The 55,381-nt window shown below is 48.0% G+C and carries 74 protein-coding genes and 2 pseudogenes (2 of these 76 cut by a window edge); 70 read left to right on the top strand and 6 right to left on the bottom strand.

All coding sequences use genetic code 11. The features are described 5' to 3' along the window. The 3 genes in view from clpB to FXV78_RS01965 are tightly spaced (each overlapping or abutting the next) and all read left to right on the top strand, a layout consistent with a single transcriptional unit that may run on beyond the window. On the top strand, positions 1-1,158 hold the 3' end of the coding sequence (gene clpB / locus FXV78_RS01975; RefSeq protein WP_004840165.1) for an ATP-dependent chaperone ClpB. It extends 1,440 nt beyond the left edge of the window; the window shows 1,158 of its 2,598 coding nt (coding positions 1,441-2,598); its start codon lies off the left edge, out of view; the stop codon is at positions 1,156-1,158. After that, a complete protein-coding gene (locus tag FXV78_RS01970) occupies positions 1,155-2,390 on the top strand; it encodes a DNA polymerase Y family protein (RefSeq protein WP_004840166.1) in 1,236 nt (411 codons plus the stop codon). The genes clpB and FXV78_RS01970 overlap by 4 nt, the downstream gene beginning before the upstream one ends. Next, positions 2,391-3,401, top strand: coding sequence for an acyltransferase (locus FXV78_RS01965; protein ID WP_004840167.1), 1,011 nt, complete (start codon positions 2,391-2,393; stop codon positions 3,399-3,401). On the opposite strand, the gene FXV78_RS01960 is transcribed toward FXV78_RS01965, so the two are convergent. Continuing rightward, positions 3,342-3,863, bottom strand: a complete 522-nt coding sequence (locus FXV78_RS01960; RefSeq protein ID WP_081448171.1) for a VanZ family protein — start codon at positions 3,861-3,863, stop codon at positions 3,342-3,344. The two genes, FXV78_RS01965 and FXV78_RS01960, sit on opposite strands and share 60 nt — an antisense overlap. Positions 3,864-4,072: 209 nt before the next feature. Here FXV78_RS01960 and FXV78_RS01955 point away from each other — a divergent pair. Continuing rightward, positions 4,073-4,594, top strand: a pseudogene (locus FXV78_RS01955) (ABC transporter ATP-binding protein); the annotation flags it as partial. Between the two features lie 24 nt (positions 4,595-4,618). Here FXV78_RS01955 and FXV78_RS01950 read toward each other — a convergent pair. Further along, positions 4,619-6,013, bottom strand: a complete 1,395-nt coding sequence (locus tag FXV78_RS01950; protein ID WP_004840171.1) for a recombinase family protein — start codon at positions 6,011-6,013, stop codon at positions 4,619-4,621. 160 nt (positions 6,014-6,173) lie between these two features. After that, on the bottom strand, positions 6,174-6,671 hold the full coding sequence (locus tag FXV78_RS01945) for a hypothetical protein (protein WP_004840172.1): 498 nt from the start codon (positions 6,669-6,671) through the stop codon (positions 6,174-6,176). A gap of 62 nt (positions 6,672-6,733) precedes the next feature. Between FXV78_RS01945 and FXV78_RS01940 the strand changes: the two genes are divergently transcribed. Beyond that, positions 6,734-6,931: a helix-turn-helix domain-containing protein gene (locus FXV78_RS01940; protein WP_004840173.1), complete on the top strand. Its 198-nt coding sequence runs from the start codon at positions 6,734-6,736 to the stop codon at positions 6,929-6,931. 268 nt (positions 6,932-7,199) lie between these two features. Here the strand turns inward: FXV78_RS01940 and FXV78_RS01935 are convergent, their stop codons facing one another. Continuing rightward, positions 7,200-7,580, bottom strand: coding sequence for a helix-turn-helix domain-containing protein (locus FXV78_RS01935; protein ID WP_004840175.1), 381 nt, complete (start codon positions 7,578-7,580; stop codon positions 7,200-7,202). Positions 7,581-7,754: 174 nt separating this feature from the next. On the opposite strand from FXV78_RS01935, the gene FXV78_RS01930 reads away from it, so the two are divergent. From FXV78_RS01930 to FXV78_RS18115, 65 genes and pseudogenes are all read left to right on the top strand, one after another. Next, entirely contained in the window at positions 7,755-7,991 is a 237-nt protein-coding gene (locus tag FXV78_RS01930) for a hypothetical protein (RefSeq protein WP_004840176.1), read from the top strand. A 17-nt stretch (positions 7,992-8,008) separates the two neighbouring features. Further along, entirely contained in the window at positions 8,009-8,176 is a 168-nt protein-coding gene (locus tag FXV78_RS17775; RefSeq protein WP_159308431.1) for a hypothetical protein, read from the top strand. A 46-nt stretch (positions 8,177-8,222) separates the two neighbouring features. Continuing rightward, entirely contained in the window at positions 8,223-8,540 is a 318-nt protein-coding gene (locus FXV78_RS01925) for a hypothetical protein (RefSeq protein WP_004840178.1), read from the top strand. Next, complete coding sequence (locus FXV78_RS01920) at positions 8,537-9,088, top strand: hypothetical protein (protein WP_004840179.1); 552 nt, start codon at positions 8,537-8,539, stop codon at positions 9,086-9,088. Before FXV78_RS01925 ends, FXV78_RS01920 begins: the two co-directional genes overlap by 4 nt. Next, a complete protein-coding gene (locus FXV78_RS01915) occupies positions 9,085-9,387 on the top strand; it encodes a hypothetical protein (protein WP_004840180.1) in 303 nt (100 codons plus the stop codon). Before FXV78_RS01920 ends, FXV78_RS01915 begins: the two co-directional genes overlap by 4 nt. A 16-nt stretch (positions 9,388-9,403) precedes the next feature. Then, a complete protein-coding gene (locus FXV78_RS01910; protein WP_004840181.1) occupies positions 9,404-9,754 on the top strand; it encodes a hypothetical protein in 351 nt (116 codons plus the stop codon). Between the two features lie 218 nt (positions 9,755-9,972). After that, on the top strand, positions 9,973-10,620 hold the full coding sequence (locus FXV78_RS19020; RefSeq protein ID WP_004840182.1) for a DNA cytosine methyltransferase: 648 nt from the start codon (positions 9,973-9,975) through the stop codon (positions 10,618-10,620). Beyond that, on the top strand, positions 10,512-11,366 hold the full coding sequence (locus FXV78_RS19015) for a DNA cytosine methyltransferase (RefSeq protein ID WP_322090406.1): 855 nt from the start codon (positions 10,512-10,514) through the stop codon (positions 11,364-11,366). The genes FXV78_RS19020 and FXV78_RS19015 overlap by 109 nt, the downstream gene beginning before the upstream one ends. Continuing rightward, on the top strand, positions 11,363-12,199 hold the full coding sequence (locus FXV78_RS01900) for a hypothetical protein (RefSeq protein ID WP_004840184.1): 837 nt from the start codon (positions 11,363-11,365) through the stop codon (positions 12,197-12,199). Before FXV78_RS19015 ends, FXV78_RS01900 begins: the two co-directional genes overlap by 4 nt. Then, positions 12,181-12,456, top strand: coding sequence for a hypothetical protein (locus FXV78_RS01895; RefSeq protein WP_039959130.1), 276 nt, complete (start codon positions 12,181-12,183; stop codon positions 12,454-12,456). Before FXV78_RS01900 ends, FXV78_RS01895 begins: the two co-directional genes overlap by 19 nt. A gap of 24 nt (positions 12,457-12,480) precedes the next feature. Then, positions 12,481-12,621 carry a hypothetical protein gene (locus tag FXV78_RS17770; protein WP_004840186.1) on the top strand — a complete coding sequence of 47 codons (141 nt, stop codon included), beginning with the start codon at positions 12,481-12,483 and terminating at the stop codon, positions 12,619-12,621. A gap of 196 nt (positions 12,622-12,817) precedes the next feature. Further along, positions 12,818-13,816, top strand: a complete 999-nt coding sequence (locus FXV78_RS01890; RefSeq protein ID WP_004840187.1) for a rolling circle replication-associated protein — start codon at positions 12,818-12,820, stop codon at positions 13,814-13,816. Next, the gene (locus tag FXV78_RS01885; RefSeq protein ID WP_233447397.1) at positions 13,746-14,537 is read left to right on the top strand and encodes a transglycosylase SLT domain-containing protein; all 792 of its coding nucleotides are present in this window, start codon (positions 13,746-13,748) and stop codon (positions 14,535-14,537) included. Before FXV78_RS01890 ends, FXV78_RS01885 begins: the two co-directional genes overlap by 71 nt. Then, entirely contained in the window at positions 14,534-14,977 is a 444-nt protein-coding gene (locus FXV78_RS01880; protein ID WP_004840189.1) for a hypothetical protein, read from the top strand. Before FXV78_RS01885 ends, FXV78_RS01880 begins: the two co-directional genes overlap by 4 nt. Next, complete coding sequence (locus FXV78_RS01875; RefSeq protein ID WP_004840190.1) at positions 14,974-15,201, top strand: hypothetical protein; 228 nt, start codon at positions 14,974-14,976, stop codon at positions 15,199-15,201. Before FXV78_RS01880 ends, FXV78_RS01875 begins: the two co-directional genes overlap by 4 nt. Next, positions 15,198-15,644, top strand: a complete 447-nt coding sequence (locus FXV78_RS01870; RefSeq protein WP_004840191.1) for a VRR-NUC domain-containing protein — start codon at positions 15,198-15,200, stop codon at positions 15,642-15,644. The genes FXV78_RS01875 and FXV78_RS01870 overlap by 4 nt, the downstream gene beginning before the upstream one ends. Positions 15,645-15,654: 10 nt before the next feature. Beyond that, positions 15,655-15,918, top strand: coding sequence for a hypothetical protein (locus FXV78_RS01865; protein WP_004840192.1), 264 nt, complete (start codon positions 15,655-15,657; stop codon positions 15,916-15,918). Positions 15,919-16,168: 250 nt separating this feature from the next. After that, positions 16,169-16,948 carry a ParA family protein gene (locus FXV78_RS01855; RefSeq protein ID WP_039959135.1) on the top strand — a complete coding sequence of 260 codons (780 nt, stop codon included), beginning with the start codon at positions 16,169-16,171 and terminating at the stop codon, positions 16,946-16,948. 3 nt (positions 16,949-16,951) lie between these two features. Next, positions 16,952-17,233, top strand: a complete 282-nt coding sequence (locus tag FXV78_RS01850; protein WP_004840195.1) for a hypothetical protein — start codon at positions 16,952-16,954, stop codon at positions 17,231-17,233. Beyond that, positions 17,211-17,579 carry a hypothetical protein gene (locus FXV78_RS01845; RefSeq protein ID WP_004840196.1) on the top strand — a complete coding sequence of 123 codons (369 nt, stop codon included), beginning with the start codon at positions 17,211-17,213 and terminating at the stop codon, positions 17,577-17,579. The genes FXV78_RS01850 and FXV78_RS01845 overlap by 23 nt, the downstream gene beginning before the upstream one ends. A 67-nt stretch (positions 17,580-17,646) precedes the next feature. Beyond that, the gene (locus FXV78_RS01840) at positions 17,647-19,056 is read left to right on the top strand and encodes a ParB/RepB/Spo0J family partition protein (protein ID WP_004840197.1); all 1,410 of its coding nucleotides are present in this window, start codon (positions 17,647-17,649) and stop codon (positions 19,054-19,056) included. Between the two features lie 10 nt (positions 19,057-19,066). Then, the gene (locus FXV78_RS01835) at positions 19,067-19,681 is read left to right on the top strand and encodes a DUF551 domain-containing protein (protein WP_004840198.1); all 615 of its coding nucleotides are present in this window, start codon (positions 19,067-19,069) and stop codon (positions 19,679-19,681) included. Further along, a complete protein-coding gene (locus FXV78_RS01830) occupies positions 19,662-19,898 on the top strand; it encodes a hypothetical protein (protein WP_105084791.1) in 237 nt (78 codons plus the stop codon). The genes FXV78_RS01835 and FXV78_RS01830 overlap by 20 nt, the downstream gene beginning before the upstream one ends. Positions 19,899-19,912: 14 nt before the next feature. Then, positions 19,913-20,521, top strand: a complete 609-nt coding sequence (locus tag FXV78_RS01825) for a type II toxin-antitoxin system PemK/MazF family toxin (protein WP_004840200.1) — start codon at positions 19,913-19,915, stop codon at positions 20,519-20,521. A gap of 1 nt (position 20,522) precedes the next feature. After that, the gene (locus FXV78_RS01820; RefSeq protein ID WP_004840201.1) at positions 20,523-20,708 is read left to right on the top strand and encodes a hypothetical protein; all 186 of its coding nucleotides are present in this window, start codon (positions 20,523-20,525) and stop codon (positions 20,706-20,708) included. Then, positions 20,708-21,136 carry a single-stranded DNA-binding protein gene (locus FXV78_RS01815; RefSeq protein WP_039959137.1) on the top strand — a complete coding sequence of 143 codons (429 nt, stop codon included), beginning with the start codon at positions 20,708-20,710 and terminating at the stop codon, positions 21,134-21,136. The genes FXV78_RS01820 and FXV78_RS01815 overlap by 1 nt, the downstream gene beginning before the upstream one ends. 23 nt (positions 21,137-21,159) lie before the next feature. After that, complete coding sequence (locus FXV78_RS01810; RefSeq protein ID WP_004840203.1) at positions 21,160-21,825, top strand: DUF2226 domain-containing protein; 666 nt, start codon at positions 21,160-21,162, stop codon at positions 21,823-21,825. A 92-nt stretch (positions 21,826-21,917) separates the two neighbouring features. Continuing rightward, on the top strand, positions 21,918-22,169 hold the full coding sequence (locus tag FXV78_RS01805) for a hypothetical protein (protein WP_131588769.1): 252 nt from the start codon (positions 21,918-21,920) through the stop codon (positions 22,167-22,169). Positions 22,170-22,174: 5 nt separating this feature from the next. Next, positions 22,175-22,840 carry a hypothetical protein gene (locus FXV78_RS01800; RefSeq protein WP_004840205.1) on the top strand — a complete coding sequence of 222 codons (666 nt, stop codon included), beginning with the start codon at positions 22,175-22,177 and terminating at the stop codon, positions 22,838-22,840. Between the two features lie 108 nt (positions 22,841-22,948). Then, complete coding sequence (locus FXV78_RS01795; protein ID WP_131588770.1) at positions 22,949-23,236, top strand: hypothetical protein; 288 nt, start codon at positions 22,949-22,951, stop codon at positions 23,234-23,236. Positions 23,237-23,351: 115 nt separating this feature from the next. After that, on the top strand, positions 23,352-23,591 hold the full coding sequence (locus FXV78_RS01790; RefSeq protein WP_004840207.1) for a hypothetical protein: 240 nt from the start codon (positions 23,352-23,354) through the stop codon (positions 23,589-23,591). Then, positions 23,582-24,124 (top strand): hypothetical protein, encoded by a 543-nt coding sequence (locus FXV78_RS01785; protein ID WP_004840208.1) that lies wholly within the window; start codon positions 23,582-23,584, stop codon positions 24,122-24,124. The genes FXV78_RS01790 and FXV78_RS01785 overlap by 10 nt, the downstream gene beginning before the upstream one ends. A 14-nt stretch (positions 24,125-24,138) precedes the next feature. After that, a complete protein-coding gene (locus tag FXV78_RS01780; protein WP_004840209.1) occupies positions 24,139-25,980 on the top strand; it encodes a terminase gpA endonuclease subunit in 1,842 nt (613 codons plus the stop codon). Positions 25,981-25,991: 11 nt separating this feature from the next. After that, entirely contained in the window at positions 25,992-26,222 is a 231-nt protein-coding gene (locus FXV78_RS01775) for a hypothetical protein (protein WP_004840210.1), read from the top strand. Positions 26,223-26,227: 5 nt separating this feature from the next. After that, a complete protein-coding gene (locus FXV78_RS01770; RefSeq protein WP_105084790.1) occupies positions 26,228-27,775 on the top strand; it encodes a phage portal protein in 1,548 nt (515 codons plus the stop codon). Further along, positions 27,696-28,358, top strand: coding sequence for an HK97 family phage prohead protease (locus FXV78_RS01765; RefSeq protein ID WP_233447403.1), 663 nt, complete (start codon positions 27,696-27,698; stop codon positions 28,356-28,358). Before FXV78_RS01770 ends, FXV78_RS01765 begins: the two co-directional genes overlap by 80 nt. Continuing rightward, entirely contained in the window at positions 28,355-29,926 is a 1,572-nt protein-coding gene (locus tag FXV78_RS01760) for a phage major capsid protein (protein WP_004840213.1), read from the top strand. Before FXV78_RS01765 ends, FXV78_RS01760 begins: the two co-directional genes overlap by 4 nt. Positions 29,927-29,945: 19 nt before the next feature. Next, positions 29,946-30,275, top strand: a complete 330-nt coding sequence (locus tag FXV78_RS01755; protein WP_004840214.1) for a DUF2190 family protein — start codon at positions 29,946-29,948, stop codon at positions 30,273-30,275. Further along, entirely contained in the window at positions 30,272-30,580 is a 309-nt protein-coding gene (locus tag FXV78_RS01750) for a hypothetical protein (RefSeq protein WP_004840215.1), read from the top strand. The genes FXV78_RS01755 and FXV78_RS01750 overlap by 4 nt, the downstream gene beginning before the upstream one ends. After that, positions 30,577-30,900 carry a hypothetical protein gene (locus tag FXV78_RS01745; protein ID WP_004840216.1) on the top strand — a complete coding sequence of 108 codons (324 nt, stop codon included), beginning with the start codon at positions 30,577-30,579 and terminating at the stop codon, positions 30,898-30,900. Before FXV78_RS01750 ends, FXV78_RS01745 begins: the two co-directional genes overlap by 4 nt. Continuing rightward, the gene (locus FXV78_RS01740) at positions 30,897-31,463 is read left to right on the top strand and encodes a phage tail protein (protein ID WP_004840217.1); all 567 of its coding nucleotides are present in this window, start codon (positions 30,897-30,899) and stop codon (positions 31,461-31,463) included. The genes FXV78_RS01745 and FXV78_RS01740 overlap by 4 nt, the downstream gene beginning before the upstream one ends. A 3-nt stretch (positions 31,464-31,466) precedes the next feature. Then, the gene (locus FXV78_RS01735) at positions 31,467-31,964 is read left to right on the top strand and encodes a hypothetical protein (protein ID WP_004840218.1); all 498 of its coding nucleotides are present in this window, start codon (positions 31,467-31,469) and stop codon (positions 31,962-31,964) included. After that, positions 31,939-32,247: a hypothetical protein gene (locus FXV78_RS01730; protein ID WP_004840219.1), complete on the top strand. Its 309-nt coding sequence runs from the start codon at positions 31,939-31,941 to the stop codon at positions 32,245-32,247. Before FXV78_RS01735 ends, FXV78_RS01730 begins: the two co-directional genes overlap by 26 nt. A 3-nt stretch (positions 32,248-32,250) precedes the next feature. Continuing rightward, entirely contained in the window at positions 32,251-33,699 is a 1,449-nt protein-coding gene (locus FXV78_RS01725; RefSeq protein WP_004840220.1) for a phage tail sheath family protein, read from the top strand. A 2-nt stretch (positions 33,700-33,701) separates the two neighbouring features. Continuing rightward, entirely contained in the window at positions 33,702-34,226 is a 525-nt protein-coding gene (locus tag FXV78_RS01720; protein WP_004840221.1) for a phage major tail tube protein, read from the top strand. 17 nt (positions 34,227-34,243) lie between these two features. Beyond that, entirely contained in the window at positions 34,244-34,582 is a 339-nt protein-coding gene (locus FXV78_RS01715) for a hypothetical protein (RefSeq protein WP_004840222.1), read from the top strand. 145 nt (positions 34,583-34,727) lie between these two features. Then, positions 34,728-39,227, top strand: coding sequence for a phage tail tape measure protein (locus tag FXV78_RS01710; RefSeq protein ID WP_004840224.1), 4,500 nt, complete (start codon positions 34,728-34,730; stop codon positions 39,225-39,227). A gap of 16 nt (positions 39,228-39,243) precedes the next feature. Then, positions 39,244-39,504 carry a tail protein X gene (locus tag FXV78_RS01705; RefSeq protein WP_004840225.1) on the top strand — a complete coding sequence of 87 codons (261 nt, stop codon included), beginning with the start codon at positions 39,244-39,246 and terminating at the stop codon, positions 39,502-39,504. After that, entirely contained in the window at positions 39,497-40,789 is a 1,293-nt protein-coding gene (locus tag FXV78_RS01700) for a phage late control D family protein (RefSeq protein WP_004840226.1), read from the top strand. Before FXV78_RS01705 ends, FXV78_RS01700 begins: the two co-directional genes overlap by 8 nt. Before the next feature lie 17 nt (positions 40,790-40,806). Continuing rightward, positions 40,807-41,205 (top strand): hypothetical protein, encoded by a 399-nt coding sequence (locus FXV78_RS01695; RefSeq protein ID WP_004840227.1) that lies wholly within the window; start codon positions 40,807-40,809, stop codon positions 41,203-41,205. A 12-nt stretch (positions 41,206-41,217) separates the two neighbouring features. Continuing rightward, positions 41,218-41,613 carry a phage tail protein gene (locus FXV78_RS01690; protein ID WP_004840228.1) on the top strand — a complete coding sequence of 132 codons (396 nt, stop codon included), beginning with the start codon at positions 41,218-41,220 and terminating at the stop codon, positions 41,611-41,613. Positions 41,614-41,626: 13 nt separating this feature from the next. Then, positions 41,627-41,938 carry a hypothetical protein gene (locus FXV78_RS01685; protein ID WP_004840229.1) on the top strand — a complete coding sequence of 104 codons (312 nt, stop codon included), beginning with the start codon at positions 41,627-41,629 and terminating at the stop codon, positions 41,936-41,938. A gap of 1 nt (position 41,939) precedes the next feature. Beyond that, on the top strand, positions 41,940-43,082 hold the full coding sequence (locus FXV78_RS01680) for a baseplate assembly protein (RefSeq protein ID WP_004840230.1): 1,143 nt from the start codon (positions 41,940-41,942) through the stop codon (positions 43,080-43,082). Beyond that, positions 43,075-43,890 carry a phage tail protein gene (locus FXV78_RS01675; protein WP_039959146.1) on the top strand — a complete coding sequence of 272 codons (816 nt, stop codon included), beginning with the start codon at positions 43,075-43,077 and terminating at the stop codon, positions 43,888-43,890. Before FXV78_RS01680 ends, FXV78_RS01675 begins: the two co-directional genes overlap by 8 nt. A gap of 12 nt (positions 43,891-43,902) precedes the next feature. Next, complete coding sequence (locus FXV78_RS01670) at positions 43,903-45,780, top strand: phage tail-collar fiber domain-containing protein (RefSeq protein ID WP_004840232.1); 1,878 nt, start codon at positions 43,903-43,905, stop codon at positions 45,778-45,780. Between the two features lie 460 nt (positions 45,781-46,240). Continuing rightward, positions 46,241-47,386: an RNA-directed DNA polymerase gene (locus FXV78_RS01665; protein WP_004840233.1), complete on the top strand. Its 1,146-nt coding sequence runs from the start codon at positions 46,241-46,243 to the stop codon at positions 47,384-47,386. Beyond that, a complete protein-coding gene (locus FXV78_RS01660) occupies positions 47,346-47,744 on the top strand; it encodes an FtsB/FtsL family cell division protein (RefSeq protein WP_039959148.1) in 399 nt (132 codons plus the stop codon). Before FXV78_RS01665 ends, FXV78_RS01660 begins: the two co-directional genes overlap by 41 nt. Next, positions 47,737-47,883, top strand: a complete 147-nt coding sequence (locus FXV78_RS01655; RefSeq protein ID WP_004840235.1) for an XkdX family protein — start codon at positions 47,737-47,739, stop codon at positions 47,881-47,883. The genes FXV78_RS01660 and FXV78_RS01655 overlap by 8 nt, the downstream gene beginning before the upstream one ends. 194 nt (positions 47,884-48,077) lie before the next feature. Continuing rightward, positions 48,078-48,425, top strand: a complete 348-nt coding sequence (locus tag FXV78_RS01650) for a serine/threonine protein kinase (protein WP_207742171.1) — start codon at positions 48,078-48,080, stop codon at positions 48,423-48,425. 19 nt (positions 48,426-48,444) lie between these two features. Further along, entirely contained in the window at positions 48,445-48,699 is a 255-nt protein-coding gene (locus tag FXV78_RS01645; protein WP_039959152.1) for a hypothetical protein, read from the top strand. 57 nt (positions 48,700-48,756) lie between these two features. Then, positions 48,757-50,397 carry a hypothetical protein gene (locus tag FXV78_RS17765; protein WP_004840239.1) on the top strand — a complete coding sequence of 547 codons (1,641 nt, stop codon included), beginning with the start codon at positions 48,757-48,759 and terminating at the stop codon, positions 50,395-50,397. Positions 50,398-50,552: 155 nt separating this feature from the next. Next, positions 50,553-50,807: pseudogene (locus tag FXV78_RS01635) on the top strand (ABC transporter ATP-binding protein); the annotation flags it as partial. Next, a complete protein-coding gene (locus FXV78_RS01630; RefSeq protein WP_004840241.1) occupies positions 50,800-52,785 on the top strand; it encodes an ABC transporter permease in 1,986 nt (661 codons plus the stop codon). The pseudogene FXV78_RS01635 and the gene FXV78_RS01630, both read left to right, overlap by 8 nt. Positions 52,786-53,037: 252 nt before the next feature. Continuing rightward, positions 53,038-53,187: a hypothetical protein gene (locus FXV78_RS18565; RefSeq protein WP_159308430.1), complete on the top strand. Its 150-nt coding sequence runs from the start codon at positions 53,038-53,040 to the stop codon at positions 53,185-53,187. After that, the gene (locus FXV78_RS18115) at positions 53,188-53,592 is read left to right on the top strand and encodes a hypothetical protein (protein WP_330404579.1); all 405 of its coding nucleotides are present in this window, start codon (positions 53,188-53,190) and stop codon (positions 53,590-53,592) included. 118 nt (positions 53,593-53,710) lie between these two features. On the opposite strand, the gene FXV78_RS01620 is transcribed toward FXV78_RS18115, so the two are convergent. Further along, on the bottom strand, positions 53,711-54,196 hold the full coding sequence (locus FXV78_RS01620; RefSeq protein ID WP_004841920.1) for a cytidylate kinase-like family protein: 486 nt from the start codon (positions 54,194-54,196) through the stop codon (positions 53,711-53,713). Positions 54,197-54,225: 29 nt separating this feature from the next. After that, positions 54,226-55,381, bottom strand: partial view of an FprA family A-type flavoprotein gene (locus tag FXV78_RS01615; protein ID WP_004841918.1) — the 3' portion only. 50 nt of this gene lie beyond the right edge of the window; only the last 1,156 of its 1,206 coding nucleotides appear in the window; its start codon lies off the right edge, out of view; it ends in the stop codon at positions 54,226-54,228.

The following is a 55,381-nucleotide window of genomic DNA, read 5'->3' as shown; positions in this document are numbered from 1 at the left end:
GTCAATAAAGAGATCCAGAAAGCGCAGCGGGAATACGATCTGAACAAAGCGGCGGAATTGCAGTACGGAAGACTTCCGCAGCTGCAGAAACAGCTGGAGGAAGAGGAAGAAAAGGTAAAGGCAAAAGATCTTTCTCTGGTGCATGAGGCTGTGACAGATGAGGAGATTGCAAGAATCATTTCCCGGTGGACAGGAATTCCGGTGGCAAAACTCAACGAGAGTGAGAGAAGCAAGACGCTGCATCTGGGAGACGAGCTGCACCGAAGAGTCATCGGACAGGACGAAGGAGTGGAGCTGGTAACAGAAGCGATTATCCGTTCCAAAGCAGGAATCAAAGATCCGACCAAACCGATTGGTTCTTTCTTATTCCTGGGACCTACCGGAGTTGGAAAGACAGAACTTGCCAAGGCACTTGCTCAGAGTCTGTTTGACGATGAGAATAACATGGTCCGCATTGATATGAGTGAATACATGGAGAAGTATTCCGTGTCCAGACTGATCGGAGCGCCTCCGGGATATGTCGGATATGACGAAGGCGGACAGCTCACAGAGGCAGTCAGAAGAAAACCGTATTCTGTTGTATTATTTGATGAGATCGAGAAAGCCCATCCGGATGTATTCAATGTCCTGCTTCAGGTGCTGGATGACGGAAGGATTACGGATTCACAGGGCAGAACCGTAGACTTTAAGAATACGATCCTGATCATGACTTCCAATATCGGGGCGAATTATCTTCTGGAAGGAATCCGGGAAGACGGCACGATCGAAGAATCATATCAGAATCTGGTCATGAATGACTTAAGAGCACATTTCAGACCGGAATTTTTGAACCGGCTGGATGAAATAATTATGTTTAAACCATTGACGAAATCCAATATTCATGCCATCATTGATTTGTTAGTAAAAGATGTCAACAAGCGTCTGGCAGACAAAGAACTCTCCATTGAGCTGACGGATGCTGCGAAGAATTTCGTAGTGGAAGGCGGATATGATCCGATGTACGGAGCAAGACCGCTGAAGAGATATCTCCAGAAGAATGTGGAGACGCTGGCAGCAAAACTGATCCTTGCAGGAAATGTGGGCAGAGGAGATCGGATTGAGATTGATGTTGTTGACGGAAAATTAGAGGCAAAAGTGAAAGGACAGATCGTCGCATGACACCCGTTATTTTCCATATAGATGTCAACTCGGCTTATTTAAGCTGGACTGCAGTCGAACAATTAAAAAATGGTGCCGGAACAGATTTGCGTATGATCCCGTCGATCATCGGCGGAGATCAGAAATCCCGTCATGGGGTTGTTCTCGCAAAGTCAATTCCGGCAAAAAGATATGGCATCCGCACAGGGGAACCTGTTGCGAATGCCTTTCGTAAGTGTCCGAATCTGGTGATGGAACCGCCGGATCATAAGATGTACCGGGAAAAAAGCCGGATGCTGATGGACTATCTTCGGATATTTACGAAAGAAATCGAACAGGTCAGTGTGGATGAGTGCTATGTGGATATGACACAGGCGATGGAAGGTTTCTGTTCCCCGGTTGATGCGGCTATGTTGATCAAGAACGGAGTTCGGGAGAAGTTCGGTTTTACGGTCAATGTGGGAATTTCTTCGAATAAGCTGCTGGCAAAGATGGCTTCGGATTTTGAAAAGCCCGACAAGGTACATACCTTGTTTCCGGAAGAAATCCGTGTAAAAATGTGGCCTCTTCCGATTGGAGAACTGTATATGGCAGGGCATTCCAGTGTGGAGATCCTGAAAAAGCTGGAAATTCTGACGATTGGAGATCTGGCACAGGCAGATCCCAGACTGATCACGCTGCATTTGAAGAGCCATGGACAGATGCTCTGGGAGTTTGCAAACGGAATCGATCATTCCAGTGTACAGTCACAGCAGGCAGAAGCAAAAGGGGTTGGAAATTCTACGACATTGTCAAAGGATGCAGAAACACTGGAAGAAATCCGTCCGGTCTTTGCACATCTGGCAGCGAGTGTTGGTGAAAGGCTGAAAAAAGCCGGTCAGAAAGCATCCATGGTCAGTATGGAAATCAAATATTATGATTTCCGAAAGATTTCGCATCAGAAACAGCTGATGCGGCCGACATCGGATCAGAATGTTCTTTACGAGAGTGCCTGTGAACTGTTTGAAGAAGTATGGACAGGTGAACCGGTCCGCCTGCTTGGAATCCGGACGGCAAAACTGGTGGATGAAAAAGAGCCTATGCAGCTATCTATTTTTGATATTGAGATCCCCAAGCCTTTGGATGAGAAGCATCAGAAATTAAAAGATGCGATGGAGAAGCTGGATGCCCGTTTTGGAAAAGGGACTGTCATTAAGGCAAGTCTGATGAAAAAAGAACCGGATACAAAAGAGAAAGACGAAAAGAGAAGATAAATGAGACGAAATTATAATCTGGAGATCATACGGATGATTTCCTGCATTTTTGTGATTGTGATCCATGTGACCAATTATTTTTGTAGGGCATATGGAGAAATTACACAGAGTGAGTATTTGTTTGCACTTTTACTGGATACACTGGCGAGAGTAAGTGTTCCCTGTTTTTTTATGATCTCCGGAGCATTGCTTCTGGGAAGAGAAGAACCGTTGAAAAAACACGGGGAGAGACTGCTTCGTTTTTTGATCGCACTGGTAGTATGGAGTGTAGTGTACTATATCTGGAATCGTGCTTTTATGAAGACAGAATATGATCTGAAAGAGATTCTGTATGTACCGACAGAACCTCATTTGTGGTATCTTTATGCGATGATCCCAATTTATATGGTATTGCCGTTTTTTCAGGTCATGTGCAAAGGAATGAGCGGAAAACTGGAGAGAGCTCTGCTTGTTGTCTGCAGCGCTTCCGTAGTCTTTAACTATGTGGTTTCCCTGCAAAATGGGGAAGCGTATTATGATTTGCCGCTGATCGGAGACAAGGTGTATATGCTTTATATTTTTATCGGGTATTTTATTTATAAGTACCGGAGATATATCCGAATCAGTCAGAAATGGGCAGCTGCAATTTTTATCGGCTGTATGACCGGCGTGTTTGCTCTGACAGTCTTTATCACACAGCGGTCAGGGGAGCATTATGAACGGGTTCTGGAATACGGATGTCCACTCATCGTACTTGCAGGCGCTGCATTTTTTATGATTCTTATTCGCTGGCAGGACTGTGAGATCCGTCTGAAAGAAAGGACAAGAAGACTTCTTGATATCGGTTGCGGATGTTCGTTTGGGATCTATCTGATCCACATTCTTTTTCTGGATGGATATAAAAAATATGCAGAACCGGCTACTGTATCTGCGTGGATTGCAGTGCCGGTCCTGATTGCCGGAATCGGAGGTCTATCCTTTCTGTGTATTACGCTTCTTCGAAGAAGCCGTATCGGACGGGCGATTACGTAATACAAGGTATGTGATGCCGCATCCTGTCAGGATTCCGATGCTGTCTACAAATACATCTGTAATCTGGGGAGACCTGCCGGGAATAAAGGACTGGTGGAATTCGTCCCCGGATGCGCAGATGACACAGAATAAAAATAGAGCCAAAAGCAGTTTTTTTCCACGAAGACCATAGGTATAAAGCGGCAGGGCAGCCAGCAGAGTCAGGATCAGGTATTCCGTGGCGTGGGCTGCTTTGCGCAGAGGATATTCGATTTTTTCGGTATAATGTTCGATTGTCTCTTCCGCCAAGTCCTGATGAAAGAGGGTATCACAGACAGTGACGATCTGCCTGCTTACTTTTTGGCTCAATCCACCGGAAGTTGTTCCGTTCTGATTGGAAAATCCAAAGATGGTACAGAGCATGACAATGACCGGAAGAATGGTCAGAGGTTTTAAAATAGATTTCCATCGTTCTTGTTTCATATCTGAAAACTCCTTTGTATTCAAACTGATACTAATTGTAACATTGCGGATGAGATGTGGCAATGTTTTATCTGCCGGAAAGCCAAACCTTACAAAAACGTAAGACAACAGTTGTGATTTGTAATGTGAATCAATGGAACAAGCTTCTGTGTTCCAGTTATAATAAACGAGAAGTAAGAAAACGGGAGAAATGAAAGGAAGGAATGACGATGACATTACTGGAAGTAAAGAATCTGAAAAAAATATATACCACACGATTTGGAGGAAATCAGGTACAGGCGCTTTCCAATGTGAACTTTTCGGTGGAGGAGAAAGAATATGTAGCGATCATGGGAGAGTCCGGATCCGGAAAGACAACACTTTTAAATATTCTGGCAGCGCTGGATAAACCAACATCCGGGAAGGTGTACCTGAAAGGAAGAGATCTGGGAGAGATCCGCAATAAAGAAATGGCAGCATTTCGCCGGCAGAATCTGGGATTTGTATTTCAGGATTTCAATCTTCTGGATACATTTTCTCTGGAGGACAATATCTATCTTCCGATGGTACTTTCCGGCAAAAAGTATCCGGAGATGAGTCAGAAACTCAAACCAATTGCACAGCAGCTTGGAATCACTCAACTTTTGAAGAAGTTTCCATATGAAGTATCCGGCGGTCAGAAACAAAGGGCGGCAGTGGCAAGAGCGCTGATCACGCAGCCCAAGCTGATCCTTGCAGATGAGCCGACGGGCGGTGCGTAGTTAGTAGAAACAAGATCATAAAAAAACAATATCCATTTCTCCGTCCTCGTGAACAGTGATTGACTGCACGAAGGACTTCCAGAAAGCATTCTTCTCCTGCGGAGAAAATGTTCTGTATATCTCCTCATAATCCTGTTCAAGCAGCTTCTTCAGATCAGCAAGATCACGAGAAGGAGCAACAACAATGGAATCCAGTTCTTTCAGTTTCTCCTGAAAAGCGGAATAATCCCTTTTATATGTATCACGATCAATCAAGTCATCCATGTACAGTTCATACAGTTTCTGCATCTTAGTTCGTATCTTCGCAGCTTCAGCAGCAGGATTCTTCCGAGCAGGGGTTGTTCCGGTCACTTCATATTCTGCCACATACTCGGACAGAGCAGGGCGGATATGTTGGAGAAGGTATTCTTCGACATAATCCTCACGATAACTGCGGTTCCGATCACAACTATGTGACTGATACCTCTGATTGCACCTATACGACGGATAGTGCTTTTCGGTTCCGTCAGAAAGAGTTCGGTGAGTTGTCTGGCCTACAAGATAATGATTGCAGGAAGAACAGATCAGAAGTCCAGTGAAGATATATGTTCGGTTAGAGTAACGCTGACGCACGTTCCGTTTTCCTAAAACCTGAATACGGTCGAATCGCTCTGGCTCGATTAGAGGCTCGCAAAAATCAGGGTCATCACGATACATCCCTTTATACAGAGAGTTGCGAAGATTCCGGGAAATAGTGTCATAACACAAATAGATTCCGTATTTTTCTTTCAGATAGAGCAACGTCCCCCTCTTGGAATTGGTCTGCTCAAAATGATCGAACATATCAAGAGCAAATTGCTTCCATTCCGGGTCAATGATAACGTGCTTCTCATCATCCAGTTTCAGACCACGAGGAAGAGAACCGGAAAGATAGGTTTTATTCTTCAGTTTGTACGCAAATACGTCTTTGATTCGATCACTGTCACGATCGCACTCGTCCTGTGCAACGGACAGACGGATGTTGATGTGCAGGCGGCCGTTCGTGGTGGTGGTGTCGTAGGACTCCGTGATCGCCTTCCACTGGACTCCGTTCTCTTCAAGTATCTCCTGAATTTTGTGATAGTCTCCGATGTTCCTGAACCAACGGTCAAGTTTTGTGAACAGAATCATGTCAAAGCTGCGAGAGCGGACACCATCAAGAAGGCGGACAAATTCCTTCCGGCGAGTGAATTTCTTCCGGGCAGTCAGGGCCTCGTCGACGAAAGTGTCAACCAGCACCATGCGATTCACTTTGATGAACTCATCGAGGAGAGCGTCCTGCGCTTCCAGAGTGTCACCATGAAGAACCTGACCGTCATGGGAACAACGTATATATTTAACAACACGCAGGCCGAAGAGTTCCGGTTGCGGTCTGAAGTATGTACTATTCATAAAAACCTTCTTTCTGCCGTAAAAAAGCGTAAAAAAATAAAGCTATGCAGCAGCACAACTTCGTGGTAGAATAAAGGTTGCGAATCAGTATTCTATGAAGTTATGTGCTGCATAGGACACAGTGGAAACGGCTGTCTTTGGCGAGATGGCCGTTTTTATTTTACTTGAATTTATTAAGGGAAGACGGAATCCCTAATGCTTTTTCTTTATACCGCAATAGTTCAATCGCGTCTTTGCGTTCCATGTACCGAGGGATAAGAACACCGAGGCTGACAGCATACTTCAAAACATCCAGCGGAATCACTTCAGGAAAGCAAGGCTTTTCATCGAAGTGATGCGTGATAATGTTGGTTGCTTCAACTTTGGTTATACCTTCAGGAACAGGGAGCTTTTCTTTTGCCATCAGTGCAAGCTGCGAATTTGTGACTGGTTCATCGCACGGATGACATTCTTCAAAGGGAGCAACAAGAGAACTTCGAGACAGAATCTCCTGTTCAGATTCCCATGAGCCACAGACTACCCGAACCGTCTTCTTCCTATTCGTTTTCGGATTGATACCGCGAACTTCATATGTAAGGCAACGGTGCGGAGGATTTTGCCTGCGTTCATCGTATAATTTCTCTTGTTTCTTCAAAAAATGATTAACGAGAAATCCCATATAAACTCCTCCACTATGTAAGCCGCCAAAATAAAGACATCGCATAATAGGAGGTATTACGCATGGAAGTCTTAACATGGCAGGCGCGTATCAAAAAGAATGTAACACTGAAGCAGTTGGAGCAAATGACCGGAATCAGCAAAACGACACTGAATACGATTGAGAACGGTCAGACATCTCCGACGCTCCGACAACTGGAAGCAATAGCAATCGCACTGAACACGAAAATCAGCGAACTCTACGACTCCGAATATAAATAAGTATATCACATGAGCTGCGATGATGCGCAGATCACAGAACGATTTCCGTAATTACGGAAACGAGAGCCGAACCCATTCACGAAGCCTGAAAAAAATGGTAATATTTTCAAAAGGAGGCGATGAAAATGGATATTCGGCAGAAAATAATCGGACTGCTGAACAAGATAGACTCTGAAACTCTCCTGAAGAGAATATATGAGTTTATCAAGTACATATACATATATCAGTAGCCGACACGAAGAGAAGGGAATCCAGATGGGTTCCCTTTTTATTTTTTCTCTTCTGAAGTATTCCTTTTCTGAATAAGGTCCTTCGCCCTTGCTTTTATGCCATCCCTCACATCCTTCGGAAGTCCGACATATAACTCGACGATGAATCGGTCGAGGTCATCAAGTTCGTACTGCGAGCAGAGTTCATCAAGAACTGTCTGCGGCAGATCGGAAAACATCTCACCTTCTCCATCCATAAGCCAGTCATAATTCACATTGTATTCTCGACAAATCAGTTTGACCATCTGGTCGGATAAGTTGACTCTATCTTTTTCTATTTTAGAAATCGCAGACTTCTGAACTCCCAACTTTTCCCCGAATTTATCCATTGTCAAACCTAATGCTTTTCGTATTTCAAGGACACGCTCGCCTTGCGTCATGTTGCTCACCTCTCTTTCTGTATTTCTTCTATAACAATACCACGCAAAAAATAAAAGGTCAATAATAAAAGTTGAATTAAGACACAAAAATATGTTGACAAAGTGGAGCTAAGACACTATAATATGTCTTGAAGACACAGAGAAACACACATCATCATAAAGGAGGCAACAACAGTGACAACGATTCAGGTATACAGAAATCGAAGGAACTCAAACAAATACATAGAAGTGCATAACGATGGACACTATCACAATTCATTAAAACAGTATCTGTACTGGGAAAGAAACGTCATTACAGGCGAACCGCTCCCGGAACCAGTGAAGAACATCACCGGAGACAGACGGCTCCATCGTTGGAGAAAAGCGAACCTGAAGGAACTGCTCGAAGATTACGAGCCAGTAACAGCATAAAGAAAGGAGGAACACACATGGCAGCAGCAACTTTTGAAATGGATAACAAGGAACTGAAGAAACAAACCGAAGACATTGAGGAAATGATTTCACTGCTGAAGCAGCTGACCAGCGGCGAGAAGCGTGAAGTCAAAGGAATCATGATCGGATTGCAGATGGCAAAGCAGGCAGGACTGACTGCATAGAACAGGCCCCGGCGGAAATGCCGGGGAGTACATAAGGAGAACAGATATGTGGATTGCGAAAGTAATGTCAGTTACAACAGATCAGGAAGGCAACGAACAGCTATATGTGACAAGCTATTCAGGCAACGAAAGCCTGAAAACCACATATAAAGAGGCGATGAAAGCCTGCAAGAAGAAAAAGATCGGACTCGTTGCTTTTTACAATAACATGACCGCAGAAGAAATATATTACGACGATGCAACGAAAAAAGAAACTAGAGCAGAGTATCAGATTTCAAAAGGACTGCTCGGAGGAATATTGCTATACGGAAGAAATCACAAGAAACTCTGCACAATCAGGGAAAACAAGGAGGAGCAGGCATGACGACGAAAGAACAGGAAAGACAGGCAATCGAAAAGATCAGAAAGATCGTGGAAGGACTCGGAGAAAACAGTTACGTCGGATTCGCGATGGAGGGAGTTCTGGAACTGGCAGAGGACAACATTCGAGAAGATACTGCGTACAGCATGAAGAAAAACGCAGAGATTGCGTGGGAGAGAGAAGACAAAGCAGAGAAAGAGAACAAAGACCTGAAGAAAGAGGTTGAAGACCTGAAGAAGACCGTCGAGAAGAGAGAAGCAACCATTTCAGAACTGAACACGGAACTTTGCAATGCGAGAGCAGAGGCAAAGGCGAACGAGATTCCTGAAGAACTGGTGCAGGAGATGTATTGCATGGCCTACGACAAGGAAGCGGAGGCAGACGGAAAGATGGAAAAGGCAGCAGATCGGATGGCAGCGGTAATCGTTGCCGGAGAAGATGCGTGTGGATTCGCAGAGGAGTACAAGAAGCAGAAAGAAAACCGGAGCAGATACAGGAAAGTGATGGAGGAACTGGATAAGAGAGAAAGACGAAGGGCAGGAAGAGAATGAGAAAGAAATATTACCATGCAGCAACACCGGAGACGATGAAGAAGATTATTGCTGACGGAGTAGTGAAAAGAGGATGGGACGGTTGCGTGTACCTCTGCGAAAAGCCACAGGACGCAGCGAAGTTCGTGGCAATCAGAGGACACGATGAAGTGGCAGTGATAGAAGTGATTCTTCCAGCAAACAAGGTGAAGGAATCATTTGACCATTCAGTCCAGTTCTTCCAGTGCAAAGCATTTATGTATGAAGAAGACATCAAAGTCAGACCAAACGCAGAAGTTGTTGAATACAGTTTCAAGTGAATGAAAGGAGAAGAGGATGTTCATTTTATCACAGGACAAAACAAGGATTTTCAATACGTCAGGTCACATTGAGGGAATCGGATATAAGGAAGAGAACTTCAAGGAGGGGAAGAAAGAAGAAATCAGACACACGATTCAGGTGTTTGGCGGATGCGCCGAAGAGATTGCAGAGTACAAATGCAAAGAAGATTGTCTGCTCGTACTGTATGCGATTTTCAACGCAATAGAGCAGGGAGGTAAAACGGCAGAGCTTCCAACACAGGAGGAAATGAAAGAACAGAGAGAAGCATTGAAACAGTATCTGGAATCAGGAAAGAAACTGACAGAGTGGACAGCAGAACTCCTGAAAGAATTGCTTGATATGTAATAAAAGCCGAAACAGGGCATTCGCCCTGTCTGGACACGACGGCAACGTGTTCACTGATGATGGCAAGCCGAAAGACATTATCGGAGCATCGTGAAAACATGGCGGCGCGTACAGTCTGCCAGAACACTGTATGGATGGATAACAGGTTTTAGCACTTTTTAAGGCGAAAAGGCAGACACGGTGAGAACGCTTGCCAGAAAGAAGGTGGAGGAAGAAAAATGAAATTCATTGATTTTTTTGCCGGAGTCGGAGGGTTCCGCAGAGGAATGGAATTAGCAGGGCATGAATGCGTCGGCTTTTGCGAGTTTGACAAGTTCGCGACTGCAAGCTATACCTCGATGCACCTGCTCACCCAGGAACAGAGAGAGTTCCTGGACAAAATGCCACTGAAACAACGGCAAAAAGAAATATTGAAGGAGGAATACAGAAATGGAGAATGGTATGCAAATGACATTAGAAGGGTGTATGCCGGAGACATTCCAAAAGCAGATTGCTGGTGCTTCGGATTCCCATGTCAGGACATCTCCGTTGCAGGAAAACAGCTTGGATTTCAAGGGAACCGTTCAAGTTTGTTTTTCAGAGTTATGTACCTTATCGGACAACTCGAAGAAGAAAATAGACCCACTTACCTTTTCATTGAGAACGTTAAGAATTTGCTTAGTGTTAATGGAGGATGGGATTTCGCCAGACTGCTCATTGAAATGGAGCGGGGGGGTATGATGCGGAATGGCAGGTGCTCAATTCCAAAGATTTCGGAGTGCCACAGAACAGAGAAAGGTGTTTCATTATCGGACATCTTAGAGGTAGAGGCTCCGCAGAAGTATTTCCTGTCGAAAGAGCAGACAGAGAAGATAGTATTCAAATAATAGGTCACAGGGACGGTTGCAGAAGAAATACGCAGGTATTTGCACAAGATGGAATCACAGAAGCATTAAGCACTTGTCAAGGTGGCGGAAGGGAACACCATGTTGCCTTGCCATGCTTCATTGACTTGTGTCATGAAGGCTCGAAGATGACGGAGCAGGCACGATGCCTGAAGGCAAGATATTACAAAGGAGCTTCGAACCATGCAGGGCAAGATAGCGGAATCGCTATTCCGGTATTAACACCAGACAGGGCAGAGAAACGTCAGAACGGAAGAAGGTTCAAAGAAGATGGAGAACCAATGTTCACACTGACAGGACAGGACCGGCACGGAATCGCGATTGAAGTCAAAGAAGCAACGAAACAAGGTTATGCAGAATGCAGAGTGGGAATTGACAGCGTGAACTTCTCAATGCCAAACAGCAAGACAAGAAGAGGAAGAGTCGGACAAGAAATCGCCAACACACTCGACACGAGTTGCAATCAGGGAATCTTCGTTCAGGTATCGGAAGAACTGGTTGTATATGCGGTCTGGTATGAAAAATATCAATGTTACATAGCAATCAGAAAACTGACACCGAAGGAATGCTTCAGACTGCAAGGATGGACGGATGACTATTTTGAGAAAGCAGAGTTCGTCAATTCAGACAGTCAGCTATACAAGCAGGCAGGAAACGGAGTGACAGTGACCGTCATCGAAGCGATGGCAAGAAAACTCGGACAGCACAGAAAGGAGGAACAAAGGTGAACGACGGACCAATAGTGAGAAGAATTTCATTCGACATTCACGGAGAGTTCATCACGCAGCTTGCGAGAGAATGGTTTTACACCGGAGAAAAGAGCCATGAGAAAGTCATTGAGATTCTGATGGACAGCATGACCGGGACAGATACACCGGAGGCACAGATCAGGAGATATGCAGAAGACATTCTGCTCGGACGCGCCGCTCTGAAGGGGAGCACGGCAGCAGGTACATATCATCTCGAAACATACGAACCGGGAGAAGAAGAGCAGATGCCGCAGAGCATGAACATCTGGAAAGAAGTCGAAAGACAGAAGAAAGCAGAGAAGGACCTGCGGAGGATGATTGAACGGTGGGACGTAGCAATGGACCACATATCGGAAAGCACACAGAGAGAAATCAGAAAGGAACTCGGAGAAGAGACTGCGGAGGATAGACAGCAGGATTCGCTCGACAGTTTAATGAAACGAATGATGGATGAAGAAAATCACACCACAGAGGATTATGGATGGTTAGAGCCGGACGGAACTTTTCATGGAGTGGAATGGGGAGCGCATCAGGAATGGGCGCAGAATTACATGAGCGAAAAATTCCCGGAGGAAGCAATGAACGGAGACATTGACTTGCAGACAAAATGCAATGTCGGCCTGATCGGAGCAGGAGACTGGCTCGTCGAAAGAGGGTGGGTTCTCTTGCACAATCCGAGTCGAGGAATTGCTTTTCCGACAAAGAATCCGGTCAAAGAGTACACAAAGGCACAGAGAGAGTTCCTGTATGACTATTACATGGAAAGAGATTGCAAAAAGGAGGCGAACGCAATATGGCAAGAAGACGAGTGAGAAGCGATGAGGAAAGAAGAATCAGAGCGGACGAAAGACTGAGAGAAGAACTGTCGAGAGGATGCGAGTATTCTGGAACACAGGAGATCGTTCAGGAAACATTCGAGGAGATGAGAGAACAGCTCGGAATGGAAGGAGACTGGGACGAAATAAGCGTGACAGACACAGACAACAGAGGATTTGTTCTTCAGGATGTGATTGAAGAGTTCTATGACCTGATGATCGAGAAAGTTCTGAACTACATCGGTGCAGAGTGATAAAGCAATGAAGGAGGAATCAACATGGCAGTAAGAACACAACCGGATGCGCTGAAGGTATTCGCTGCGATCGCAATGATCGTCAACAGCCGGGAGGATTCAGCAAAAGTGAAATTGACAAGTGTAACCAAAAAGACAGATAGAGAAGAGAAAAGAAGTGCATGAAATGAAAAAGCCTTCGGAATTGCTTGCAGGCTTCCGAAGGCGATTCGTTGACGTTCAGGTCAACACACATCTCGGTATTATTGTACTGCGAACGGCCTGAAAAGTCAATCAAAACAAGCGTCCAGAAGCGGTTCGGCGGACTTGTAATGGATAGTAACACTTCAACGATAAAGAGAAGTGACAGAGGTGATTCAGGATGGAGCAGAGCAGGAGACGGAGAAAGAAGAATGTCTATGTAGAGTATGACTATGAAGAGGCATATCAGAAACAGATTGAGAATCTGGAAGAGGACATCATCAAGAGGATGATGGATGGAGAGAAGATCAAGTATGTGTATGCCACAAAGGAGATCAAAGCAGGGGAGCAGTTGGAAGTCGAGATATATCCAGAGTTCACCAGAAAGAGAGTCGAAGAGATTCCAGAGGAGGGCAGAAGGAAGAAGGATAGACAGGCACAGAGGAACCTGAATGAGAAGAACAGCAGGAAGCAGTGTGAGAGGGTCATCAATGAGAACTTTGGTGACAGAGACATATGGGCCACGTTCACCTATTCAGCAGAGTACACACCTGCAAGCATGAAAGTGGCGAAGAGCCATATGCAGAACTACATCCGCCGCCTGAACTACCAGAGAAAGAAGAGAGGTCTTCCGAACGCTCGGTATGTGTATGTTACGGAGCAAGGAGACAAAGGCAGATGGCATCATCACATCGTACTCGACGGAGACATGGACATGGACACAGTGGAAAGTCTCTGGACATACGGAAAGAGGAATCAGGTTCGCCGCCTTCAGAAAGACGAAAACGGCCTCGTGGGGATGGCGAAATATGTGTCAAAGCCGAAGGGCAAGGGGAAGGACTCTGAAGAAGGAAAATATCAAAAAATCTGGACTCCATCGAAGAACCTGAAGAAACCGGATGAACACAAGAATCATTACAAGACAAAGCAGAGCCATGTGGACAAGATGGTCAACGGTATACTTCCAGTGCAGGAGCATCTGAACAAGTGGTACGCATCAGAGGGTTATGAGTACACGGAATCAGTGATCAAGTACAACAAGTGGAACGGCCAGTATTACATATATGCTCGAATGAGAAAACAGCAGGAGGAGAAAGGAGGGAAGAAGAGTGAGAAGACGAAGAAGAGCAAGGCGAAGAAAGGCGGTCAGAATCGCAAGAGCACTCGCAAGAGGGATTAACTGGAAGAGAGTGGCAACAGTCGTGCTCCTGACCGGAGTTGCGGTGAGCATCGCAAGGTGCGGAAGAGAGAAAGAGATCAATGCACAGGTGATGGCAGCGAAGGAAGAACAGACCAGACAGGAACTGCGGATGCAGCAGGAATATGGTTGCGACATCTATGGTCAGTATGAATATCCATACAACACGATGTCGCAGGATTGGAGCGGAGATCAGGTGGAAGGATTCTACTATCACGAAATAACTGAAGAGTGCAAGAAAGCAGGCGGTCAGTTCCCTGTCATCATGCAGGTGTACACATACATCATCTGCGAGCAGAACGATGTGGATTATGAGATGGTGTTCGCCCTGATTGAAAGGGAGAGCAAGTGCGTGTGGAACGCTGCCGGAGACGGCGGAGCACCTGTCGGACTCATGCAGATCGCAGAGAAATGGCAGCAGGAGCGCATGAAGGAACTGAACTGCACAGACCTGACGCAGCCATTCCAGAACGTGAGAGTCGGGGTGGACATCCTGTCAGAACTTCAGGAGAAGCTGAAGGGAACCGTTCCGGCGGAGCAGTTGCCATATGACGTTCTGGCCGCGTATAACTACGGACTCCGGGGAGCACAGAAAAATCTATGGGCCTATGGGGTGCATGAGTACGAATACAACAGAGCCATTCTGGAAAGGGCGCAGGAACTGAAACAGGAGACGAAGGAAGCAAAGGAGAAAAAGCAGTGAAAGAAGGATATGTGTTGAAAGCGGATGCGGCGAAGCACCTGACACCAGAGCCGATCACATACGAAGCGATGAAGAGAAAGAGCGAAAAAGCTGCACAGACCGCATTGAAAGATGCGAAGGCGAGCATCTTGAACGCAGCAGGAATCGGGAAGGTTGAGGCATACTGCATCAATACCGTGCTTGCAGAACTGAAGCGCAAGGGATTCTCACCGGAACAGGAAGAGTATAAACGCATCAGCAGAGAGACGGCCAGAATGGTCATCAGGGACCGGAAAGGAATCTGGACAAGATACTATACCGACAAGGAAGGTCTGAAAGACTGGCTTCTCTGGAAGCTGGGTCTGAAGAAAGAGACAGTTTTTGATCGGATGAAGCGAATGGGAGTGACCGGAGATGTTCTTCAGGACATGGAACTCCTGACAGGAGGGAAGAAGAGATGAAGACGAAAGAGTTGATTGAGTACCTTCAGGGGTTCGATGCAGAATCCGAAGTGGTGGTCATTGCGGCGAATCCGAAGGAACGGAAGAAGTATGACGGAGAGATGTTCGGAATCACGGACGGAGGGCAGCCGATCTTCTGCATTGAGATCAGCAACGAGTCCGATCTGAATGAGAAAGAGATAGCGGCAGCAGTACAGGATGAAAGAGAGGCAGAGCAGGAATGAATTTGAGATATGCAAAGCGAAGCGAGGACACGGAGCAGATCAACGTGGCATCGTGGGCGGCTTGGAACGAGAGACAGTACCCGGAATTGAAGTGGCTGCATCACATTCCGAACGGAGGCAGCAGAAACAAGGCAGAGGCGGTCAAACTGAAGCAGATGGGAGTGAAGGCAGGTGTCTCTGATCTCTGCCTGCCGTACCCGAAAGGAATTTACTGCGGATTGTACATCGAGATGAAGTTCGGAGACGGAAAGCACCAGAAGTCGCAGAAAGAGTTCCTGACTGACATGGCAGCAGTCGGACACTACGTCGCAACCTGTTACACATCAGAGGATGCGGTGGAGGTGCTGCGAGAGTATTGCGAGTTATTGTCTCCACAGTGGATGAAAGAACCGAACAACAGTGTCTGGAAAGAAGGCACAATCTCGCCACTGAAGAAAAAGTGAGGACAGGAGCATGGATGAATATGCAGCAGTAGTCAGAAAGTTCTATGAGGCGTACAGACCTATCGGGAGAAGATACAACTTGCGTGTTCACAGCAAATTCTCCATGAACAGGCCCGGATTCATCAAGATTTATCAGGGAGACGGTCCCGATCGGAAGCAGATCATCAAAGTCGAAGAGGACGATGACGTTGCTTGCTACAAGAGAGCGATTGATGAACTGGAAAGCTGGGCGAGGAGCCGGGAAGACGAAAATGCGAGATACAGAACAGCATGAGACGAAGTGATTGCGCTTTTCCGTGCGGAAGATGCCTCTGCAACCATTGTGCGAACAACGTGGAAACGATAGACAACTGTACCGGAGAAGCAAAAGAACCTTGCTTCGTCTGCGATGAGTGCAGATGGTACGACGGAGACACAAGACACAAAGATATGTGGAGGCAGGAGTGCGGAGAGTATATCGTGACGAATGAACACGCAGAATGCTTGCGAAGAAAATTGAAATTGATAACAGGAGGACACACATCATGAAAATTATTGCAGTTATGACACAGAAGGGCGGAGTCGGAAAGACGATGACAGCATCATCGCTGGCATACATCCTCGGAGTAGAACACGGAAAGAGAGTGCTCATTGCTGACGCAGATCAGCAGGGGAACATCTCAATGTTGTACGGCAGATTCGAGCCGCAGGGCATCGGAATGTCGGAGTTATTAGAAAAGCACCGGGCGATCGGTGGTACATATAGCACAGAGCAGTTGATTGACGAGACACCATACCAGAACATCAGCATCATTCCGGCGAACGGATTCCTGATGAGAACGAACATGACGCTGCTCCTCTTGGAACAGGACAACCAGATTCTCCGCTTCAAGATGGCGATGGAGGAGATTCAGGACAGATACGATTATTGCATCGTAGACTGCGGACTCCTGATGGACATGACAGTGACGAATGTTCTGGTGGCAGCAGACCTCGTGATTCTTCCGGTGAAGGTCGGAGGGTTCGAGATCGAGGCGATCGTGAACATGGAGGAGCAGTTGGAAGACCTGCGAGGATTCAATCCAGACATCAGGATGAAGCTGCTCATGACGATGCGTCAGAAGAACATGACAAGTCTTCAGGTTGAGGAGTGGTTGAAAGCGTCATCCGGTCAGGATTGCTTCCAGACGGCAATCAGACGCTCGATCGTGGCAGAGAAGGCAACAATGGAGCGCGTACCTCTGCCGAAGTTCTCAAAGAGCGGAATCGTCGCAAAGGATTACAGAGAAGTAGCAGAAGAGTTGCTGAAAGACATGGAGGGATAAAGGATGATGTTCGGAGGATGGTTCAGCGGAGGAGGCAGCATGGCAGGAATGCCAGGAATGATGGTGAACGGCGGTCTGGCCTATGCGGACCGCTGGCCTCCGATGGTGCTCCCTCTTGGCCTGTATAGAGCGGCAGAAGAGGATGACATCCCGAAGAAATGGAGAAACCTCGCAAGACACGCAAGAAAGAAACGGACAAGGAAGAAATGGAAGAACAAGATCAGACGAAGAATCAAGCAACAGCAGAAAGGAGGCAGACGGCATGGAAGGAACGGCAACGATTAGTCTGGACACGCTGGATGAGTTAAGAGCGAAGGCGGAAGAAGCAGAGACGGAGAAGAAACGGAGCGATTGGTTTGTAAAGAAACTGATGAATTGCTACGGATTCGATACAGAAGCATATGACAAAGCACTGAAGGAGATTGACAACGACAGGAACCTGACAGACAAGCAGTGCTCAAAGCTGGTCAGAGAAGCAATGGTGAAGCACCTGAAGATCGTGATTGACCCGGAGGAACTGAAAGAACTGATTCAGGAATACATCGACGAGGAAGCATCGGACGAGCATCTGGACATTGCGAAAGCAAGTATGAAGGAGCTGAAACAGATTCAGGTGGTACTGAAAGAGTAGTTATCCCGGCAGAAAATGTGGATATTGTGAATAAGTCATCAGATACAGAGACGAAGGAGGATAAGTGATGGCAGCAGGATGGAGCGTCATGGACGCAATCAACCGGAACAGCAAAGCGGCAGCAGAAGAAAGACCGAAGGCACGGTTCAGAACCAGAGACATCAGCGTGAAAAAGATGTACAGCAATGACATGAACTTTTATTCCAGACAGGATATTGAGGAGTTGTCGAACCTCATTCTCGCCGTGGGACTGATTGAGAATATGGCAGTTACATATGACCCTTGCGAGAAAGGAGAGTACAGAATCATCTCTGGTGAAATGAGATGGAGAGCATTGAACCTTCTGCTCGAAAAAGGGTATTCAGAGTTCGAGGTGGCAACGTGTCAGATTCTGACACCTGCCGAAGAACACGAGGAGATGGTGCAGATCATCGTTGCGAACTCATACAGAACGAAGAACATCAAAGATCAGCTTGAAGAAGCACAGAAGCTGAAAGAGTCCTTGCAGTACATGAAAGAGCACGGACTGACACTTCAGGGAATGAAACTGGATGGAAAGAAGATCAGAGATGTTGTGGCGAACATTATGAAACTGTCAGGAACGAAGGTGGCACAGATTGATGGAATCAACAGCAATTTGTTGCCGGAGTTCGTGGAGCAGTTGAAAGAAGGCAAGCTGACGTTCTCTGCTGCATATGAACTCTCTGGAATGCCGAAAGAAGATCAGGAGGAGATGCTGAAGGCACATGAAGAGGGTGAGGCCCCGACATGGAAAGAGGTCAGAGAAGCGAAGCGGACAGAACCGGAAGAGATGTCAGAGTCTGACACGTTACCGGGACAGATGGAATATCCGAAGGACTATGAGGAACCGGAGGACGAAGAAGAGTCCGATCAGGAAGAAGAACAGGAGCATGAGGAAGAGTGGGAGCAGGCGCATCCAGAGAGCATCACATCATTGTGCTACTCATGCAAGAGATACGCAGATTGTAACGTGAAGACAGGAACCTGCGAGAACTGCGATCAGTATGTCAACAAGGCAGAGGCGGAGAAAACAGACGAGCAGAGGTACGATGAGGAGCAGGCAGCTATCGACAGAGAAACAGCCAGAAAGCTGCGCGAGCAGGAGCAGGAAGAGAAGATGAACAATCTCCCATCTGATAGCAGGGAGGAAAAGGAGTACATCAGACTCTCCACGGACACCTTCGAGGATGTGATCGCTGGAAGAAGACCATACCTGATTCTGAAAAATGACAAGATCAGAACCGGAATGATCGTGAGCGCGCTTGAATTTATGCAGGGCAGAGCAACCGGAAGAGAACTGGCACTGGAAATCGTCTGCATGGACGATGCAGGAACATCATCAGCACTGGAAGACGGATATTGTGTCGTAGGCATCCGGCAGCAGGAGATTCTGAAAGAGGCAGGAGCAGATGCAGCAGAGTATGCAGATCAGCCTGCTATGCAGTACGGAGCATAAGGAGGAAAACATGATTTTTATAAATTCACCATTCGCGATTCTGGATGAGGCTTTTCGGAGTCTCTATCCAGACAAGAAATACAAAGCCTGCATTGAACCGAGCATAAAAGACGATGAAGGAAACCAAGTGTTCGGGTTCACGCAGTTCAACAAAGGAGAGACACCAGTCATCGCAATCAGCGCAGAACTGAACATCATGGACGCGACGGAGATATTCGCACATGAACTGGCTCATGTGGCAGCAGGCGAGGGAGCAGGCCACGGAGAAAGATGGGACGAGGAGTTCCAGAGGATATTCGATGAGTACAACCGGATAGGCAAGGAACGGTTCGGAGAAGATGGAAAAGAGATCGAGACAGCACCGGAATACAGAGGCGGATGGATTCGGGCGGAAGATCGGATGCCGGAGAATGACGAAGATGTGCTCGTGTGGTTTGAATATTTCCGATTCGGAGAGTATCAGAGACTCTTCCAGATGGCAGGCATCGGACACACATGGCTAGGTGCGTGGTCAGGGTTCGTGAATGGTTCGTGCGGTTGGAAAGATTTGAGAATTATCGCATGGCAGCCATTACCGGAGCCATACAGAGAGGAGCAGGAAAACAATGGCGAAGAAAATGAATGACGAGGAGATGCTGGAAGCAATGGAACAGGCAGTGAAGATGCACTTCATGGCATTTCAGCAATTTATGAAGCAGACAGGCGGAGACATCGGCCTGTCACTGCAACTGACAACCAGTTACATGGCGGCGATGCTTAAAGGCGCACAAGAGCAGAACGAGAAGGAAGAGAAACTGTTAAAATTGTTGCTTCCGTCAGGGAAAAACAACCTGACGAACTAAAGGGAGGAATTGACATGGCATTATTAAACGGATTCAAAGAAACAGAGACAGAGCAGCAGTACAGAAGAGGCGAAATCTATTACATCAACAACGCAAGCAAGGAACACGTCGGAAGTGAGATGAAAAAGGACAGACCTGCGGTGATCGTCTCCTGCGATGCGAACAACAAGCACAGTGATGTGCTCGAAGTGGTTTTCCTGACATCAGCACCGAAGAAAGACCTTCCGACGCACGTTACGATCAGGAGCACCGGAAGAAAGTCAGAGGCATTATGCGAACAGCCGACTCCGGTGTCTGTGGAGAGAATCAACAACTTCGTCGGTAAGGCATCAGAGAAGGAAATGGAGCAGATTGACATTGCACTCCTGATCGGACTCGGAATCAAACTGGCAGGAGCCGAAAATCAATCGGGGGGGGCCTCGCGGAAATCTGAACAGCAGATTCAGAGCAGCGTGAAGGACAGAAGCAAGGAAGAATCGGAGAAAATGGCCGAAGAGAACCAGATGCTTCGAGAAGAACTGAAAAAGCAGCAGGAGAGCACAATCCGATCAGAGGCGGAGTGCTCTGCATATAAAGCAATGCACGAACAACTGCTGAAAAAGCTAATGGAGAGGAGGGAATGAGATGCACAAGCTGGCACTACTGATGGAGGACATCGCAAGAGCAAGCGTGTCGGCAGTGGTTGGCCTGTTCATGTTAGGAGTTGCAATCGTGATCGGAATCATCGTTCTGGTCACGATTATGACCGTGTTGAAAATGGCAATCAATGACATCAGCGAGTTTTTCAAGAAAATAGCAAGGAGAAGATGATGAACAAAGCAATTTTGATGGGCCGCATGACAAGGGACCCGGAAATCCGGTATTCAAATGGACCGGAGCAGACAGCGGTGGGAAGATTTACGCTCGCCGTGGACAGAAGAGGACAGAGACAGGGGAATCAACAGAACGCAGACTTCATTCCGTGCGTTGCCTTCGGGAAGAAGGCGGAGTTTGTGGAGAAATACACGCACAAGGGAACAAAGGTGATCGTCGAGGGAGAAATCAGAACAGGAAGCTACACGAACCGGGAAGGAAGAAAGGTGTACACCACAGAAATCTATGTCAGTGACATTGAGTTCGCAGAAAGCAAGGCGGCAGCAGAACAGAACCAGAACCGGAACGACGATCAGTACGGAATGACAGGTGATGATGGATTCATGAACATTCCAGACGGCGAAGAGTTACCGCCTTTCAACTAAAGGGCGAGAAAGAAGGTGAAGAGATGAGATTGAGAGACGCAGCAAAGTGGATTAAAGAGAAAATCACAGGAAAGAAGACAGAGGAGACTCCTGTTCTGACACCGATGATCGCAACAGAGGAAGACATCGAGAGGGCAAAGAAAATGGACAGGGAAATCGAGGAGATGGAAAAGAAATCGGCACTCGTGGCCCCGATCGTCACCTCACAGGCAGAAATGGAGCGTCTGCAAAGATTCGAGGCAGGTTCAAAGCAGATCGCAGAGATGACAGGGAAGCCACACGAAGAAGTGGCAGAAGCAATCCTGAAGGTCACAACAGAGACATCTGCATCACTGGAAGAAGCAACCGAACAGGTACGCGAAAGAATGGAGTTGCAGGCAGAGGTTGCAGCAGAGGCGAAAGAAGAGTCAGACACTCCGTTCGTTCAGAGATGGGCGGAAGCACTAGGAATGACAGTTCAGGAACTGGAACAGCAAACCGGATGGACGGCGGAGCAGTTGGAGCAGAACATCATTGACAGCAGCAGGATTATCACAACTGAACTCGTCAAAGCACAGAGACTCATGAAAATACTTATGACCAACAACGGCCGGAGACGAAAAGGGATTCCGATGGTGAGACGGCAGCAGTTACTGCGAGCAGAACGGAACCAGAGGAGGAGAAGGAGTGAGAACAGGAAAGAATCATGAAGGATATTCAGACCCGACGGCGAGTTGTGCTGTCGGGCATCTGACGCATGAGGAGAAACAGAGGGAGAAGAAACGGAAGGAGGAAAAGAAGCGTGATAAAAGCAGTGTGCTGGGGAGTGCTCATTCTGATTCTTCTGGCAGTCGCAGCACTGGCACTGTACATCGTCGGGATGACCCTGTACTTCAATTATCAGCTAAAGGACGGCAGGACAAGAAGAGAGTACACAGAGAAGCAGAAAAGGGCAGACGAAGAACAGATTCAGGCAATCAGGGAAATGCAGGCAAGGAAAGAAGAAAAGCGTCAGAAAAGGCGGCAAAGAAAGAGTGAAGCAAACAGGAGGTAAAAGAGATGGATGCAACAAACAACGAGAAGGCGGAGATTCTGAAATGGATGCTCGGCCAGATTTACCGGGCAGAGAAGAGAAAGAAGCAACTTGACGAGAGGCTGGTCAGGATTGCAGAGGAGAGGGACGCTCCGATTGGCGGTGTCGGATATAGGCCACTGCCGCGATCTTCTTCGGGAGAAGGCAATGGAGCAGCAAGCATCATCCTGAAGATGTCAGACATCGAGGAGAGAATCTACACGCAGAAGGAAGAAGTGGAGAAGGCAATCGTTCGCGTGATAGACATTCTGGATTATCTGCCGCAGGATAGTCTGGAAAGAGAAATCTGCGAACTGCGACACATCGACATGAAGCCATGGAAGGATATTCAGGAGAGCATCCCGATGTCACGGAGCCAGTGCAACAAGAGATACAACAAGGCGATTGAGATGCTGCTGAACAAGGGACGCATCGAGCGCATGATCGAAGAGAACGAGGAAGCATACACGGACTGGAAACTGGACAAGGAATGGAAGATGCTGAAGAAATCCCCTGAAAAACAAAGTGGGGATATTGAGTCGGGAAATAAATCTGGAAAATATTTTCAGGAAAATCAGAAAGTAAAAGCGGTTAGCAATGCGGACAGAATTGATCGCAGAAAGAAGAAGGGAATGAAGACACAAAGGACATGATGAACGAACGGCAGCAGGAGCCGCCTTCATCGCATCTGCATGGAGCAGGTCACAACACATCCATCTCACGGCAGCGGAGAACCACGAAAAAATAAGGTGGGGTATTCGTTGCCGTTTTCTTTTCTGGAAATATCGGGCAGTCAGATAGGGAGCAGACAAGAGAGCCGGAGCAGTTGCAGGTGTCAGACTCTGACACGCAGGAGATCAGAGCAGGAGCATCGGCAGCAGTACATACATAGCAGGGCAGACAAGAGGAGTCAGAGGCAGAGGACAGGCAGTGGAGCGCACGGAGGCAGTGAGAGCCAGTACAGAAGGACAGGAGAGCAGAGACAGCAGAGGAGACGGAGGCGGCAGCAGGAGGCACGAGAGGGCGGCAAGGACACACAGGAGGAGTAGAGTGGACAGACACGACAGGGAGCAGGCAGGGCAGAGAGAAACACGAGACACAATGAGACATTCAAGTGTGCTATGATGGTAGCATGGACAAGCGGACGAGTGAGAGCGAAGCAACGTGACCGCGCCACATAGTACAAGAGCGAGAGCACAGGGAGACACTGACGAGGTGATCTCCCTGTTTTTGTGTCCTGCGACTGATGCAACGATGGCGGCAGGGCGCAAGGTACTTCCGCAGGGGGCCACGAATGCGGGGCGCGGAAGGTCCGGTATTTTTGCCTGTAAAGTCAAAAAAAATACGGCACTTCCTTCCTCTTTTGCCGCTGAAATGGAGGTGAAAATCAGAAAATGGATGTAAATCAGAAAGAACTCGCCGCCATTTTAGGCATCACAGACCGTCGTGTCCGGCAATTAAAGAACGAGTTCGGCTTGTTTTCAAAGGGTTTGTCGAGTGAAAAGAAACAAAAAAACTATGTTTTGGAAAAATGCGTCCCTGAATACATCAATTACAAGCTGGAAGCGGAAGTGCAGCAGGGTACAGGCTACAACAAAGAAAAGGAACAGGCCGAGCACGAGCAGATCAAGAAGAAAATCTCCATCCTGAAACTGCGGAAGCTGAAAAGAGAGCTTCATGAGGCAGACGATGTGGAGGAGTTTCTGACGGATATGCTTGTGAATTTCAAGAACAGGCTTTTGTCCGTTCCGCAGAAGGTCGCACCTCTGATCGTGTCAGAGGATGATGTGAATGTCATTCTGGACATTCTGGAAAGAGAGATTTTTCAAACATTGGAGGAATTATCAGAGTATGACCCATTGAAAATAGACAAAGATACCACATCACAGATACTGGAAGAGATGGACGAGGAAGAGGACGAGGACGAAAGCGAGTAAAGGGGTGAAAGAGTTTGTCATCGTCTGAACGACAGCGTTCCCGGCAACGGACGAGAAATTTATTTGTAAACACAATTAAAGCCACACTGAAGAAACCGGAAAAGCTGACCGTTTCACAGTGGGCGGAAAAATACAGAATACTGGATGAGTCCAGCAACTTCTCCGGCCAGTGGTCGAATGACATCACTCCGTATCTGGTCGGAATCATGGATGCGTTCAATGACCCCTACATTCAGGAGATCAACTTCTGCAAGCCGACACAGGTCGGCGGAACGGAAGCGATGCTCAATATGCTCGGATGGATTATCATGGACAGTCCATCACCGACTATGATCGTATATCCGAGCGATGATCTGGCGAAGGACACCTCAAACGACAGAATCAAGCCGTCTCTGACGAAGACACCAGAGATCAAGGAGCGATTCTATGAGCACTCATCGAAGGAACTGAACCTGAAGTTCCGAGGGATGAAGATATACCTTCGAGGTTCCGGCTCTCCCGGAAAGCTGGCATCAAAGTCAATCAAGTATCTGTTTTTCGATGAGATCGACAAGATGGACGGTGCATCGAAGAAAGAGGCATCGCCATACAATCTGGCGAAGGAGAGAACCAGAACATTCACATATAGCAAGAAGATATACACTTGCTCAACACCGACGCTGAAGACGAACTATGTCTGGCAGATTCACGAAGATGCAGACGAGCAGAGGCATTATTTCATGCCGTGTCCGCACTGCGGAGAGTATATCACGTTCGCGTTCAAACAGATTCATTTTCCGAGCGGAGAAGGGATGACAAACGCAGAGAGGGCAAAAGAGGCCGTCTATGTGTGCCAGGAGTGCGGATGCGAGATCACCGACAAGGACAAGATCAAGATGCTTCGGCAGGGCGAGTGGAGAGATGTGAAAGGAACCTGCATCGGAAAGCCGAGAAAGGTGTCATACTGGCTCAATGCTCTGTATTCACGATTCCTGTCATGGGCGGAGATTGTGAAAGAGTTCCTTGACTCAAAAGATGACCCGGAGAAACTGCAAAACTTCGTCAACTCGTGGCTGGCGGAGCCGTGGGAGGACACGAAACTGAAGACAACAGCAGACACAGTGGCCGAAAGGCAGACTGATCTGCCAGAACTTGCAGTGCCGGGATGGGCGAGGATGCTGACTGGTGGTGTCGATGTGCAGGAAACGTGCTTGTATTGGACCATAAGAGCATGGGGAGATCACATCACATCGCAAAATATCGCGCATGGACAGGCAATGTCTTTTGCGGACATTGAAAGAGTGATGAATCTGGCATATGAGCGAGAAGACGGTCAGAAACTGGTCGTGTGCTTGTGCCTGATTGACTCTGGATATGATTCGGACGGAACATATGACTTCTGCGCGAACAATTCAGACTGGGCCTTGCCAGTCAAAGGCTCGAACAATCCCATGATGTCGCATTTCAAGATGTCGAAAATCAATAAACCGACAAGCGCAGCACACGGAATGAATCTGGTGCTCGTTGATGGTGACAAGTACAAGGACATGATCGCGGCCAGAATGAAAAAACCAAACGGTCGAGGCTCATGGATGGTATATGAGGGATGCGATACTGAATACGCAGAACAGGTGACTGCGGAGCATAAGATCAACACGAAGTCGGGCAAGAAAACGATTCAGAAATGGGTTCCGAAGCGTTCTCACATCGACAACCATTACCTCGACGCAGAAGTGTACGCGCTGGCAGCGGCAGACATCAGAGGAGTTCGTTCGATGCACTTGGACAGTGAGGAAGAACAAGAACAGCCGCAGCAGGAGGAAAAACAGTATGCTCCTGAAGAAGCGTGGATAAAAGCAAATGAAAACTGGGTATAGGAGGAAAGTCGATGGAAGAAATGGAACAAATGAACACCGAAGAGTTGCTAAAGCAAGTCAACACAGCAATCCGAACGGTCCTGATCGGAGGCCAGTCATACCAGATCGGAAGCCGAAAACTGACCAGAGCAGACCTGTCACTTCTGCGACAGATGCAGAAGGAACTTCAGGCAGAAGTGAACGCGCAGGAGGCATCTGGACTTCTGGATGATACATACGTTGCCTTCTTTGATGGGAGGTGAGAACGGTGAACTGGTTAGATGCAGCAATCTCATTCGTGTCTCCTGAATGGGGCGCACGAAGAGTGGCATGGAGAAACGAACTGCGGAACTATGATGCAGGAAACGACGCAAGGCTGAATGCCGGGTGGAGAGTTGCAAACTATTCGGCAGAGGCAACCGACAGAGGGAACCGAGAGTATGTGCGAGCACGAGCAAGGGACCTTGAACGGAACTCTGATGTGATGAACTCCGTGCTTGGAGCATACAAGAGAAACGTTGTCGGAACCGGATTTCAGCTTCGATCAATGACGAAGAAGAACGTGGTCAACAAGGAACTAGAACGATTGTGGAAAATCTGGTGCAAGGCCAGAAACTGCGATGTGACAGGACAGCAGAGCCTGAACCAGATTCTGCGAATGGCCGTCGTGAGAAAGAAAGTGGACGGAGGAATCCTGTTCGTGAAGAGATACACACGAGACGGAATCCTGCCGTTTTCACTTCAGATGCTCGAAGTGGATGAACTGGACTCAATGCACGTTATGCCGGAGAAAAACGGAAATCGTGTGGTCGGCGGCATTGAATACAATACCTACAATCGCCCGGTCGGGTATTGGATAAGGCAGTACCAGATCGACGGATATACAATCGGGAATCCGGTGTATCTGAAGGCATCGGATGTCATCTTCTACTACACGAAGAAACGTCCGAGTCAGATCAGAGAGATGTCAGACATGAGTCCGACAGTGACAAGGATTCGAGATGTCAATGAGTTCATCACAGCGGTATCAGTCAAAGAGAGAATTGCCGCCTGCCTGTCAGTGTTCATCAAGAAGGCTCTTCCGGTGTCTGGCATCGGAAGAAACGTCGGAGCATCGCAGGACAAGGCGAATTATGACGGAAAGACCCTGACTCCGGGCATGATTAAAGAACTGAATGCAGGAGATGAGGTGCAGGTCGTAAACCCGACAGGACAGGCAGCAGATGCCACTTCATTCGTGAAGCTGCAACAGCGTCTCGTCGGAGCAGGACAGGGCATTTCATACGAGGCAACGAGCCGCGATATGTCCGAGACAAATTATTCATCTGCGCGTCAGGGAGCCATTGAGGATGAGTTGACGTTCGCAGAAGAGGAAGAACAGATTCTGGCCGTACTGGATGAGATATACGAAACCTTCGTGATCTCCTGCGTGTTGGCAGGAAAGGTGGATATTGCAGACTTTTGGGAAAGAAAAGAGGAGTATCTGCAACACGAATGGATTAAACAGCCGAAGAAATGGATTGACCCGGTGAAAGAGTCAAATGCAACAAAGACGGCGATGCAGACCGGGCAGAAGACGTTCAAACAGATTGCGGCAGAGAACGGTCGAGACTGGCAGACACAGATCGACGATATGGCGGAAGTTCTGAAATATGGACAGAAGAAAGGAATTGATTTAGGAGGTGTGGTTTTCGGTGGCAAAGTGCAGAAGAAAGAAGAAAACAGCACAGGCCAGAATGACAATGGCACAGATGGCGGAAGCGAAGAGAAGACCCCTGTCGAGGGAGGAACCGGAGCAGAAGCAGGAAAGAAATAAAGGCATCAGAGCACTCGTGGACTGCCAGATCAGAGCAGTCGAGGGTGAAGGGAACGAAAGAACATTCGTGCTCTCGTTCTCTTCGGAAGCACCATATACACGCTGGTTCGGACAGGAGATTCTGGACCACACAAGGGAATGTGCGGACCTGACAAGACTCAATTCAATCGGCGTTGTTCTCTATAACCACAAGAGAGACAAGGTTATCGGGAAAATCAACAAAGCATGGATTGAAGATCAGAGAGGTTATGCAGAGATCACGTTTGACTCTGACGCAGAATCCGAAGTCATCTATCAGAAAGTGAAGTCCGGGACTCTGAAAGGAGTGTCCGTCGGCTACATGGTAGAGGACTGGGAAGAAGTAGCACCGAACAAGGTGTCAATGGATGGACGTTTCACTGGTCCGTGCTCGATCGCGAAGCGGTGGATTCCGTATGAAATCAGCATCGTGAGCGTTCCAGCAGACCCTACGGTCGGAGTAGGCCGTTCGATGACGGCAGATGAGGCGGCAGCATGGAATGAAACCTATGCTCGGCAGTTACAGTATAACAAAAACATCGCAAGAGGAGGAAAAAGCAGATGACAAGAGAACAGATGCTGGCTCGGCAGAACGAAATCTTGCAGGCAGCGAGAGCGGAAAGCAGAGCAATGACAGCAGAAGAGAGAGCGGAGTTTGACACCTTGCAGCGTTCAATCGAAGCACTCGACAGAGCAGGAGCCACAGCAGGCGGCGAGGGAAGTTCCAGAGGCGCGGCAGCAGGTGAGGGCGAAGGAAATGGAGACGAAGGCGGAGAAGGCAACGGAGACGGAGCAAGAAGCGCAGTCGAGAATGAAAGAGCCAGAATCAGACAGATCGAGGAGATGTGCCGCGATTTCGGAATGAATGAGCAGGTCAGAGGGTTCATCGACAACGGAACAACAATGGAGCAGGTGAGAGCAGCAGTCATCGAGCACATGAGACAGGCATCCGCACCAGTTCACACCGGAGTAAGCGTCGGAGACAGCGCAGAGGACAAGTTCAGAAGAGCAGCAGTTGACTCTCTGCTCCTGAAGGCAGGTCTTCAGATCGAGAACCCGGCAGACGGAGCGAGACAGATGATCGGTATGCATATGCGTGATCTTGCAATCGAGTGTCTTCAGATGGACGGAACAAGCGAGAGAGGACTGAACAGAAGAAACTCCGACGAACTGTATTCTCTCCTGTCCAGAGGGTTCTACAATCCAGAGGCAGCGTTCCCGGCAATCTTAGACCAGACGATCGAGAAAGCATACAGAGAGGGACACAAGAAGGTTGCAGTCACCTTCGACAGATTCACGAAGAAAGGAAGTCTCCCGGACTTCAAGACCCACGACAATTATTATGTTGCAGGCCCGGTCGGAGAGTTTCTGGAAGTGCCGGAGAATGGCGAGCTGAAGCATGATGTATTCACCGATGACAAGCTGCCGCAGAGAAAACTGAAGACATACGGAAGACAGTTCACCCTGTCCAGAAAAGCCTTCATCGACGATGACATTTCTCTGGTGACATCCCTTCCGGCTCGTTACGCAGCAGCAGCGAGAAAGACCATCAACAAGCAGGTATTCCAGATTCTTGTCAATAACCCGGCAATCTATGACGGAACTGCTCTGTTCGGCTCAAACCACAAGAACCTCCTGAAGACAGGAACAGGAGTGACACAGGCAGCAATGCAGACGATGATTATGGCACTGGCGAACCAGAAAGATCAGTTCGGAGAAGCAATCATCATCAATCCTGCACAGATCGTCGTTCCTTCCGGCATGAAGTTTGATATGTACACACTGTTCAACTCACCGACAATCAACACCACAGACAATACACAGGCAGTCAACCCACTGTACCAGTACAGAGATCAGATCGAGGTCGTGGAAGACCCGACAATCAATGCACTCTGCGGTGGAATGGGTAACGTGATGCCGTGGTGGTTATTCGGAGCAGCCGGAGACTGCGACGGAATCGAAGTTGATTACCTGAACGGTCAGGAAATCCCGAACATTCGTCGTATGGAAGCACCGGGTCAGCTTGGATTCGTGTGGGACATCTTCCTTGACTGGGGTATCTCTGTCATGGATTACAGAGGCATGGTGAAGAATCCGGGTGTCAAAGTAGAGACAAAACTGGAACTGGCATAAGAGAAGGGAGGCAAACGCAATGAGTAAAGCAGAATACTGGCAGCGCGGAGAGTCTATTGACTACAAGAACACAGGAAGCAGTGCAATCGAAGCAAATTCCGTGATCGTTCTCGGAAAGAGAGTCGGTGTGGCAGGCATGACAATCCAGCCGGGAGAGACTGGAAGCCTTCATGTGAAAGGTGTGTTCCGATTCGAGAAAGATGACAGCGAGATCACGGCAGGGGCAGAGGTATATGTCACTGCGGCAGGCAAGATGACAACAACTGCATCAGGAAATACTGCGGCCGGATTCGCAACAGAAGCGGCAAAGGCAGCAGAAACATCAGTGCTCGTCAATATCAACGCATGAGAGAACTGATTGCGCTTCGCCCTGTACTGTACCACGCACATCAGTATAGTACAGGCGAAAGCCTTCCGGTGAACGATCAGGAAATGACAGAATTGTGGCTCAAAGCAGGAACTGCAATGTGGAAGGAAGACGAGCCAGAACCACAGGCAGCGCAGGCAATTCCGGTGACAGCCGTTGCAGGTATGCCGGGAATGAGCGATGCAGGCACTGATGGACTGATCGGACGTATTCCAGAGACACCGGAAAGAAAAACCGCTCCTGCGAAGAAACCGACAAGAACCACAACGAGAAAGAAGAAAGCATGACCTTCAAAGACATCATAAAGAGGGATGTGCAGCAGACTTTTTTGAACGTGGATGAGTTCTCGGAGATACACACAGTCAACGGAAAGCCGATGGCAGTGCAGATCGACAACAACGAGCAGATTGAACGAGAGAAGAGATACAGTCAGCACATGGACGGAATATACGTCAAACAGGTGCTCATGTATGTATCTGCGGAAGATTATGGACCGCTCCCGAAGCAGGGAACAGCCGTGAGTCTGGACAAGAGATCATACAGAGTGGCCGATGCGATTGCTGAAGATGGAATCTATTCGATCACGTTGGAGGCGAACAGAGGATGATTACCTATGAGGTAAACAGGGCAGAACTGGAACTGGTTGAGAAGAAACTGGGAGACATGAAGAGCAAGGCCCCACAGGTATTCAAGAATGCCGTGAACAAGACTGCAAGGCAGGCAAGGAAACGCATCGCACAGAGCGCAAAAGGAGCCTATACCGTAAAGCAGGTCGGATTCAATAGTCACATGAAGATCAAAAATGCGTCAACAGGAAACCTCACGGCATCGGTGGATGCGGATGGAAAGCCTCTGACACTCATACGATTTAAGAACCGGGCAGGCAGACCGAAAAAAGGCGGAGCAGCCGCGGCAGCAGACATCGTGAACGGTGGTCTAAAGCAACTGGTCAGTTCGCAAGGTGGAAAAGCGTTCAAGCGCAACGGACTGGTGATGCAGAGAGAAGGAAAAGACAGGCTCCCGGTCAAAGTGTTTCATTCAAACTCTGTCCCGAAAATGGTTGAAAAAATATATCAGGGCGAGAGAGGAATGGCAGGAGCACTCAAAGAGCCGATACAGTCAGACCTTCGCAAAAACCTCGAAGCAGAGATCAAGAAGATTGTGGGGTAAGCCATGACAGCAGCAGAACTTCAGAGGGACCTCGTGGAAGAAGTGAAGAAACTTTTTCAGGGAATCACGACAGAGAATACGTCAGGGGAAACCGTGACAGGGGTGAATGTGTATGAACAGAACCTTCCAGTCGTGACGGATGATGAAGAAGATGAATCGCAGTTCTTTCCATACGCTCTCGTGAAATTAGAAACAGGAAAAACTGCGGACGATGATAGTCCGTGGGTGGTTGCAACAGAGATTCACTTCGGGATATGCGATCACTCAAAGAAGAATATCGGTCACAGACACATCATGAATATGATTCAGGATGTGGTGGACAGATTTGCAGCAGAGCCTCTTCTGAACCAGAAGTTCAGAGCGGAGCAGGACATCGAATGGGCCGTTCAGGACGAAGACACATATCCGTTCTACTTCGGAGGAGTTGCGATCTCATTCAATGTGCCGAAGATAGGAAGGAGGGAACCGAAGCATTATGCCGAGGAAGACAGATACTGCTGAAGCAGTAAAAGAGACTGAAACACAGGCAGCAGCCGAAGAGGTGAAACAGGAAAATCTGATGTATGTGGGACCTACGATTCCGGGCATCGGAATCCAGAACAGAGTATACACAGAGATTCCTGAAGCAGCAAAAGAAGCCTGCAAAGACGTACCGGAAATGAGAAACCTGTTCATTCCGGTCATCAAATATCCGATTGCAGAGAAGATGCTGCGTGAAAGAAAAGGATATATCTTCAGTGCGTTCAGAAAGGCACTGGAATATAAAACAGAAGGAGGAAAATAAACAATGAGCAAACATGGAGTTTTTGTGCAGGAAGAAGCAACTGCGCTGACCGCGCCGATCACTGGTTCCTGTTCAATTCCGGTCGTTGTGGGAACTGCTCCGGTCAATATGGTGCAGAACCCGGAAGATGTAATCAACACACCGATTCTCGCAAACTCGGCAGCAGAGGCGATGGCCGCACTGGGATATGTGGATGACTTTGCAAACTATACCTTGTGTCAGATGATGTATGCGACAAATAACATCTATCAGGTGTCACCTGCGGTCTATATCAACGTACTTGACCCAACAAAACACAAGAAAGCACTGACGGAAACAACTGCAACAGTGAGCCAGATGCAGGCGAAGATCAGCACGAAGGGAATCATCCTGAAAGGACTGGTTGTGAAAGCTGCATCAGCAACACTGACAGCAGGAACTGACTATACAACAGAGTTCGACACTGACGGAAGCCTGATCGTCAATCTGATTGAAGGAGGAAAGGGAGCATCCGCAACATCTATCACAGTATCAGGAAATGTGCTTGACCCGTCCATGATTACAAAGGCGGACATCATTGGAGCGTATAACGCATCCACAGGAAAAGAAAGCGGTCTGGAAGTAGTAAGACAGGTATATCCAAAACTCGGAGTTGTTCCGGGATTGATTGCTGCTCCGGGATGGTCACAGATTCCAGAAGTCGGAATCGCAATGTCCGCAAAGGCGGCGAACATCAACGGAGTGTTCAAGGCAGTTGCACTGGTCGATCTGGACACAACGAAGGCAACAAAATACACGGACTGCAAGAAGACAAAAGAGGACAGCGGATTCACTTCTGCGTTCTGTTATCCGACATGGCCGTGCGTAAAGGTTGGAGATTATGTGTTCGCAATGTCTGCCGTAGTTGCAGCACTGATCGCATACACCGATGCAAGCAATGACGATGTGCCGTCCCTGTCTCCGTCGAATGAAATGCTCGGAGTGACAGGAACCTGTCTGGCAGACGGAACAGAAGTGACTCTCGATCAGGATCAGGGAAGCACAGTGAACACCTATGGAGTAGCAACAGCAATCAACATGAATGGATGGAAGCTGTGGGGCAACTACACAGGTGCATTTCCTTCCAGTGGAGATGCAAAAGACATCTGGCTCGCAGTCAGAAGAATGTTTAACTGGCACGGCAACAATTTCATTCAGACCTATTTCGAGAAGGTCGATGACCCGATGAACCATGTGCTGATCGAAAGCATCATTGATTCAGAGAATATCAGATGCGCGGCATATGCACCGGATAAATGGGCCGGAGCAGAGATGCAGTATCTCGCAAGTGATAACCCGATCACGGACACATTGGCAGGAAAGATCACATTCAGACAGCGCATCGCACCATATACACCTGCACAGGAGATTGACAACATCCTGTCCTATGACACGGATATGTTAAAGAACGCATTATCAGGAGGAGGTGAATAATCATGGGTATTGTTATTCCTGAAGTATTAAACCATTACAACGTGTACAACGACAAAGCGAAGAAGCTGATCGGAATTTCCGGTGAGATTGAACTGGGAGAACTGGAAGCACTGACAGACACACTCGAAGGAGCAGGAGTGCTCGGAGAGATTGAGGATGCAGTCACTGGCCAGTTCGCATCAATCAAGATCAAGATTCCGTTCTCTGTACTCTATGAGGATATGTTCAGCATCATCGACACAACGACTCCGCCGCAGTTGACTCTCCGGGCATCTATGCAGTGCATGGACCCGACAACCGGAGCAACTGGCTATTATCCGGTCAAGATCGTTGTGAGAGGTAAGGCAACGAACACAAACCTCGGAAAAGCCACAAAGGGCAAGAAGATGGAACCGGAGGTCGAACTGGAAGTTCTGTACATCAAGATTCAGATCAACAACAAGACCACACTGGAACTCGACAAGCTGAACTTTAAGTTCGTGCTGAATGGAAAGGATATGCTGGCGAAAATCAGAAGTCAGGTATAAAAGGAGGATAAAAGATCATGAGTGAAGTTAAAAACGAAGCAGTAGAGCAGGCAGCAGTACAGGCAGAGGAAAGCAAGATGAAACTGTCAAAGGTATATGATTTTGAGGGCGCGAAGGTGTCCGAGATTGATTTCTCTGGTCTGGAAAACCTGACCGCAAACGATATGATTAAGGCGAACAAGGTCCTGAACACTTCCGGCAACGTGACCGTGCTGCCGGAGACGAATCTGGAATACACACTCGTCATCGCAGCATCCGCAACGGATTACCCGATCGAGTTTTACAAGCAGCTTGCACCGAGAGATGCAATCAAAGTCAAAAACAGAGTCACAAGTTTTTTCTTCGGAGAGGAATAAGAATCGACGAACTGTCGGAACTCCGAAAGTTATGCCTTGTCTTGTCAATGAACCTGAAGACAGGTCTGGATTATTTTCTGGACCTGTCTTTTTTTGACCTTTTGGACTTGTGCGATGACATGAAGGAGGTGAGCCAGCGTAAGTCATGAGTGAATATAAGGTATCAGTGAAGATTGCAGGTCAGCTTGAAAAGTCATTCAACTCTGCACTTCAGGGAGCACAAAAAGGACTGGAAGGGTTAGGCTCACTCGGAGTTAAAAGTGTACAGCTTGCAGCAAAGTCTCTGACGGCAGCAGGAGCAGCCATTGGAGCAGTCGGAGTGGCAAGCGTAAACGTCGGAAGAGAGTTCGAGGCACAGATGTCCTCGACAGCAGCAACGGCAGGAGCCACGGAAGAGGAATACAAGAAACTGGAAGCGGCCGCAATGGAGTGTGGAAGGACCACATCGAAGACGGCAACGGAAAGTTCTGCCGCACTCGAATACATGGCCCTCGCCGGATGGTCAGTAAATGATTCTATCTCGGCATTGCCGAGTGTTCTGCGACTATCGGAGGCAACCGGACTCGATCTGGCACGAACGTCTGACCTCGTAACGGACAGTATGTCGGCCTGCGGAGTAAGCGTGGACAATCTGGCCGGGTATCTGGATATTTGCGCGAAGGCGAACAACAAGTCAAACCAGACTGCGGAACAGTTGATGGAGGCATATTTGGGTGTCGGAGGTGTTATGACGAACCTAAACGTGCCACTAACCGAGTCAGCAACTGCTCTCGGTGTACTCGCGAACAGAGGTATTAAGGGAAGCGAAGCCGGAAACGCACTGAACGCGATCATGGCAAACCTGACAACCGGAACCGGGCAGGCAGGAGAGATGATGAAGTCTCTCGGAATATCTGCCTTCGACTCGGAAGGAAAGTTCATCGGATTAAAGGCAACGCTTGAAACACTGAACACGGCACTGGCCGGATGCACGGAGGAAGAACGAAACGCAGCACTGGCCGCAATAGGTGGAAAGCAGCACGTTGACGCTCTGAATGACCTCATGTCAGGTCTGAACACGACGCTGGAAGATGGTTCGACAGAGTGGGAAAACCTCACGAAAGAACTGGAAAACTGCGACGGTGCGCTTGAAGCGATGGCACAGACGAAACTGGACAACCTGAACGGCGATCTGGCGATCTTCCAGTCAGCACTTGAAGACACTGGTATCAAGATATACAAAAACCTTCAGGGACCGCTCCGGGAAGTCGTACAGTTTGGAACAGATCAGATTTACAGACTGTCCGATGCGCTCGCAGACGGCGGTTTTCAGGGCATGGCGGAGACACTTGGAGATGTTCTGGCCGACTGCGTGACAGAGGTAGCAAACTACGCACCACAGCTTGTCACGATGGCATCAACGCTCATGAGTTCTCTTCTTCGAGGACTGGTTGACAATGCCCCGGCACTGACATCGGCAGCGGCTACACTGGCAACTTCAATCATCACGGCGATTGTGCAGTACATCGCTGAATTTTACACAACAGGAGCAACGCTTCTGGCACAGTTCCTGCAAGGGATGGTCGGCAAGATGCCGGAGATCATTCAGGCAGGAATCACGGCAACGCAGAACTTGTCACAGGGAATTTTATCGCAGTTCCCGACGATTGTGAGTGCTGCATTGCAGATCGGAACGCAACTCATCAACGGACTGGCCGTCATGCTCCCGACACTGCTCAATATGGGAATCCAGATGGTCGTTCAGCTTGCTCTCGGAATAGCGCAGCAGGCTCCGCAGATCATTACCGCAGGAGTCAATCTCATATTCCAGTTAGCAAACACACTGCTCTCATCGCTGCCGCAGCTTGTATCAGCAGGATTGACGCTCGTGCAGGGCATTGCGATGGGAATTGTATCTGGTCTTCAGTACATCTTTACGGATGGAGTCCAGATCATCCTGAATCTGGTGAACGGAATCCTCTCGTCTCTGCCGCAGTTGCTCTCGCAGGCAACGCAGGTGGTGATGACATTCCTTCAGGGCCTCGTTTCGGCACTGCCGATGATCGTGCAGGGCGGAATCCAACTGGTGCTCGGTCTGATTCAGGGAATTGTACAGAATTTACCATCAATTTTGACGGCAGCCGTTTCGATGGTTCAGACATTGCTGTCAGGATTGATTCAGATGCTGCCGCAGATCATCGCATCAGGGGTTCAGCTAGTGGTCGGATTACTGTCAGGTATTGCACAGGCACTGCCGAGTATCATCACGGCCGGACTTTCCATGATTCAGACTCTGGTGCAGGGAATCGTTCAGTCGATTCCTTTAATTTTGCAGGCCGCGATTCAGGGAATCATCGCATTCGTGCAGGCGATCGCATCAAATGCAGGAACAATCGTGTCATCTGGAATCCAGTTGATCGTTGCGCTCGTGTCTGGACTCATTCAGGCAATCCCGACAATCGGTCAGGCTTGCGTACAGATTCCGGCGGCAATCATAGAAGCAATTTTTTCAACCGACTGGATTCAGGTCGGAGCCGATCTCATAAAAGGAATCGGAGAGGGCATCATAAATGCCTTCGGTGGCCTCGTGGACTCCGTGAAAGGTTTGTGGAGTGATTTCGTCGGATGGTTTACCGGAGACGGAGAAGAGGCAGGAACAGCAGCCGGAGAAAGTGTGGCGGCAGGAATTGATGCAAGCACACCGAGCATCACAGCATCGGCACAGAACGCATCACTCGCAGCACAGAACGGCTATCAGATAGATACATCACTGTTGACGCAGTACGGAACGAACATGAATGCGTCACTGGCAGGAGGAATTGACGCATCATCGTACCTCGTACAGACGGCCGCAGGGCAGTCAGGAACGGATGCGATGACATCTCTGAATAACTCCCTCGTTAGTATGCAGGGAACGCTGAATACAACGGCGCAGGGAACCGGAACAGAGACGATGAACAGCCTTCTGACCGGGTTGCAGTCGCAGCAGGTCGCACTGGATGCCGGAGGACTGGCAGCAGGAACGAGCCTGACGAACGGAATGTCAACAGGTGTGGCCACTGGCTCGGCAGGATTGCAGGAACAGATTTCTGCATTAAGCCAGACAGCAACAAGCACATTGAGCAGTACGATCGACGGAAACCTTCCGGGTGTAACAGCATCAGCAACAGCATCAGGAGCCGCGATCACGAACGGAATCACATCAGGAATTGATTCTGGAATGTCAGGAGCAACAGCATCGGCAGCGAATGCCAGCGTTGACACAATCAACGCGATGGCAGACGGAATCAGCAATGGTGCTGCGACTATCACACAGACAATTTCAGAACTGACACAGACGGTCACAGAAGCATTGAATCAATGCTGGTCGGATGTGTCGAACAGCACGACAACTGCGTGGTCAGAAATCGGCACGAATATGTCAACATCTCTGACGCAGACCTCAACTCTGGTCGAGACTTCGCTGACCACAATGCAGACAAATGTGCAGTCAATCATGGAGTCGTTCACAACCGGAACGGCCGAAAAAATGACGCAGATGGGTTCGTCCATCCAGACTGCCCTGTCAGAAATTTCCGTGAACATAGATTCAACAATGACATCTATTCAGACCGGAATCGCGACGAGCACACAAGGATGGAGTACAGCCATGTCTGCGGCAATGCTGTCCCTGACGGTATCTATTCAGTCAGGAATGGCGCAGGCAACGATGACCGTGACCGTGGCGATGCTGTCACTTAGAACAGCAATTCAGACAGGCTCAACGGCAGCAAGTACGGCGATGCAGACCGGAATGACACAACTGTCACTGACGGTCAGAACGAACATGATGCAGTCAGCTATAACAACGCAGGCTCAAATGATGATGATGCAGACAGCAGTGCGATCAGGAATGACACAGATGCAGTCAATCACAACGATCACCCTGAACCAGATTCGTACAATCACGACAACGACGGTCAATACGGCCAGATCAGTCACGACGAGCGGAATGAGCAGCATCGTTTCGGTGGTGCGGTCAGGAATGAGTCAGCTTGTGGCAGCAGTACAGAGCGGATGCAATCAGGCAGTTGCAGCAGCCAGAAGCGCAGCAAACGGCATCAGGGCAGCATTCGCAAGTGTGAGCCTGTATTCGGCAGGTATCAACATGATGAGCGGACTCGTCTCTGGTATCAATGCCATGCGAGGAGCAGTCATGGCCGCAGCATCGAGCATCGCAGCAGCGGCAGCGGCAGCAGTCAATTCAGCACTGAAAATTCACTCACCATCGCGAGTGATGATTGAGTCCGGTCAGTTCGTAGGCGAGGGCCTTGCAAGAGGTATGACAGCCACGGCCGGAATCGTGCAGAAAGCAGCATCACAGTCGATGACGCAGCCAGTTCTTGAAAGCAGCAATGAAGTCAGAAAAATTGAAGCACCAGCAACGGTGCAGAGCAGGAGTTCCGTCATCGGAGAGACGATCGGAACGCTGACAGGAGACAGACAGCAGGGCAAGAACAAGCAGGATGAACAGCCGATGACATTCGTGTTCAGTCCGACATACCACTTCGAGGGCGAAGCACCGAGCAAGGAGGACATCGTGGAAGCGAACCGGATGAGTCAGGCGGAGTTCGAGAAGCTGATGAAAGAGTGGATGAAGAAACACAAGAGAACATCGTTCGCATAGAAAGGAGGGCATCGCGGTGGCGAGCACATACACAACGATTCAGGGAGATACATGGGACCTGATCGCCTACAAATTGTACGGTGAAGAAAAGTACATGAAGGACCTGATTGAAGCGAACTGGCCGCTTCTGGATGTCCTCATCTTCCCTTCAGGTACGGTTCTGACCGTGCCTGATCTGCCGGAAGAGGTGGACGAGGACGCTCCGTTCTGGCGGTCAGATAATGACGAGAACGAAGAATATTATTCAGACACGGAGGACATGGAAGAAGATGAGTAATCCGAGAAAAGCGGTTCCGTCCTTGTCCTTCAATGGAAAAAATGTCACAACGAAGCTGAAGGAGTTTCTGGAAAGCGTCTCATATACGGACGTAGCATCAGGAGACAGCGATTCCATCGACATCTCACTGCATAACATCGGGATGAAGTGGATGGGCGCATGGTATCCGAAAAAAGGAGACAAGATCAGCGGAAACATCACGTTCCAGAACTGGAACGCAGAAGGAAAGCATCTGAAACTCGACTGCGGAAAATTCGTGCTGGACAGCATCAAGTTCAGCGGAGGACCGCTGAAGGCAACCTTCGGAGCACTGGCGATTCCGGCAAGCGAATCATTCAAGAGCAGGGAGCGGACGAAGACATGGAAGAAGGTCACGGTCAAGAAGATCGCGACAGAAATTGCTAAAAGGTACAAGCTGAATCTTTCGTACTCTGGACCGTCAATCACGATCAGCGCGATTGAGCAGTCAGAGAAATCGGATTCGGCTTTTCTGTACGAAGTCTGCAAAAGCTATGGACTGTCAATGAAAGTGTTCAACTCAAAGATAGTCATATACGATCAGACGGCACAGGAGAAGAAAAAATCAGTGGCAACACTGAAAAGAGAGTCATTCGTGGATGACAACTGGGACTATGAGGACGCACTGGAAGGAACATATACAGGGGCGAGAATATCCTACAAGTCAGGAAAAAACAGCAAAGAGATCAGCGTGTTTCTCGGACTGAAGGCAGAGAAGGCATCTGGTAGCAGGGTCCTGAAGATCAATGAGACGGCATCCGACGCAGCCGACGCATATTACAAGGCGGCCGCAGCGGTGAATCAGTCAAACGAGCAGGCAACCACACTATCAGGAGAAATCTGGCCGAATCCGAAGATATGCGCCGGAGTGTGCGTGACGATCTCTGGCATGGGAAAAGCAAACGGAAAATACTTCGTAGATAAGTCAACGACAGAGGTGTCGGATGGAAACACGAAGCAGAACGTTGAGATGCACAAGTGCCAGACGAGGCTGTCATACACACCGAAGAAACAGACTCCGACAAAGAAGAAGCCGACAACCACGAAAAAGTCATACAAAGTCGGGGACATTGTGAACTTCCACGGAGGAACACACTATATTTCATCATGGCCCGGAAGTAAAGGGTACAGTGCCAGAGCAGGAAAGGCGAAGATCACACTCGGCCCGAACTGCGCCGGAAATGGAAAGGCACATCCGTATCACCTTATTCATACAGACAGCAAAAGCAATGTTTATGGATGGGTTGATTCAGGCACATTCGACTAAAGAAGGGAGGAGAAAGCATGGCAGAGAAAAACATCAGAATCGGAAGAGTATCATCCATCGACTACGGAAGCGGAATGATAAGTGTGACCTATCCTGATCTTGACGATTCCGTGACGGACGATCTCCCGGTTTTTTCAATGGGGGACGAGTACAAGATGCCTCCTGTCGGAGCAGAGGTGCTTGTATTGCACCTGTCAAATGGGTGCGCGGCCGGAGTGGTGATGGGAAGATACTGGAACGAAGCCAACAAACCGAGCGTGAGTGGAAAAGGAGTTTTCCGCAAGGAACTCGGAGAGAAAAAAGGGGAGGCATACATCCAGTACAAAGGCGGAAACATGACGCTGAAGGATGGAAGCGGAGCAACAACGCTCGGAAGCATCCTGCAACGGCTCTCAAACTTAGAAGCGAGACTGTAAGGAGGGAGCCACATGGGAAAGATTGGAAACTGGGGAAAGACGATCGCCTTCGAGGTGAGCAGCAATAAGACCCTGACATTCAACAATTTTAAGAGAACAGTGTCGGCCAGATGGCACACACACAACATCGTGAACGGAAAGCCGAAAAGCGAATTTGCAGGTCCTGATTCATCAAGCGTGACACTGGAAGCAGTGCTCGCAGCAGAAAGAGGTGTGCGGCCGAGAGCCACACTGGAAAAACTGGAAAAAGCCTGCGAGAGCGGAACAGTGGACTATCTGTACATCGGCGGAAAGAAGGTCGGAACCGGGAAGATGAAGCTGGAATCCATATCAGAGACATGGGACGAGATATGGAACAGCGGACAACTGGTGAAGGCGAAAGTCTCGCTGACATTCTCCGAGTATTAAGGAGGGCGAGCAGATGGCAAAACGACTCATAAAATCCATCAATATCATGTCTGTATCAGGTGATACGCAGGGAATAGAGCGCATTGACAGCCAGATCAAAGCACTCATCCTGTCGATGGTTGGAACAATCCCCGGAAGCAGGGGATTCGGACTTGAAAGAGAGTTCATTTCAAGACCTCCGCAGGAGGCACTGAACCTTCTGGCAATCGAACTGGAAGAAAAACTCGAAGAGTATATTCCAGAGGTTACAGTGGCAAATGTGGAAGGCAAGGTCAATGGAGACGGCTCTATTGAACCGACAATATACATAGAGAGGAGGAACTGAAGTGATTGACGAAATCGAAAATCTGCCAGAGGTGAGCTTCATTGACTACATCACACTGGACGATGTGCAGAGGCAAATGGTGTCGGACTATCAGGAGAGATATGAGACACTGACCGGAACACCGACAACACTGGGAAGGGCAGACCCTCCTGCGCTGGTTCTGTATGCCTGCTCAATTCAGATATATCAGGCACTGCTCTATGTCGATCGTGCAGGGAAGCAGGACCTGCTGAAATACAGTTACGGCGAGTTTATGGACAATCTGGCCGCACTGAAAGGAATCAAGCGAGAACCTGCAAAGGCAGCAGTCGTGAAAGTCAAGTTCACACTGTCTGGCCTGCGTCCGCATCCGGTCGCAATTCCGGCCGGAACAAGAGTCACGAATGGCGAACTGTACTTCGAGACAAATGAATATGCAGAAATCGCAACAGGGGAAGAAAGCATCGAACTGATCTGCACCTGCCAGACGGCAGGAACGTCAGGAAATGGACTGATGGCAGGAGACATCAACGTGCTTGTGGACCCGATCGCATACATCCAGAGCGCAGAGAGCGTGGAAGAATCAACAGGAGGAACTGACATCGAATCAGATGACAGCCTTGCAGAGCGAATCTACATCGCGCCGAGCAAGTATTCAGTTGCAGGACCGGAAGAGTCATACAGATACTGGGTGAAGACTTTCAACTCATCCATCACGGACGTATACATCGACAGCGAGAATCCGACGGAGGTTCTGATCGAGTTCATCATGAACGATGGAGAACTCCCGAACGAGAGCATCATCCGGTCATTGCAGGATTATCTGTACAATGAGAACATCCGTCCGCTGACGGACAAAGTGATCGTAAAAGCACCGGACACAGTAGAATATGCGCTTGACCTGAAATACTACATCAACAAGAGTGATTCAGCGCAGGCGAACACAATTCAGAGTGCGGTCAATGCTGCCGTCGAGAATTACATCGTATGGCAGCGGTCAAAGATCGGACGCGACATCAATCCGTCGAAGCTGATCTGTATGCTCGAAGATGCAGGAGCGAAGAGAGTGGAGATCAACGCACCAGTCTTCAGGAAGATTGAGAAGACAGCCGTGGCGAAGGTCACAACGAAGAAAGTGGCCTATGGAGGAATTGAGGATGATTAAACTGTCAGAGGGCGGAATTGCCGAAATGTGGAAAGATGAGAAATCACCAGAGATGCAGGCAATCAGTTACGCACTTCAAAAGGCAGTTGCAATGGTGATCGAGAAGGCAGAGAAGACAAAGTGCTTCTCTGACATCGACAAGCTGGATGAGAAAACACTGGATTATTTTGCAGTGGAGCAGAGGGCAATGTACTATTCGCAGATGTTGCCGATCGAGCAGAAGAAAGCGATTATCAAGAACACTCTGAACTGGTACACGAAGGCAGGAACCCCGGCAGCAGTATCAGAGATGGTCGATGTCGTTCTCGGAGGTGGAAAGGTCGTGGAGTGGTTCGACTTCGACGAACCTCCATACACACCGGGAACATTCGACATCGTAACATCAGCATTGATGACATCAGACATCATGGAGGAACTGACAGGACTCGTGCAGAAGGTCAAGAACGTGCGATCTCATGTGCGAAGAGTCATCGTCGAGAGAAATATTCCATCCGGCATGAATGCCTGCACATGGATGTTCTCAACGCAGGACTCCATCGTTCCGAACGTACTGCTCGGAGACTACGATGTTCCGAACGGAGTGTATGCGGCCGGATATATCAGAGAGACGGTCGGAGAGACAACCGTCAGAAATGATATTCAGGTACAGACTGAAACGGCAGCAGGCCAGAGTGCAGCAGGAGTGACCAATGTGGAGAACACAACGACAGTCCTGAATCATCTGACAACAGCCAGTGAAGCAAAAGAGAGCAGCGTGAACATTGCGCTGTATGGTGAAGTAAAAGAAACAAGTACAACAGTACGATAGGAGGAATTATAAATGCTTATTTGGAATCCCGGAAAACTGACGAAGGATGGAAAAGCACTGCTCGCAAAAGCGCAGGCAGGAAAATGTGCCATTCAGATCACAAAGGCACAGTCGGGAAGTGGCTCATATACTTCGAGCGAGGACATCTCACAGAGAACTGCGCTGAAGACCGTGAAGCAGACATTCCCGATCTCAAACAAAGTTATCAATACAGATTCAGCACTGGTGCTGAAGATCACAATGGAGAACAGCACACTGACAGCAGGATATGACATCACAGAGTTTGGTGTGTTTGCATCTGACCCGGACAAGGGCGAAATTCTGTACTCCATCGCAACAGCAAGCACATCCGACTATATGCCTGCATACAACGGAGTGGTTCCGAGTGTTATCAACATGAGTTATTATCTTGAAGTTGCGAACGCATCAACCGTGACCATCAAGTCTGCCGGAGCACTTGCCCTTCAGAGCGATCTCGAAGCACTGGAAGCAAGAGTGACCGCAGTGGAGAGCGATGCCCTGCGCGGCTATGGAGCAAGAAGAAAGGTCGGAGCATCTTCGACAACATGGGAAAGAGTCGGAGCAGCGATCGGACTGGTTGCGAAGGCGGCGGTCGGAAACGGAACTGTACAGAACGACTTCATGGCGAGCGTATATCCGTACAACTCCGTGAAACCTTGTAATGTGGCAGAGGATATGAGCGTGAACGCATATCTCGGTGATGCAGACTTCCAGTGGGACGGAAGCAACGGAGATGTCATGCTCGAAGTGCCGCAGGTATACACAGCAAGATACTTCGAGACAGATTCAGACGGAGTAGAGTGGGAATACAGATGGGTGGCAGCAGGACCTGTCGGAAGATGTCATCTTGACCATGCGTTTACTGACGGAGATCGTCAGAGCGAGAAGATTTACATTCCAATCTTCAACGGCTCACTCAACACAGAAGGAACAAAACTGGAATCAAAAGCAGGAGTGTTCCCACTGCACAACAAGACAAGAGCACAGTTCAGAACCTTATGCACTGCAAAGGGTGACAAGTGGTGTCTGGATGATGTATGGACGATGCACCTGCTCGATACACTGTTCATTGTAATGTTCGCAGGAACAAATGCACAGACAATCCTCGGAAGAGGTCGTTCCGAGATGCCATATGATAACGCAGCAAATGTGGCACTTCAGGCGAAAAACAACACAAATTACATCACCATCGCAAAGAGTTGGGCGGAACGATTCACTGTCGGTCAGGGAATCGGAATCGGAACATCAGCAGGAAGCCAGAGCGTATTTGCAGAGAGAACGGTGACACAGATCACAGACTCCGCAGAGATTGAGAGCGCATCAAACATCTTCTTTGATGGGGACCCGGTAAACATCACGACAGATCATCATATATGGTCCTGCGTACAGAAGACAGGAGCAACAATCGAGATGCAGTCCGCAAACGGTCGTGTCGAAGGTGTTGACGGAAGAACGGCCGTCAGATTTCTGTACATTGAGGACTGGTTCGGAAATATGTGGCAGTTCAGAGATGGTGACAATATCAAGAAGTTTCAGCATTACTACTGCAACAAGCGCAGCAGCTATGCAGACAAGGTATATGAGGGAGATTACTTCAAAGTAGGCTATGAGGCATCACAGACAGGCGGATATGTGAAGAAGTTCGGATATGACCCTGAATGGCCGGAAATTGAAATCTGCGTCGATGCGACTGGTTCTTCGGGAACGTATTTCCCTGACTATTACTGGGCCGCCGAAGGCGGTGAGCTGGTCTTTTCCGGGGGTAGCGTGTACAACGGTGTCAACGTTGGCCCCTTCTGCCGGCACTGCTACAGCGGCTCTGGGTCTTCGTACTGGTACATCGGCGGCCGCCCTCTTGGTCGGAAATAACCATTTCGAGGGGGACATGGGGGATTCCCTCCCCCATGAAACCTTCCAGCAAAGGAAAAGTAAAGTGGAAAAATCATGCTGGAAGGATGCCGCCTGAAATGAGAACAGGAAATAAATAAAATTGTAGGGTGTAAAGACACGAGCGGCTGGTCATTTCCGGGGGTAACGTGAACAACGGTGTCAACGATGGCCCCTTCTACCGGAACTGCAACAACGGCTCTGGGAATTCGAACTGGAACATCGGCGGCCGCCCACTTTGTCAATATCTCGTTAATTTAGATACATTTCTCAATATTTGGTATAAATGTATCGTGACTTTACACTCCGTACTCCGGTACGGAACAGGATGAAAATTCTGTCCTTGCCCCTTGGCAAAAATGAAAGCCGTGAATGGCATCGGCTAGTACCTTGCTTGGAAAACCGATGAGGCTGACAAAGAGATAGGAGAAACCATTTCAAAATGCACTTACAGAAACTTAAAAACATCGTATGGACGAAGAGAATCGGGCATCTGTTCGAGAGAGTGACGGATATTGAGAATATCAAACGTGCGATCAAAAGGGCAGCGAAGCGGAAAACGCATCGGCCGTCCGTGCAGAGAATCCTGAATGACATCGACAGTTATGCAAGAAAGATTCAGGAAATGCTCGTGAATGAAACCTTCGTTCCGGCAAAATACACGATCAGAGAAATCTATGACGGCATCAAGAAGAAAAAGAGAGTCATCGCCGTGCCGAGGTTCTATCCAGATCAGTGCATCCATCATGCGTTCGTTCAGGTCTTCAGAGAGATTGTTGAACACGGAGCCGACAAGTTCTCCTGCGGATGCGTACCGGGTAAAGGTACGGACGGAGCACGAAAGATGATTAAACACTGGATAAAGAGTGACCCGATCGGGACAAGTAAAGTCCTGAAGCTGGATGTCCACCACTGTTATCCGACAATGAACCATGAAGCACTGCGGCAGAAACTGGAAAAGAAGATCAAGGACAGGAAGCTCCTGAACCTTGCTTTCAAACTGATTGCCAGTTATCAGCAACCTATGGCAGATCACACGAGGATGCTTCCAGAAGTTGACGCAGTAGGGATTCCGGTCGGACTCTACACATCGCCGTGGTTCTGCAATTTCTTCTTTCAGGACATAGATCACATGATCGCAGAGAAAACAGGTGCGAAGCACCATACAAGATATGTGGACGATATAGTCCTATTTGATTCAAATAAACGGAGATTACACAAAGCACTCCGAATGATTGCGGATGAGTTGAGAAAGGTCAAGATGCAGGTGAAAGCAAACTGGCAGGTCTTTCCACTGAAGGACAGACCGTTGGACTTCTTAGGGTATAAATTCCATGCAGGAGCGTGGACAACACTGCGAAAGTCCATCATGTTCAGGATAAGTCATAAGGCGAAGAAGATTTCAAAAATCTCATACATTTCACCGACGAACGCATCCGGTATGATCTCATACATGGGATTCATTTACAATTCGGATTCATGGAACTTCTGGAAGGAACGTGTGAAGCCGTTTATCAATTTGAAACTGCTGAAAGGAGTAGTGAGCAATGAGAACAGAAAGCAACATCAAGCCGCTTGTGCAGCATGAGATTGAGGCACTGCCGAAAATGGTCGGCAGAACCTGCACAGTCATTTTCTATGAGAACATCGAAGGCCCGATCGAGAAAGAAGAGGGAGATCAGGTGTACACCTATGACAGATACACTCTGGAAACACAATACAGAGAGAATCTGGAAGAGTCCATCGAGAAGAACCGTGAAGCATGGTTGCAAAAAGCAATCAAGGCAGAGCAGGAAGGCGAAGAGAAGACCGAGATGGAGATTCTTCAGGAACAGGTGGCATCACTTCAGGATGAGAATGCAGCACTGAAAGCCAGCAACGAAGAATTGAGCGGCATTGTGGATGACCTCATCGTTGCAAGTTTGGGAGGTGAAGAGAATGTATAATCGTCTGAAAAAACTGTACCTTGCAGGAAGGTTGAATGACACAGGTCTGGAAAATGCGGTGACAAGGGGATGGATTACCGAAGACCAGAAGGCGGAGATCATTGAGGCAAAGAAAGAACAGGACGCACCGAAAGAATAATTTCCAGTGCAGTCACGCAGGACATGACGGTCATTGCCGGAGAACTCTTGAAGAGTGCCGGGGACCGGAGTGTCCTGTTTTTGGCTCATGCGGTGAATGTCAGGACTACCACATCCCGGCCGGACAGGAGCCGTGCAAGAATTGCCAGTACATGAATGTACAGTAACCAAAACAAGGAGGTGAGAAAGGTGGACATGACAGCGATCGTCATTGCGGCGAGCATTCCTTCAGCAATAACAGGCTTTTGTTTCTGGCTGATCGAGCAGAATATTCAGAAGCGAGCAGAGAAGGAACGCAAAGAAAGAGAGGCAAGACAGGCAAAGGTTGACGAAAGAGAGCGAGCCAGAGAGCAGAGCGAACTCTGCATCATTAACTGCATCAACGCTTCTCTGGCACTGGGAGAGGCAACGGCCAGAGCCGTCCAGAGGATTCCCGATGCTCATTGCAACGGAGATATGCACGCAGCTCTCGAATACGCGCAGAAAGTAAAACATGAACAGAAAGATTTCCTGAATGAACAGGCAATCAAAGCAGTTGTATAATTTCAAGGAGGAAAAAAACATGAAAAACATTAACTGGATGAAGAAACTGACAAGTAGAAAATTATGGACAGCAGTTGCGTCCTTCGTCTCTATGATGATCGTAGCAACAGGCGGAGCAGAGAACACTGCAACGCAGGTGACTGCCATCATCATGGCAGGCGCATCCGTGATCGCGTACATCATCGGAGAAGGTCTGACCGATGCGGCAAACGTCGGAATCGAAGAAGGACAGCTTCTGGAAGCGGATGCCATCAAAGGCGAAGATGAGCAGTAAGAACAGCAAGGAACAGGAGGCGGAGCAATCCGCCTCTTTTTGTGGAGGTATCAGGATATGAAAAAAGAACATCTTGAAATACTGGCAAAGATCATCGGCGGAGTGGAATCAGGTGGTCAGATTTACGGCGGGCAGAACTACGCAGCATATGCAGGCAAGGCAGCGAACTCTTCAAACGAGAAGACCTGCACTCTCGGATGGGCGCAGAACTATGGCAACGAAGGAAGAAGACTCTGCAAAATGATTCTGGCCGCAGATGCCGCAGCGTTCAGAAAGGCAGACACGGCAGGAATCGAGAAGAAGCTGTCCGTTGACTGGGAGGCAACCGGATGGAATCCATCCGCAGCGGAGAAGAAGGCTCTGGTCGCGATCATCACAACGGATGCCGGAAAGAAGTGTCAGGACGAACTCTTCTCTGAACTGATGAACACATACATCAAGAGCGCAGAAGCGTATGGAGTGACCGACATCAAAGCGCAGATGATGTGGTGCGAGATCGAACATCTCGGAGGACTACGACCAGTGAAGAGAATCTTCGGCAGAGCATCGAAGCCATACACACCGGACACGATCTTCACATCCCTCCTGCTCGATCAGCAGGACACAAGCAACAACAATCAGGTCGGGGACAAGAAGTTCCAGAGCAGGCACGAGTGTTGCGTCCGCTGGATAAAGCAGTATGTCACAGACGGAAAGGCAGATTCAGGAAAGGAAGAAAAGAAAATGTATTCAAGACAGGCAGTTGTCGATCTGGTTGAAAGTTGGGTCGGCAAGAAAGAAGCAGATGGCTCATACAAGAGTATTATTGATATTTACAACAGCTTCACCGGAGCACTTCCGAGAAACACAAAAATGGAATATGGATGGGCGTGGTGTGCGTGTACATGGTCCGCACTGGCAGTTGCCCTCAAATATACTCCGATCATGCCGATTGAGATTAGTTGCTATTATCTGATCGAGAGAGCGAAAGCGATGGGAGTGTGGGAAGAGAACGACGCACACGTTCCGAAGCTGGGAGAGGCAGTTCTGTATGACTGGCAGGACAATGGAGTCGGAGACAACACCGGAACTCCTGACCATGTTGGAACAGTAACCTATGTCAATCAGGCATCCGGTTACTTTGTTGTAACTGAAGGCAATTATGGAAATGCAGTCAAGAAGAGAACAATCTCCATCAACGGAAGATATATCAGAGGATTCATCACTCCGAAGTATGATTCCGATGCAGCGCAGAGTCATCCGGTTCAGACACCGGGCAAGAGCACTTCAACAGTAGCTCACGAGGTCATTGCAGGTCAGTGGGGAAATGACCCTGAAAGATCAACTGCTCTGAAGGCGGCAGGATATGACCCGGAAGTCATTCAGGCAGAGGTCAACAAGATTCTGAACGGCTCCGCAGCAACTACAACCAAACCACAGCCAAAAGACCAGCCGATCACAAAGACCGTGAAGTCAACTTGCTATGCAAAGAGTTATGACAGAAGCCTTGCAGGAACTTACAAGACAACCGATGCGCTGTATTGCAGAAACGATGCAGGAAGCAACAAGAAAGCATTGTGCGTCATTCCGGCAGGAACTGAAGTGCATAACTATGGTTATTACACCACATACAACGGAGTGAAGTGGTTATACATCACAGTCACTATCGACGGTGTTGAGTACATCGGATTCAGTTCAAAGAGTTATCTGAAGAAATAAGATGAGAAAGTAAAAGAGGACCGAGCAGGGAGCAGTTCCCTGTTCGGCCCTCTTTTTTGTGCAATTTGCCTTTTGCAAAGTCCAGATCGCGCCCCGATCGGAGCCAGAGAAAAGCAAAACTGCACAAAAGAATCGTTTTTACTAACTACGCAGTACCGACAGGAGCGTTGGATTCGCGGGCTGCAGATGAACTGCTTCGCTTGTTTAAGGAGATCAATCAGCAGGGACAGACCATCCTGATGGTGACGCACAGTGTGAAGGCAGCGAGTACGGCAAACAGAGTTCTGTTCATCAAGGACGGAGAAGTGTTCCATCAGTTGTACCGCGGCAATATGAGCAATGAAGAATTGTATGAAAAAATATCCGCAACACTGACTGCGCTGACAACGGGAGGTGAGGACAATGCGTAATGTATTGTATCCAAAGCTGGCTTCGACCAACATTAAGAAAAACGGAAAGACGTATTTTCCGTATCTTCTGACCTGCATTTTGACTGTCATGATGTTTTATGATCTCTTGTTAGTCTCCACCAATTCGGCGCTGGATACCATGCCCGGTGCATCCCAGCTGCGTCTGATCCTGAATTTTGCAGTTACGATCACAGGTGGTTTTTCGGCAATCTTTCTCTTTTATACGAACAGTTTTCTGGTTCGTCAGAGAAAAAAAGAGATGGGATTGTATCAGGTGCTTGGAATGGATAAGACGAACCTGACAAAGATGATGGTCTGGGAGAGCATCTATACTGCGGGCGCAGGTATCCTTGGAGGAATCCTGGCAGGAATCGTATTCGGACGCCTCATCTTTCTGGTACTCCTGAAATTGATCCGGTTTGATGTTGCATTTCAGTTTTCTGTGGAACCGGAGGCTATTTTGATCTGTGCCGGTCTATTTGGAGCTATCTTTCTTGTGATTCTGATCTGGAACATTTTCCAGGTGCAGAGAGTCAATCCGGTGGAACTTCTGCAGGGAGGGAAAAAAGGAGAAAAAGAACCAAAAGCAAACTGGCTGATCGCAGTGATCGGAATTCTTTTGTTGGGAAGCGGATATTATATTGCACAGACGACAGAGTCACCGCTTAGTGCGATCACAAAATTTTTTATTGCAGTAATTCTGGTTATTTTCGGAACCTACGCTCTGTTTACAGCGGGAAGTGTAGCGCTGTTAAAATTATTGAAGAAAAATAAAGCCTATTATTATAAGACAAAACATTTTGTTTCAGTGTCAGGTCTGATCTATCGAATGAAACAAAATGCAGTAGGACTGGCAAATATCTGTATTATGAGTACCATTGTACTGGTATTGATTTCTGCGACAGCATCCTTGTATATCGGGCAGGAAAATATAATGAATACACGTTTTAAGACTGAATTTTCCGCAACATCTGATGAAACAACTCCGGAAAATATACAAGCGATGGAGCGGATCGTGCAGGAAGAGACGCAAAGCCGGGGGCTGGAGATTATTCATGAACAAAAATACCGGTATGTGCCGCTGAGCGCCATGAAATATGACAATCAGCTCAAGTTTGATACGGATTCAGGAAGTGGATATGATGCAGATGCGATGCGAGGCTTGTATGTGATTCCATTGGCAGATTATAATGCACTGGAAGGAACCGATATTTCACTTGCTCCGGATGAAGTGCTGACCTATTTCCCGGATGAAGAGTTTGACAGCGGAGAAATCGTGTTAGGTAAAGAGAATTATCATGTAAAAGAAAACTTGAAGGAATCCAATCTGCAGAAAAAGAAAGAGGCAGATGTGACAAAGAATATTTATCTGGTAATGGCGGATGATGCAGCTGTAGAGCATGTGATACAGCTCTATGGTCCGACCAAAATTCCGATCACGATGCAGTATCTGTTGAATTTTGATATGAAGGGAAATGACACTGCAAAAAGTGAAGCTCTGGAATCCATGAAAGCGCGGATGGAGACAAGCGGCGAGGTGCAGTCATGCTATGTAGAATACAGAGAAGCTTATGCACAGGAATTTTATGGCGTTTACGGCGGATTTTTCTTCCTTGGAATTTTTGTAGGATTCTTGTTCCTGATGGCGACGGTCCTGATCATTTATTACAAACAGATTTCTGAAGGCTATGATGACAAAGACCGGTATCAGATTATGCAGAAAGTAGGAATGAGTAAGAAAGAAGTCAAAGGATCGATTCACAGCCAGATTTTGACAGTATTCTTTGTTCCGCTTCTTATGGCGATCCTGCATGTGACAGTGGCATTTAAACCGATTACAAAGCTCCTTCTTGTGTTTAATTTGTCAGATACACATTTATCCATGATGTGCACAATTGGAGTATCAGCAGTATTTGCGGTATTTTATGTGATCGTTTTTGCAATCACGTCAAGAGAATATTATAAGATCGTAAAATAAAAAAGAACAAGTTGCTGTAAATCCGTTATGTATGGATTTTACAGTAGCTTGTTCTTTTTGGTCAATCGTGCTATAATGCAGAAAAGCATAAAAATTCTGGTTTTCTAAGCGGAACGATACCGCATCTTTTATTCTTATAGCATATCGGAAGATCTCTATGCTTTGATTTCAATCTAAAACAGCAGAGAGGTTTGAGCGAAAGATGAAAACCTGTATGGTACGAAAAGGATTCAGATCCCGACCCCGCAGTTTGTGATTTTTTACAATGGAAGTCAGGAACAGCCGGATCGAAAAATTTTAAGATTGTCTGATGCGTATTGCGTCAAAGAAGAACATCCGGCATTGGAGCTGACTGCGGTGATGCTGAACATTAACCGCGGGCATAATGAGAAGTTTATATAAATGTGCAAATCTCTGAAGGATTACTCGGAATATACTGAAAGAGTGCGGGAGTACGCCCAGGTAAAGCCGGTGGAAGAAGCAGTGGAACAGGCAATCAGTGAGTGTATTCAGGAAGGGATTCTTTCAGAGTTTTTGAAACAAAACAGAGCGGAGGCGAAACAAGTGAGTATTTATGAATATGATGAGGAAAAGCATATGCGGCAGGAGCGGGAAGCGTCCTGGGAAGAGGGCAGAGAAGAGGGGATAGAAGAAGGAATTAAAAAGGGAAAACAGGAGCTTTTAGAAAGGCTGATTCAAAAGAAGCTGGTAAAAGGAAAGTCAATTTCTGAGATTGCAGAGGAGCTGGAAGAAGAGGAAGAGGTCATTGCAGAGATGATACAAAAATCTGTTCGGGCGAGAAAATGATTACACTTCTGACTTGTCATTCGTATGGATTCAGAGAGTGATGTAAAAAATCTTCCATAGAAGATCATGTGTCGGGAAACACGGAATTCTATGGAAGATTTTTATTTTTACATTCGATTTAAATGTATTCCAGTTTTTCGAAATAGTGCATTAAAATATCCGGACAATTTTCGACTCCCAGTGCGGAGGTATCCAGAATCATATGATAGTCATTTACATCACCCCAGGTTTTTCCTGTATGTTCATAATAATAAGAAGCACGCTGTTCATCAGTCTTATCGATTTTCTCTTTTGCATCCTCGTAGGAAAGGTCTTCCAGCTTCATAATGCGTTTGATACGGTCTTCTTTATCAGCACATACGAAAATATTCAGAACATTCATGCGGTCTTTTAAAATATCAGAAGCGCACCGTCCGAGAATGATACATGGTTTTTCGGCAAGATTACGGATGGCTTCTGCCTCGGAGTCATACATGCGGTCATTGACCTGCTGTTCAATATAGGCACGGTCATAGACAGGAATGTCCAGTCTTTTGGAAAGTTCATCTGCAATGATACTTGCACCGGTTCCGAAACGACGGCTCATGGTGATTACTAATTTCATATGAATTCCTCCTTTGTATTTGTCAGAATTTATGCGTTGACAGAATCTGTGATTTTTGTGCACAGTTCCTGCAGTTGTTCCATTTGAGAATCATGCAGTGCTGATTTTACAGCGAAGTTTTCTGTCAGAAGTGTCATGTTTTTCAGTTCTGCAAGCTTTGCTTCCATCAGTTTTGCGGACTGCGGAGCCCAGCTTCCGTTTCCTAAAACAGCTACGGTGCGCCCCTGTACCATCAAAGCTTTCATATCTTCCAGATAGTTTGCCATCAGAGGATAAATTCCATTGTTGTAGGTTGGTGCGGCAAGTACAAGATGGCTGTATTTGAAACTGTCAGAAATCAGCTCAGATACATGTGTTTTGGAAATATTGTGGATCTTGATATTTGTGATTCCGGCATCAGCGAGCATGGCAGCCAGAACATTGACCATATTTTCTGTATTGCCATACATGGAAGCATAGGCAATCATAACACCCTTTGTCTCTGCTTCATATTTGCTCCAGATATCGTATTTTTCCAGAATATAGGAGAGGTTACTTCTCCATACAGGTCCGTGGAGAGGGCAGATCATCTGAATATCCAATGCAGCTGCTTTTTTCAGGACATTCTGTACCTGAATCCCATATTTTCCGACAATATTTGTGTAATAGCGGCGGGCTTCGTCCAGATAATCACGGTCGAAATCCATCTCATCGTTGAAGATCACTCCGTCCAGTGCTCCGAAAGTACCGAATGCATCGGCAGAGAACAAAACTTTATCGGTCTCATCGTAAGTCATCATAGCTTCCGGCCAGTGCACCATTGGCGCCATCACAAAGTGAAGTGTGTGTTTTCCGCAGGAGAATGTCTCGCCTTCTTTGATGATGATCTTTTTATCTCCAAGATCCATGCCGTAGAACTGATCGATCATCGGAAATGTTTTGGCGTTTCCGATCAGCTTCATATCCGGATAACGCAGGTGCAGATCCTCGATCAAAGCGCAATGATCCGGTTCCATGTGATTGATCACAAGGTAATCCAGAGTACGCCCGTTCAAAACAGCCGCGATATTTTCCAGAAACTGTCTGCCTACAGCGTTGTCTACCGTATCGAAAAGGACTGTCTTTTCATCCAGCAGCAAATAAGAGTTGTAGGAAACTCCTTTCTGAATCGGAAAAATGTTTTCAAATAATTCCAGTCTTCTGTCA

Origin of the sequence: Mediterraneibacter gnavus ATCC 29149 (assembly GCF_008121495.1) — a bacterium.
Taxonomy (GTDB): Bacteria; Bacillota; Clostridia; order Lachnospirales; family Lachnospiraceae; genus Mediterraneibacter; species Mediterraneibacter gnavus.
The sequence above is the reverse complement of the archived record's forward strand: the minus strand, read 5'-3'. Positions and strand labels throughout refer to the sequence as shown.

Coding starts and splice junctions, on each gene's coding strand:
- FXV78_RS01970 (WP_004840166.1), top strand. CDS start 1,155: ATGACACCCGTTATTTTCCATATAGATGTCAACTCGGCTTATTTAAGC.
- FXV78_RS01965 (WP_004840167.1), top strand. CDS start 2,391: ATGAGACGAAATTATAATCTGGAGATCATACGGATGATTTCCTGCATT.
- FXV78_RS01960 (WP_081448171.1), bottom strand. CDS start 3,863: ATGAAACAAGAACGATGGAAATCTATTTTAAAACCTCTGACCATTCTT.
- FXV78_RS01950 (WP_004840171.1), bottom strand. CDS start 6,013: ATGAATAGTACATACTTCAGACCGCAACCGGAACTCTTCGGCCTGCGT.
- FXV78_RS01945 (WP_004840172.1), bottom strand. CDS start 6,671: ATGGGATTTCTCGTTAATCATTTTTTGAAGAAACAAGAGAAATTATAC.
- FXV78_RS01940 (WP_004840173.1), top strand. CDS start 6,734: ATGGAAGTCTTAACATGGCAGGCGCGTATCAAAAAGAATGTAACACTG.
- FXV78_RS01935 (WP_004840175.1), bottom strand. CDS start 7,580: ATGACGCAAGGCGAGCGTGTCCTTGAAATACGAAAAGCATTAGGTTTG.
- FXV78_RS17775 (WP_159308431.1), top strand. CDS start 8,009: ATGGCAGCAGCAACTTTTGAAATGGATAACAAGGAACTGAAGAAACAA.
- FXV78_RS01925 (WP_004840178.1), top strand. CDS start 8,223: ATGTGGATTGCGAAAGTAATGTCAGTTACAACAGATCAGGAAGGCAAC.
- FXV78_RS01920 (WP_004840179.1), top strand. CDS start 8,537: ATGACGACGAAAGAACAGGAAAGACAGGCAATCGAAAAGATCAGAAAG.
- FXV78_RS01915 (WP_004840180.1), top strand. CDS start 9,085: ATGAGAAAGAAATATTACCATGCAGCAACACCGGAGACGATGAAGAAG.
- FXV78_RS01910 (WP_004840181.1), top strand. CDS start 9,404: ATGTTCATTTTATCACAGGACAAAACAAGGATTTTCAATACGTCAGGT.
- FXV78_RS19020 (WP_004840182.1), top strand. CDS start 9,973: ATGAAATTCATTGATTTTTTTGCCGGAGTCGGAGGGTTCCGCAGAGGA.
- FXV78_RS01895 (WP_039959130.1), top strand. CDS start 12,181: ATGGCAAGAAGACGAGTGAGAAGCGATGAGGAAAGAAGAATCAGAGCG.
- FXV78_RS17770 (WP_004840186.1), top strand. CDS start 12,481: ATGGCAGTAAGAACACAACCGGATGCGCTGAAGGTATTCGCTGCGATC.
- FXV78_RS01890 (WP_004840187.1), top strand. CDS start 12,818: ATGGAGCAGAGCAGGAGACGGAGAAAGAAGAATGTCTATGTAGAGTAT.
- FXV78_RS01875 (WP_004840190.1), top strand. CDS start 14,974: ATGAAGACGAAAGAGTTGATTGAGTACCTTCAGGGGTTCGATGCAGAA.
- FXV78_RS01870 (WP_004840191.1), top strand. CDS start 15,198: ATGAATTTGAGATATGCAAAGCGAAGCGAGGACACGGAGCAGATCAAC.
- FXV78_RS01865 (WP_004840192.1), top strand. CDS start 15,655: ATGGATGAATATGCAGCAGTAGTCAGAAAGTTCTATGAGGCGTACAGA.
- FXV78_RS01855 (WP_039959135.1), top strand. CDS start 16,169: ATGAAAATTATTGCAGTTATGACACAGAAGGGCGGAGTCGGAAAGACG.
- FXV78_RS01850 (WP_004840195.1), top strand. CDS start 16,952: ATGATGTTCGGAGGATGGTTCAGCGGAGGAGGCAGCATGGCAGGAATG.
- FXV78_RS01845 (WP_004840196.1), top strand. CDS start 17,211: ATGGAAGGAACGGCAACGATTAGTCTGGACACGCTGGATGAGTTAAGA.
- FXV78_RS01840 (WP_004840197.1), top strand. CDS start 17,647: ATGGCAGCAGGATGGAGCGTCATGGACGCAATCAACCGGAACAGCAAA.
- FXV78_RS01835 (WP_004840198.1), top strand. CDS start 19,067: ATGATTTTTATAAATTCACCATTCGCGATTCTGGATGAGGCTTTTCGG.
- FXV78_RS01830 (WP_105084791.1), top strand. CDS start 19,662: ATGGCGAAGAAAATGAATGACGAGGAGATGCTGGAAGCAATGGAACAG.
- FXV78_RS01825 (WP_004840200.1), top strand. CDS start 19,913: ATGGCATTATTAAACGGATTCAAAGAAACAGAGACAGAGCAGCAGTAC.
- FXV78_RS01820 (WP_004840201.1), top strand. CDS start 20,523: ATGCACAAGCTGGCACTACTGATGGAGGACATCGCAAGAGCAAGCGTG.
- FXV78_RS01815 (WP_039959137.1), top strand. CDS start 20,708: ATGAACAAAGCAATTTTGATGGGCCGCATGACAAGGGACCCGGAAATC.
- FXV78_RS01810 (WP_004840203.1), top strand. CDS start 21,160: ATGAGATTGAGAGACGCAGCAAAGTGGATTAAAGAGAAAATCACAGGA.
- FXV78_RS01800 (WP_004840205.1), top strand. CDS start 22,175: ATGGATGCAACAAACAACGAGAAGGCGGAGATTCTGAAATGGATGCTC.
- FXV78_RS01785 (WP_004840208.1), top strand. CDS start 23,582: ATGGATGTAAATCAGAAAGAACTCGCCGCCATTTTAGGCATCACAGAC.
- FXV78_RS01775 (WP_004840210.1), top strand. CDS start 25,992: ATGGAAGAAATGGAACAAATGAACACCGAAGAGTTGCTAAAGCAAGTC.
- FXV78_RS01765 (WP_233447403.1), top strand. CDS start 27,696: ATGACAATGGCACAGATGGCGGAAGCGAAGAGAAGACCCCTGTCGAGG.
- FXV78_RS01760 (WP_004840213.1), top strand. CDS start 28,355: ATGACAAGAGAACAGATGCTGGCTCGGCAGAACGAAATCTTGCAGGCA.
- FXV78_RS01755 (WP_004840214.1), top strand. CDS start 29,946: ATGAGTAAAGCAGAATACTGGCAGCGCGGAGAGTCTATTGACTACAAG.
- FXV78_RS01750 (WP_004840215.1), top strand. CDS start 30,272: ATGAGAGAACTGATTGCGCTTCGCCCTGTACTGTACCACGCACATCAG.
- FXV78_RS01745 (WP_004840216.1), top strand. CDS start 30,577: ATGACCTTCAAAGACATCATAAAGAGGGATGTGCAGCAGACTTTTTTG.
- FXV78_RS01740 (WP_004840217.1), top strand. CDS start 30,897: ATGATTACCTATGAGGTAAACAGGGCAGAACTGGAACTGGTTGAGAAG.
- FXV78_RS01735 (WP_004840218.1), top strand. CDS start 31,467: ATGACAGCAGCAGAACTTCAGAGGGACCTCGTGGAAGAAGTGAAGAAA.
- FXV78_RS01730 (WP_004840219.1), top strand. CDS start 31,939: ATGCCGAGGAAGACAGATACTGCTGAAGCAGTAAAAGAGACTGAAACA.
- FXV78_RS01725 (WP_004840220.1), top strand. CDS start 32,251: ATGAGCAAACATGGAGTTTTTGTGCAGGAAGAAGCAACTGCGCTGACC.
- FXV78_RS01720 (WP_004840221.1), top strand. CDS start 33,702: ATGGGTATTGTTATTCCTGAAGTATTAAACCATTACAACGTGTACAAC.
- FXV78_RS01715 (WP_004840222.1), top strand. CDS start 34,244: ATGAGTGAAGTTAAAAACGAAGCAGTAGAGCAGGCAGCAGTACAGGCA.
- FXV78_RS01710 (WP_004840224.1), top strand. CDS start 34,728: ATGAGTGAATATAAGGTATCAGTGAAGATTGCAGGTCAGCTTGAAAAG.
- FXV78_RS01700 (WP_004840226.1), top strand. CDS start 39,497: ATGAGTAATCCGAGAAAAGCGGTTCCGTCCTTGTCCTTCAATGGAAAA.
- FXV78_RS01695 (WP_004840227.1), top strand. CDS start 40,807: ATGGCAGAGAAAAACATCAGAATCGGAAGAGTATCATCCATCGACTAC.
- FXV78_RS01690 (WP_004840228.1), top strand. CDS start 41,218: ATGGGAAAGATTGGAAACTGGGGAAAGACGATCGCCTTCGAGGTGAGC.
- FXV78_RS01685 (WP_004840229.1), top strand. CDS start 41,627: ATGGCAAAACGACTCATAAAATCCATCAATATCATGTCTGTATCAGGT.
- FXV78_RS01675 (WP_039959146.1), top strand. CDS start 43,075: ATGATTAAACTGTCAGAGGGCGGAATTGCCGAAATGTGGAAAGATGAG.
- FXV78_RS01670 (WP_004840232.1), top strand. CDS start 43,903: ATGCTTATTTGGAATCCCGGAAAACTGACGAAGGATGGAAAAGCACTG.
- FXV78_RS01665 (WP_004840233.1), top strand. CDS start 46,241: ATGCACTTACAGAAACTTAAAAACATCGTATGGACGAAGAGAATCGGG.
- FXV78_RS01660 (WP_039959148.1), top strand. CDS start 47,346: ATGAGAACAGAAAGCAACATCAAGCCGCTTGTGCAGCATGAGATTGAG.
- FXV78_RS01655 (WP_004840235.1), top strand. CDS start 47,737: ATGTATAATCGTCTGAAAAAACTGTACCTTGCAGGAAGGTTGAATGAC.
- FXV78_RS01650 (WP_207742171.1), top strand. CDS start 48,078: ATGACAGCGATCGTCATTGCGGCGAGCATTCCTTCAGCAATAACAGGC.
- FXV78_RS01645 (WP_039959152.1), top strand. CDS start 48,445: ATGAAAAACATTAACTGGATGAAGAAACTGACAAGTAGAAAATTATGG.
- FXV78_RS17765 (WP_004840239.1), top strand. CDS start 48,757: ATGAAAAAAGAACATCTTGAAATACTGGCAAAGATCATCGGCGGAGTG.
- FXV78_RS01630 (WP_004840241.1), top strand. CDS start 50,800: ATGCGTAATGTATTGTATCCAAAGCTGGCTTCGACCAACATTAAGAAA.
- FXV78_RS18115 (WP_330404579.1), top strand. CDS start 53,188: ATGTGCAAATCTCTGAAGGATTACTCGGAATATACTGAAAGAGTGCGG.
- FXV78_RS01620 (WP_004841920.1), bottom strand. CDS start 54,196: ATGAAATTAGTAATCACCATGAGCCGTCGTTTCGGAACCGGTGCAAGT.